Annotated in this window: 57 protein-coding genes (1 of these 57 cut by a window edge); 27 read left to right on the top strand and 30 right to left on the bottom strand. The window is 67.8% G+C overall.

The genetic code is table 11. The annotated features are described in order from the left end of the window. The 3 genes in view from ACFE7K_RS01245 to rsmA are tightly spaced (at most 15 nt apart) and all read left to right on the top strand, a layout consistent with a single transcriptional unit that may run on beyond the window. Nucleotides 1-116 carry the 3' end of a peptidylprolyl isomerase gene (locus ACFE7K_RS01245; protein ID WP_375396335.1) on the top strand. It extends 1,177 nt beyond the left edge of the window, so only the last 116 of its 1,293 coding nucleotides appear in the window; its start codon lies off the left edge, out of view; the stop codon is at nt 114-116. A 7-nt stretch (nt 117-123) separates the two neighbouring features. Next, nucleotides 124-1,128: a 4-hydroxythreonine-4-phosphate dehydrogenase PdxA gene (gene pdxA, locus ACFE7K_RS01240; RefSeq protein ID WP_375396334.1), complete on the top strand. Its 1,005-nt coding sequence runs from the start codon at nt 124-126 to the stop codon at nt 1,126-1,128. Between the two features lie 15 nt (nt 1,129-1,143). Further along, nucleotides 1,144-1,956, top strand: coding sequence for a 16S rRNA (adenine(1518)-N(6)/adenine(1519)-N(6))-dimethyltransferase RsmA (gene rsmA / locus ACFE7K_RS01235; protein ID WP_375396416.1), 813 nt, complete (start codon nt 1,144-1,146; stop codon nt 1,954-1,956). A gap of 3 nt (nt 1,957-1,959) precedes the next feature. Here the strand turns inward: rsmA and ACFE7K_RS01230 are convergent, their stop codons facing one another. From ACFE7K_RS01230 to guaB, 3 genes are read right to left on the bottom strand one after another with little or no spacing between them, the layout of a single operon-like run. Continuing rightward, a complete protein-coding gene (locus ACFE7K_RS01230; RefSeq protein ID WP_375396333.1) occupies nt 1,960-2,472 on the bottom strand; it encodes a hypothetical protein in 513 nt (170 codons plus the stop codon). A 32-nt stretch (nt 2,473-2,504) separates the two neighbouring features. After that, nucleotides 2,505-3,680: an RsmB/NOP family class I SAM-dependent RNA methyltransferase gene (locus tag ACFE7K_RS01225; RefSeq protein ID WP_375396332.1), complete on the bottom strand. Its 1,176-nt coding sequence runs from the start codon at nt 3,678-3,680 to the stop codon at nt 2,505-2,507. Next, nucleotides 3,677-5,134, bottom strand: coding sequence for an IMP dehydrogenase (gene guaB, locus ACFE7K_RS01220; RefSeq protein ID WP_375396331.1), 1,458 nt, complete (start codon nt 5,132-5,134; stop codon nt 3,677-3,679). Before guaB ends, ACFE7K_RS01225 begins: the two co-directional genes overlap by 4 nt. Nucleotides 5,135-5,262: 128 nt before the next feature. Here guaB and ACFE7K_RS01215 point away from each other — a divergent pair, with 128 nt between their 5' ends. Both ACFE7K_RS01215 and ACFE7K_RS01210 read left to right on the top strand, forming a co-directional pair. Continuing rightward, a complete protein-coding gene (locus ACFE7K_RS01215; RefSeq protein ID WP_375396330.1) occupies nt 5,263-6,240 on the top strand; it encodes an SPFH domain-containing protein in 978 nt (325 codons plus the stop codon). Beyond that, nucleotides 6,237-6,677: an NfeD family protein gene (locus tag ACFE7K_RS01210; RefSeq protein ID WP_375396329.1), complete on the top strand. Its 441-nt coding sequence runs from the start codon at nt 6,237-6,239 to the stop codon at nt 6,675-6,677. The genes ACFE7K_RS01215 and ACFE7K_RS01210 overlap by 4 nt, the downstream gene beginning before the upstream one ends. A gap of 79 nt (nt 6,678-6,756) precedes the next feature. Here ACFE7K_RS01210 and ACFE7K_RS01205 read toward each other — a convergent pair whose 3' ends face one another. Both ACFE7K_RS01205 and ACFE7K_RS01200 read right to left on the bottom strand, forming a co-directional pair. Then, nucleotides 6,757-7,119 (bottom strand): hypothetical protein, encoded by a 363-nt coding sequence (locus tag ACFE7K_RS01205; protein WP_375396328.1) that lies wholly within the window; start codon nt 7,117-7,119, stop codon nt 6,757-6,759. A gap of 96 nt (nt 7,120-7,215) precedes the next feature. Then, on the bottom strand, nt 7,216-8,829 hold the full coding sequence (locus ACFE7K_RS01200) for a phosphoenolpyruvate carboxykinase (protein ID WP_375396327.1): 1,614 nt from the start codon (nt 8,827-8,829) through the stop codon (nt 7,216-7,218). Between the two features lie 160 nt (nt 8,830-8,989). Here ACFE7K_RS01200 and ACFE7K_RS01195 point away from each other — a divergent pair, with 160 nt between their 5' ends. The 7 genes from ACFE7K_RS01195 (at nt 8,990) to ACFE7K_RS01165 (ending at nt 14,157) form a co-directional block, all read left to right on the top strand. After that, nucleotides 8,990-9,697, top strand: coding sequence for a response regulator (locus ACFE7K_RS01195; protein ID WP_375396326.1), 708 nt, complete (start codon nt 8,990-8,992; stop codon nt 9,695-9,697). Next, nucleotides 9,666-11,246, top strand: coding sequence for an ATP-binding protein (locus ACFE7K_RS01190; protein WP_375396325.1), 1,581 nt, complete (start codon nt 9,666-9,668; stop codon nt 11,244-11,246). Before ACFE7K_RS01195 ends, ACFE7K_RS01190 begins: the two co-directional genes overlap by 32 nt. A gap of 71 nt (nt 11,247-11,317) precedes the next feature. Beyond that, nucleotides 11,318-11,752 (top strand): HPr kinase/phosphorylase, encoded by a 435-nt coding sequence (locus ACFE7K_RS01185; protein ID WP_375396415.1) that lies wholly within the window; start codon nt 11,318-11,320, stop codon nt 11,750-11,752. Next, the gene (gene rapZ / locus ACFE7K_RS01180; protein ID WP_375396324.1) at nt 11,749-12,669 is read left to right on the top strand and encodes an RNase adapter RapZ; all 921 of its coding nucleotides are present in this window, start codon (nt 11,749-11,751) and stop codon (nt 12,667-12,669) included. The genes ACFE7K_RS01185 and rapZ overlap by 4 nt, the downstream gene beginning before the upstream one ends. A gap of 10 nt (nt 12,670-12,679) precedes the next feature. Continuing rightward, nucleotides 12,680-13,087 carry a PTS sugar transporter subunit IIA gene (locus tag ACFE7K_RS01175; RefSeq protein WP_375396323.1) on the top strand — a complete coding sequence of 136 codons (408 nt, stop codon included), beginning with the start codon at nt 12,680-12,682 and terminating at the stop codon, nt 13,085-13,087. Then, complete coding sequence (locus tag ACFE7K_RS01170) at nt 13,087-13,356, top strand: HPr family phosphocarrier protein (RefSeq protein ID WP_375396322.1); 270 nt, start codon at nt 13,087-13,089, stop codon at nt 13,354-13,356. Before ACFE7K_RS01175 ends, ACFE7K_RS01170 begins: the two co-directional genes overlap by 1 nt. Nucleotides 13,357-13,362: 6 nt before the next feature. Continuing rightward, nucleotides 13,363-14,157 carry a TrmH family RNA methyltransferase gene (locus ACFE7K_RS01165; protein ID WP_375396321.1) on the top strand — a complete coding sequence of 265 codons (795 nt, stop codon included), beginning with the start codon at nt 13,363-13,365 and terminating at the stop codon, nt 14,155-14,157. Between the two features lie 51 nt (nt 14,158-14,208). Here ACFE7K_RS01165 and ACFE7K_RS01160 read toward each other — a convergent pair whose 3' ends face one another. Together ACFE7K_RS01160 and ACFE7K_RS01155 are read right to left on the bottom strand one after the other, a co-directional pair. Further along, nucleotides 14,209-14,913: a hypothetical protein gene (locus ACFE7K_RS01160; protein ID WP_375396320.1), complete on the bottom strand. Its 705-nt coding sequence runs from the start codon at nt 14,911-14,913 to the stop codon at nt 14,209-14,211. Nucleotides 14,914-14,919: 6 nt separating this feature from the next. Continuing rightward, entirely contained in the window at nt 14,920-16,302 is a 1,383-nt protein-coding gene (locus ACFE7K_RS01155; protein WP_375396319.1) for a DNA recombination protein RmuC, read from the bottom strand. 338 nt (nt 16,303-16,640) lie between these two features. On the opposite strand from ACFE7K_RS01155, the gene ACFE7K_RS01150 reads away from it, so the two are divergent. After that, on the top strand, nt 16,641-16,793 hold the full coding sequence (locus ACFE7K_RS01150) for a hypothetical protein (protein WP_375396318.1): 153 nt from the start codon (nt 16,641-16,643) through the stop codon (nt 16,791-16,793). A 27-nt stretch (nt 16,794-16,820) separates the two neighbouring features. Here ACFE7K_RS01150 and def read toward each other — a convergent pair whose 3' ends face one another. Both def and recR read right to left on the bottom strand, forming a co-directional pair. Next, the gene (gene def / locus ACFE7K_RS01145) at nt 16,821-17,354 is read right to left on the bottom strand and encodes a peptide deformylase (protein WP_375396317.1); all 534 of its coding nucleotides are present in this window, start codon (nt 17,352-17,354) and stop codon (nt 16,821-16,823) included. Nucleotides 17,355-17,386: 32 nt separating this feature from the next. After that, nucleotides 17,387-17,983: a recombination mediator RecR gene (recR, locus tag ACFE7K_RS01140; protein ID WP_375396316.1), complete on the bottom strand. Its 597-nt coding sequence runs from the start codon at nt 17,981-17,983 to the stop codon at nt 17,387-17,389. A gap of 53 nt (nt 17,984-18,036) precedes the next feature. Between recR and fmt the strand changes: the two genes are divergently transcribed. Further along, entirely contained in the window at nt 18,037-18,945 is a 909-nt protein-coding gene (gene fmt / locus ACFE7K_RS01135) for a methionyl-tRNA formyltransferase (RefSeq protein WP_375396315.1), read from the top strand. After that, nucleotides 18,942-19,688 carry a tRNA pseudouridine(38-40) synthase TruA gene (gene truA / locus ACFE7K_RS01130; protein ID WP_375396314.1) on the top strand — a complete coding sequence of 249 codons (747 nt, stop codon included), beginning with the start codon at nt 18,942-18,944 and terminating at the stop codon, nt 19,686-19,688. Before fmt ends, truA begins: the two co-directional genes overlap by 4 nt. 3 nt (nt 19,689-19,691) lie before the next feature. On the opposite strand, the gene ACFE7K_RS01125 is transcribed toward truA, so the two are convergent. The 6 genes from ACFE7K_RS01125 to ACFE7K_RS01100 form a co-directional block, all read right to left on the bottom strand. After that, nucleotides 19,692-20,879, bottom strand: a complete 1,188-nt coding sequence (locus tag ACFE7K_RS01125) for a class I SAM-dependent RNA methyltransferase (protein WP_375396313.1) — start codon at nt 20,877-20,879, stop codon at nt 19,692-19,694. Next, nucleotides 20,876-22,255, bottom strand: a complete 1,380-nt coding sequence (locus ACFE7K_RS01120; protein WP_375396312.1) for an NAD(P)H-hydrate dehydratase — start codon at nt 22,253-22,255, stop codon at nt 20,876-20,878. Before ACFE7K_RS01120 ends, ACFE7K_RS01125 begins: the two co-directional genes overlap by 4 nt. Further along, a complete protein-coding gene (locus ACFE7K_RS01115) occupies nt 22,252-22,647 on the bottom strand; it encodes a hypothetical protein (RefSeq protein ID WP_375396311.1) in 396 nt (131 codons plus the stop codon). Before ACFE7K_RS01115 ends, ACFE7K_RS01120 begins: the two co-directional genes overlap by 4 nt. Then, nucleotides 22,634-24,355: a dihydroxy-acid dehydratase gene (ilvD, locus tag ACFE7K_RS01110; protein ID WP_375396310.1), complete on the bottom strand. Its 1,722-nt coding sequence runs from the start codon at nt 24,353-24,355 to the stop codon at nt 22,634-22,636. Before ilvD ends, ACFE7K_RS01115 begins: the two co-directional genes overlap by 14 nt. A 55-nt stretch (nt 24,356-24,410) precedes the next feature. Beyond that, nucleotides 24,411-25,241, bottom strand: coding sequence for a 4-(cytidine 5'-diphospho)-2-C-methyl-D-erythritol kinase (locus ACFE7K_RS01105; protein WP_375396309.1), 831 nt, complete (start codon nt 25,239-25,241; stop codon nt 24,411-24,413). A 117-nt stretch (nt 25,242-25,358) separates the two neighbouring features. Next, nucleotides 25,359-27,017, bottom strand: a complete 1,659-nt coding sequence (locus ACFE7K_RS01100) for an electron transfer flavoprotein-ubiquinone oxidoreductase (protein WP_375396308.1) — start codon at nt 27,015-27,017, stop codon at nt 25,359-25,361. A gap of 117 nt (nt 27,018-27,134) precedes the next feature. Here ACFE7K_RS01100 and ACFE7K_RS01095 point away from each other — a divergent pair, with 117 nt between their 5' ends. From ACFE7K_RS01095 to moaB, 3 genes are read left to right on the top strand one after another with little or no spacing between them, the layout of a single operon-like run. After that, a complete protein-coding gene (locus ACFE7K_RS01095) occupies nt 27,135-27,842 on the top strand; it encodes a uracil-DNA glycosylase family protein (RefSeq protein ID WP_375396307.1) in 708 nt (235 codons plus the stop codon). Between the two features lie 17 nt (nt 27,843-27,859). Continuing rightward, nucleotides 27,860-29,599: a lytic transglycosylase domain-containing protein gene (locus tag ACFE7K_RS01090; protein ID WP_375396414.1), complete on the top strand. Its 1,740-nt coding sequence runs from the start codon at nt 27,860-27,862 to the stop codon at nt 29,597-29,599. Between the two features lie 2 nt (nt 29,600-29,601). Next, nucleotides 29,602-30,129 (top strand): molybdenum cofactor biosynthesis protein B, encoded by a 528-nt coding sequence (gene moaB, locus ACFE7K_RS01085; protein ID WP_375396306.1) that lies wholly within the window; start codon nt 29,602-29,604, stop codon nt 30,127-30,129. Between the two features lie 22 nt (nt 30,130-30,151). Here moaB and ACFE7K_RS01080 read toward each other — a convergent pair whose 3' ends face one another. Then, nucleotides 30,152-30,682 carry a YbjN domain-containing protein gene (locus ACFE7K_RS01080; protein ID WP_375396305.1) on the bottom strand — a complete coding sequence of 177 codons (531 nt, stop codon included), beginning with the start codon at nt 30,680-30,682 and terminating at the stop codon, nt 30,152-30,154. Between the two features lie 79 nt (nt 30,683-30,761). Beyond that, entirely contained in the window at nt 30,762-31,103 is a 342-nt protein-coding gene (locus ACFE7K_RS01075; protein ID WP_375396304.1) for a VOC family protein, read from the bottom strand. A 51-nt stretch (nt 31,104-31,154) separates the two neighbouring features. Between ACFE7K_RS01075 and ACFE7K_RS01070 the strand changes: the two genes are divergently transcribed. Continuing rightward, nucleotides 31,155-32,231 carry a PA0069 family radical SAM protein gene (locus ACFE7K_RS01070; protein WP_375396413.1) on the top strand — a complete coding sequence of 359 codons (1,077 nt, stop codon included), beginning with the start codon at nt 31,155-31,157 and terminating at the stop codon, nt 32,229-32,231. Here the strand turns inward: ACFE7K_RS01070 and rutA are convergent, their stop codons facing one another. From rutA to ACFE7K_RS01025, 9 genes are all read right to left on the bottom strand, one after another. Then, a complete protein-coding gene (gene rutA / locus ACFE7K_RS01065; RefSeq protein WP_375396303.1) occupies nt 32,232-33,311 on the bottom strand; it encodes a pyrimidine utilization protein A in 1,080 nt (359 codons plus the stop codon). Nucleotide 33,312: 1 nt separating this feature from the next. Further along, nucleotides 33,313-34,110: a pyrimidine utilization protein D gene (rutD, locus tag ACFE7K_RS01060; RefSeq protein ID WP_375396302.1), complete on the bottom strand. Its 798-nt coding sequence runs from the start codon at nt 34,108-34,110 to the stop codon at nt 33,313-33,315. Nucleotides 34,111-34,162: 52 nt separating this feature from the next. Further along, nucleotides 34,163-34,546, bottom strand: a complete 384-nt coding sequence (rutC, locus tag ACFE7K_RS01055; protein WP_375396301.1) for a pyrimidine utilization protein C — start codon at nt 34,544-34,546, stop codon at nt 34,163-34,165. Nucleotides 34,547-34,552: 6 nt separating this feature from the next. Continuing rightward, nucleotides 34,553-35,296, bottom strand: coding sequence for a pyrimidine utilization protein B (rutB, locus tag ACFE7K_RS01050; protein ID WP_375396300.1), 744 nt, complete (start codon nt 35,294-35,296; stop codon nt 34,553-34,555). A gap of 72 nt (nt 35,297-35,368) precedes the next feature. Next, nucleotides 35,369-38,953, bottom strand: a complete 3,585-nt coding sequence (gene dnaE, locus ACFE7K_RS01045; RefSeq protein WP_375396299.1) for a DNA polymerase III subunit alpha — start codon at nt 38,951-38,953, stop codon at nt 35,369-35,371. Nucleotides 38,954-39,046: 93 nt separating this feature from the next. Beyond that, complete coding sequence (locus ACFE7K_RS01040) at nt 39,047-39,529, bottom strand: glutathione peroxidase (RefSeq protein WP_375396298.1); 483 nt, start codon at nt 39,527-39,529, stop codon at nt 39,047-39,049. Beyond that, nucleotides 39,526-40,200, bottom strand: a complete 675-nt coding sequence (locus tag ACFE7K_RS01035) for an ABC transporter ATP-binding protein (protein WP_375396297.1) — start codon at nt 40,198-40,200, stop codon at nt 39,526-39,528. Before ACFE7K_RS01035 ends, ACFE7K_RS01040 begins: the two co-directional genes overlap by 4 nt. Beyond that, nucleotides 40,193-41,443, bottom strand: a complete 1,251-nt coding sequence (locus ACFE7K_RS01030; RefSeq protein ID WP_375396412.1) for a lipoprotein-releasing ABC transporter permease subunit — start codon at nt 41,441-41,443, stop codon at nt 40,193-40,195. Before ACFE7K_RS01030 ends, ACFE7K_RS01035 begins: the two co-directional genes overlap by 8 nt. Before the next feature lie 425 nt (nt 41,444-41,868). Beyond that, nucleotides 41,869-44,313: a TonB-dependent receptor gene (locus ACFE7K_RS01025; RefSeq protein WP_375396296.1), complete on the bottom strand. Its 2,445-nt coding sequence runs from the start codon at nt 44,311-44,313 to the stop codon at nt 41,869-41,871. A 228-nt stretch (nt 44,314-44,541) separates the two neighbouring features. Here ACFE7K_RS01025 and ACFE7K_RS01020 point away from each other — a divergent pair, with 228 nt between their 5' ends. Both ACFE7K_RS01020 and ACFE7K_RS01015 read left to right on the top strand, forming a co-directional pair. Further along, a complete protein-coding gene (locus ACFE7K_RS01020) occupies nt 44,542-45,015 on the top strand; it encodes an Hsp20 family protein (RefSeq protein ID WP_375396295.1) in 474 nt (157 codons plus the stop codon). Between the two features lie 269 nt (nt 45,016-45,284). Then, the gene (locus ACFE7K_RS01015; RefSeq protein ID WP_375396294.1) at nt 45,285-46,427 is read left to right on the top strand and encodes a trypsin-like serine protease; all 1,143 of its coding nucleotides are present in this window, start codon (nt 45,285-45,287) and stop codon (nt 46,425-46,427) included. A 75-nt stretch (nt 46,428-46,502) separates the two neighbouring features. Here the strand turns inward: ACFE7K_RS01015 and ACFE7K_RS01010 are convergent, their stop codons facing one another. Together ACFE7K_RS01010 and secG are read right to left on the bottom strand one after the other, a co-directional pair. After that, the gene (locus ACFE7K_RS01010) at nt 46,503-48,140 is read right to left on the bottom strand and encodes a CTP synthase (protein ID WP_375396293.1); all 1,638 of its coding nucleotides are present in this window, start codon (nt 48,138-48,140) and stop codon (nt 46,503-46,505) included. 95 nt (nt 48,141-48,235) lie between these two features. Continuing rightward, entirely contained in the window at nt 48,236-48,649 is a 414-nt protein-coding gene (gene secG, locus ACFE7K_RS01005) for a preprotein translocase subunit SecG (RefSeq protein WP_375396292.1), read from the bottom strand. A gap of 179 nt (nt 48,650-48,828) precedes the next feature. Here secG and ACFE7K_RS01000 point away from each other — a divergent pair, with 179 nt between their 5' ends. From ACFE7K_RS01000 to ACFE7K_RS00975, 6 genes are all read left to right on the top strand, one after another. Beyond that, on the top strand, nt 48,829-49,221 hold the full coding sequence (locus ACFE7K_RS01000) for a MarR family transcriptional regulator (RefSeq protein WP_375396291.1): 393 nt from the start codon (nt 48,829-48,831) through the stop codon (nt 49,219-49,221). A gap of 25 nt (nt 49,222-49,246) precedes the next feature. Next, entirely contained in the window at nt 49,247-49,531 is a 285-nt protein-coding gene (locus tag ACFE7K_RS00995; RefSeq protein ID WP_375396290.1) for an SH3 domain-containing protein, read from the top strand. Continuing rightward, nucleotides 49,528-50,454, top strand: a complete 927-nt coding sequence (gene argC / locus ACFE7K_RS00990; RefSeq protein WP_375396289.1) for an N-acetyl-gamma-glutamyl-phosphate reductase — start codon at nt 49,528-49,530, stop codon at nt 50,452-50,454. Before ACFE7K_RS00995 ends, argC begins: the two co-directional genes overlap by 4 nt. 69 nt (nt 50,455-50,523) lie before the next feature. Further along, nucleotides 50,524-51,993, top strand: coding sequence for a glucose-6-phosphate dehydrogenase (gene zwf / locus ACFE7K_RS00985; RefSeq protein WP_375396288.1), 1,470 nt, complete (start codon nt 50,524-50,526; stop codon nt 51,991-51,993). Between the two features lie 41 nt (nt 51,994-52,034). Then, nucleotides 52,035-52,742: a 6-phosphogluconolactonase gene (pgl, locus tag ACFE7K_RS00980; RefSeq protein ID WP_375396287.1), complete on the top strand. Its 708-nt coding sequence runs from the start codon at nt 52,035-52,037 to the stop codon at nt 52,740-52,742. Nucleotides 52,743-52,762: 20 nt separating this feature from the next. After that, the gene (locus ACFE7K_RS00975) at nt 52,763-53,740 is read left to right on the top strand and encodes a glucokinase (RefSeq protein WP_375396286.1); all 978 of its coding nucleotides are present in this window, start codon (nt 52,763-52,765) and stop codon (nt 53,738-53,740) included. A 6-nt stretch (nt 53,741-53,746) separates the two neighbouring features. Here ACFE7K_RS00975 and mltG read toward each other — a convergent pair whose 3' ends face one another. Further along, nucleotides 53,747-54,760 carry an endolytic transglycosylase MltG gene (gene mltG, locus ACFE7K_RS00970; RefSeq protein WP_375396285.1) on the bottom strand — a complete coding sequence of 338 codons (1,014 nt, stop codon included), beginning with the start codon at nt 54,758-54,760 and terminating at the stop codon, nt 53,747-53,749. After that, the coding region (gene fabF / locus ACFE7K_RS00965) for a beta-ketoacyl-ACP synthase II (RefSeq protein WP_375396284.1) at nt 54,761-55,825 on the bottom strand (1,065 nt) is incomplete at its 5' end. It abuts the gene before it with no gap.

Here is a 55,825-nt window from a genome sequence, read left to right as displayed (position 1 = left end):
GATCGCTGCCCACCGCCGAGCAGGTGCAGGGCCAGCTCGAGCAGCAACGCGTGAACCTGCGCGCGCAACAGATCCTGCGCGACCTGCGGCGCGACGCCATCATCGAATATCGATAGGGGACCGATGGCCACGCTTTTCCCGTTGGCCATCTCGATGGGTGATCCGGCGGGCATCGGCCCGGAAATCATCGCCAAGGCCTGGTTGCGGCGGCAGGAAGCAGGCCTGCCGCCCTTTTTCGTGATCGGCGATGCGCGCGCGGTCGGGCGGGTATGGGATGGCCCCATCGCGCCTATCGATTCGCCCGGTTCGGCAACGGCGGCGTTCGATACGGCGCTTCCGGTATTCACCGTCGAGGATGGCGGGGAGATCGTGCCGGGCTATCCCGACCTGGACGGGGCACGTTGCGCGCTTCACGCATTGGAGATGGCGACGGGCTTCACCCGATCGGGCGCCGCCGGCGCGCTGGTCACCGCGCCGGTATCGAAGGCCCAGCTCTACCAGATTGGCTTCACCCATGCCGGGCAGACCGAGTTCGTCGCGGAACGGGTCGGCGTGGCGGCCGAACAGACGGCGATGATGCTGGCGGGCCCGACGCTGCGGGTCGTGCCGGTAACCACGCACGTTCCGCTGGCGCAGGTGGCGGAATTGCTGTCGCCGGGCCTGCTGGTGGCCAAGGCGCGCGTTGTCGCGCGCGCGCTGATCCGCGATTTCGGTATTGGCGCGCCGCGCCTGGCCTTTGCCGGGCTCAATCCGCATGCCGGCGAGCAAGGCACGATCGGGCGCGAGGAGATCGACATCCTGATCCCCGCGATCGAAGTGTTGCGCGGCGAAGGCATCGACGCCAGCGGCCCCTTTCCCGCCGACACGATGTTCCACGAGCGCGGGCGGGCAATGTTCGATGTCGCCATCTGCTGCTATCACGATCAGGCGCTGGTGCCGATCAAGACGCTCCATTTCGATGAAGGCGTCAACACCACGCTGGGCCTGCCAATCGTGCGTACCTCGCCCGATCACGGCACCGCCTTTGGCATTGCCGGCCGGGATCGTGCGGAACCAGGGGCGATGATCGCGGCTATCCGGATGGCGGCCGAGGCCGCCCGGCGCCGCGCCGACTATCATCAGGCTTGAGCGGCAAGCGTGAGCGTGTCCGATCTGCCGCCGCTGCGCGAGGTCATTGCGCGCCACGGCCTGTCAGCATCCAAGGCACTCGGCCAGAACTTCCTGTTCGACGGGCAGTTGCTTGCGCGGATCGCCGCGGTGCCCGGCGACCTGTCGGGCGCCGAAGTGCTGGAGATCGGGCCGGGACCCGGCGGGCTGACCCGCGCCCTGCTCCGGACCGGCGCGCGCGTCGTCGCCATCGAACGTGACCGCCGCTGCCTGCCCGCGCTGGCCGAGCTTGACGACGCCTGCCCGGGGCGGCTGCGGGTGATCGCGGGGGATGCGCTGGCGGTCGATGCCGTGCCGCTGTTTGCGGGCCGACCACATATCGTCGCCAATCTGCCCTATAATGTCGGAACTGCTTTGCTCGTCCTCTGGCTGTCGGCCGAATGGATGCCGTGGTGGCAATCGCTGACGCTGATGTTCCAGCGGGAGGTCGCCGAGCGGATCGTCGCGGCGCCGGGTAGCGGCGCTTACGGCCGGTTGTCGGTGCTGGCGCAGTGGCGATCGACCGCGCGGATCGCGATGACCGTCCATCGTTCGGCGTTTACCCCGCCGCCCAGGGTGATGTCGGCCGTCGTGCATATCGTGCCGGCCGAGCCGCCCGACGGCGTCGCCTTCGCCACGCTGGAACGGCTGACCGCGGCCGCATTCGGGCAGCGCCGCAAGATGCTGCGGCAAAGCCTGAAGGGCATGGCAGGCGCGATCACGGCGCTGGGCGTCGTGGGGATCGATCCGGCACGACGGGCGGAAACGGTGTCGGTCGCCGAGTTCATCGCGCTGGCCCGCGCCCTATAGACGCTATTCCTTGGCGGCATCGGGCTTGTCGGGCACCTTGGTCGGGGCGATTGCGGCAAGCGGCGGACCCTTTGCGATCGTCGCGGCCAAGGCGGTTGCCTCCGGGCAGGCCTTCTTGCCGCACAGCGTCCTGATCCGCGCCAGATTCTCCTTGGCCGGGCCCAACGCGCCCTTCGTGACCATCGCCTCCCCCTGGCCGCGCAAGGCAGCGACATCATTGGGCTCGAGCAGCAGCGCCTCGCGATAGAGGCGGATCGCCTTGCCCGGCAATTGCTGCTTTTCGGCGAGGACGGCCAGTTCGAGGAACGCCCCGCGATTGCGCGGGTCGACCACCAGCGCGCTCTCGATCAGGTCGGTCGCGCCTGGCAGATTGCCGGCCGCCTCCGCCGCCTTGCCCCGGTTGAGCAGCGCCATCGACCGGGGATCGATCGCGGTGTCCGCGCGCTGGGCGCTGAGCGAGGTCGACACGCTGATCGCGGCGAGCGCGATGGCGGCAGCGACGGGCAAAAAGCGCATGATCGTCTCCAGGCGGGGCACAACGCCGCCGACTAGCATCGGCGGACGAGCCGCGCGACAAAAAAGCCGTCGGTATCGTCATGCGCCGGCGTCAGTCGCACGCCGGCGCCACGCGACCGGCCGGTCGCCATCGTCATTTCGGGGGTCCACCGGGGTTGCTCGTCGATCAACGCAGCAACCTGGGCGGCGCCTTCCTCGTCCAGCAGCGAGCAGACTATATAGACCAGCGCGCCGCCCGGCCGGACCAGGTCGGCGCCGATCCGCAACAGCCGCGCCTGGGTCCCGACCAGCCGATCGATCCGCGCCGGACTCAGCCGCCAGCGTGCCTCCGGGTTGCGCCGCCACGTGCCGGTGCCCGAACAGGGCGCATCGATCAGCACGATGTCGGCACTTCCCCGCCAATCGTCGAGCACCATCGCCTCGCGACCTGGATCGAGCAGCCGCGCGGCGATGATCGCCGCGCCGGCCCGCGCGGCGCGGGGCGCCAGTCGCGACAGCCGTCCGCGATCGGTGTCGGTTGCCAGGATCGATCCGCGATTGTCCATCATTGCCGCCAGCGCGAGCGCCTTGCCGCCCGCGCCGGCGCAGAGATCGATGACCGTCATGCCGGGCGCGGCGCCGCTCGCCAGGGTGACCAACTGGCTGCCGGCGTCCTGGACCTCGACCAGCCCCGTGCGAAAGGCATCGCTCGCCTCCACCGCGGTGCCGGGGGGCAAGCGCCAGCCCGCCGGAACATGGGGTATGCGTTGCGCCCCGGCATGGTCGAAGGTGCCGTAGCCGGCCGCGAGACGGTTTTCGCGCAGGTCGAGCGGCGCGCGACCGACCAGCGTGGATGCTTCGACACCATCGATCCCCGACGCCGCCAGCCGCCGTTCCAGCCAGTCGGGCGCAATCCCCGCTGCCGCTGGCGCTTCGTCATCGATCGGTCGCGGCCCGTGTGCCGATCCGTCGAAGGCGGCAGCCAGCGCGGGATCGTCTCGTACCAGCCCGGTCATCGCCGCCCGGCCCGACGCCGGCATCTCCCCTGCCCGCCGGATCGCGGCATAGACCAGCTCTCGCACCGCGCGCCGATCCTTCGACCCGGCATAGCGCCGCGTGGCGAAATACCTGGCGACCAGCGTGTCCGCGGCGGCCCCGCCGCCCCGCGCCGCGTCGATGATCTGGTCAAGCAGTTCGATCGCCGCCCGGACTCGTGCGCCGGGCGTCATCGCGTCGGGTAGTTCGGCGCCTCGCGCGTGATCGTCACGTCGTGGACGTGGCTTTCCTTGAGGCCCGCGCCGGTGATCCGGACAAAGCGCGCACGGCGCTGGAGATCCTCGATCGTCCGCGATCCGGTATAGCCCATCGCCGCCTTCACCCCGCCGACCAGCTGGTGGATGACGTCGCGCGCCGGTCCCTTGAACGCCACCTGGCCCTCGATGCCCTCCGGCACCAGCTTGAGCTGGTCCTTGATGTCCTGCTGGAAATAGCGGTCGGCCGAGCCCCGCGCCATCGCCCCGACCGATCCCATACCGCGATACGATTTATACGCGCGGCCCTGATAGAGGAAGGTTTCGCCCGGCGCCTCCTCGGTGCCGGCCAGCAGCGACCCGATCATCGCCGACGATGCGCCCGCCGCCAGCGCCTTGGCGATGTCGCCCGACGTCCGGATGCCGCCATCGGCGATCACCGGGACGCCGGCTTTGCGCGCCTCGTCGGCGCAGTCCATCACCGCGGTCAGCTGCGGCACGCCGACCCCCGCCACGACCCGCGTCGTACAGATCGATCCCGGGCCGATGCCGACCTTGATCGCGTCGGCGCCGGCGTCGATCAGCGCGCGCGCGGCCTGGGCGGTGGCGACGTTGCCGGCGACGACCTGAACCGAGTTCGACAGCTTCTTGACCCGCTCGACCGCGCGCGCGACGTCGTTATTGTGCCCATGGGCGGTATCGATGACGATGAGGTCGCATTCGGCATCGACCAGCGACACGGTGCGTTCGAACCCCTTGTCGCCCACCGTCGTCGCCGCCGCGACGCGCAGCCGCCCGGCGGCGTCCTTCGTCGCGTCGGGATAGGTGACCGCCTTTTCCATGTCCTTGACCGTCACCAGCCCGACGCAGCGATAGGCATCGTCGACCACAAGCAGTTTCTCGATCCGGCGCTGGTGGAGCAGCCGCTTCGCTTCGTCCTGGCCGACGCCGACACCAACGGTGACGAGATTGTCGCGGGTCATCAGCTCGCTGACCGGCTGGCGCGGGTTCTCGGCAAAGCGGACGTCGCGGTTGGTCAGGATGCCGACCAGCCGTCCGCTCGACTCGACGACGGGGATGCCGCTGATCCGATGCCGCGCCATCAGCGCCTGCGCCTCCGCCAGCGTTGCGGTCGGCTGGATGGTGATCGGGTTGACGACCATGCCGCTCTCGAACCGTTTGACCGCGCGGACCGCGTCGCATTGCTCGAGCACCTCGAGATTGCGGTGGAGCACGCCGATGCCGCCGAGCTGCGCCATGACGATCGCCATGTCGGCCTCGGTCACGGTGTCCATCGCCGACGATATGATCGGGATGGTGAGCGCGATGCCGCGGGTCAGCTGCGTCGCGGTATTCGCCATGCTCGGCAGGATGTCCGATTCGGCCGGGTACAGCAGGACATCGTCGAAAGTCAGGCCGAGCCGGATGTCCATGGAAAGCGCCAATCTGTCGAATCGAACGGTGGCGGTCCATGTAAACGCGAGCGCAGGGGAGCGCTAGGGTGCAGACATGATGCATCGGCCCGTGCGGCGTGCTAGCATCACCGGACAATCGGAGGGGAATGACGATGGGATTGACGCTCGCCTTCCTGGCGCTCGCGCTGGTCGCGGTATATTTCATGACCAGCATCAAGGTCGTGCGCCAGGGCTATCATTATACGATCGAGCATTTCGGCCGCTTCACCGTGGTCGCCAGGCCAGGCCTCAATTTCTACCCTGCATTCTTCTATCGCGTCGGCCGGCGGGTCAACATGATGGAGCAGGTGATCGACATCCCGCAGCAGGAGATCATCACCAAGGACAATGCGATGATCTCGACCGACGGCGTCGTGTTCTTCCAGGTGCTCGATGCCGCCAAGGCAGCATATGAGGTGTCCGACCTCTACACGGCGCTGATGCAATTGTGCACGACCAACCTGCGCACCGTGATGGGCTCGATGGATCTCGACGAGACGCTGTCGAAGCGCGACGAGATCAACGTCAAGCTGCTCAACGTCGTCGATCATGCGACGACGCCATGGGGCGTCAAGATCACCCGCGTCGAGATCAAGGACATCCGGCCGCCCGCCGACATCGTCAATGCGATGGGCCGCCAGATGAAGGCCGAGCGCGAGAAGCGGGCCAACATCCTCGACGCCGAAGGCGCGCGGGCCGGTGCGATCCTGCGTGCGGAGGGCGAGAAGCAGTCGAAGATCCTGGAGGCGGAAGGGCGCCGCGAGGCCGCGTTCCGCGACGCCGAGGCACGCGAACGCGCCGCCGAAGCCGAGGCGAAGGCGACAAAGATGGTCAGCGACGCGATCGAGACCGGCAGCGCATTGGCGATCAACTATTTCGTCGCGCAGAAATATGTCGACGCGGTCGCCAAGTTCGCCACGAGCCCCAACGCCAAGACCATCCTGTTCCCGGTCGAGGCGACCCAGCTGATCGGCACGCTGGGCGGGATCGGCGAGCTGGCGCGCGAGGCGTTCGGCAACGGGCCGCCCCCCGCCCCGCCAAAGCCGCCACGCGTGCCCGGGCCGTTCGAGCAGCAGCAGCAATGACGGTCTGGCTGAGCAGCCCGGCCCTGTTGTGGCTGGCGGGGGCACTGGTGCTGGCGCTGGCCGAACTGGTCGCGCCGGGCTTCTTCCTGATCTTCCTGGCGACAGGGGCCGCGGTCACCGGCGTCGTGACCCTGGCGGTCGGGGCGCCGCTGTTCGTCCAGGTGATCGTGTTCGCGGTGGCGACCACGGGTGCGGTGGCGATGGGCTATCGCTGGTACCGGCGCAGCCCGGTGCCCAGCGCCGACCCGCTGCTCAACAACCGCGCGGCGCGGCTGGTCGGCGAACTGGTCGAGGTCACCGAGCCGATCGTCAATGGCGTGGGTCGCGTCCGGGTCGCGGACGGCGTGTGGCCGGCGCGCGGCCCCGATGCCGTCGGTGGCACCAGGATGCGGGTGGTCGGCGAGAGCGGCGGCGAACTGGTCGTCGAGCCGGCCTGAGAGCCTGTTTGGAACCGCGCGGAAGAGCGAGTTTCGTGCCCTCAACACGTTTTCAAACAGATGCCAAGCCGTATATTCCTTACTTCTTGCCGAACAGGCCGCCGGCAAGACCGGCCAGGCCGCCCCCGGCACCGCCTTTGCCACCCAATATCCCGCCGAGCCTGCCCATCAGGTCGCCACCGCCCGCGCCGCCCAGCATACCGGCGACCTGGCCCAGCGCCGCCTCGCCGCCGATATGCGCGACGATCTGATCGAGGATCGACTTCGGCAGACCGGTTTCGGCCGCCGCGGTATCGACCGTGCTGCCGGGCGCCGGATGTGCCTTGCCCAGCGCCAGCAGCGCGCCCTCGACCTGCTCGGGCGTCAGGCCGACCTTGGCGGCCAGGTTCCTGATGTCGAGGTTCGAATTTATCTGGCCGAGGATCCCGTCAAGCATCGACATCAGTTAACCTTTCGGATGGGGCGCAATGAGCGGCCAGCCATAGCCATAGCGTCACCGACGGCGAAGCGGCATCCCGACGGCCGGGCTGCGCGTGGATCAAGCGTGAGCGGCGGTCCGGGGCGCGGCTTGGCGCACGCCTTCGTCGACATGCTCGGCGAATTGCGCGAAATTGTCGACGAACAGGTCGACCAGCTTGGCGGCGGTCTCGTCATAAGCGGCGCTGTCCGCCCAGCTTTCGCGAGGGTCGAGGATCGACGGCTCCACGCCCGGCACCGCCACCGGCACCTGGAACCCGAAATTGGGATCGGTGCGGAATTCGACCTGATTCAGGCTACCGTCGAGCGCCGCGTTGAGCAGCGCGCGGGTCGCCTTGATCGGCATGCGCTTGATACCAGGCATGGTCGCCATGCCGCCGGACCAGCCGGTGTTGACCAGCCAGCAATCGACCCCGCCTTTGGCAATCCGCTCCTTGAGCAGATTGCCGTAGACCGACGGGTGGCGCGGCATGAACGGCGCGCCGAAGCAGGTCGAGAAGGTCGCTTCCGGCTCGGTCACGCCGATCTCGGTCCCGGCGACCTTCGCGGTATAGCCAGACAGGAAATGGTACATCGCCTGCTCGGGCGTCAGCTTGGCGATCGGCGGCAGCACGCCGAAAGCGTCGGCGGTCAGCATCACCAGGTTCCGGGGGACCGGGCCCATGTTGGCGGCCGAGGCATTGGGGATGAAGTCGATCGGATAGGCGCCGCGGCTGTTCTCGGCCAGGCTGGCATCGTCAAAGTCGAGCCGGCGCGTGTCCGGGTCCATCACGACGTTTTCCAGGACCGTGCCGAACCGCTTGGTGGTGGCAAAGATCTCCGGTTCGGCCTCGGCCGACAGACGGATCATCTTGGCATAGCAACCGCCCTCGAAATTGAACACGGCGTCGTCAGACCAGCCATGCTCGTCATCGCCGATCAGCGTGCGGCTGGCGTCCGCCGACAGAGTCGTCTTGCCGGTACCCGACAGGCCAAAGAAGACCGCCGATCCGCCCTCCCGCCCGATATTGGCCGAGCAATGCATCGGCATCACGCCATCCGCCGGCAGCAGGTAATTGAGCAGGCCGAACACCGACTTCTTCATTTCGCCGGCATATTGGGTGCCGCCGATCAGGATCAGCTTCTCGGTAAAATTGACCGCGATCACCGTTTCCGTGCGGCAACCGTGGCGCGCAGGGTCGGCGCGGAAGCTGGGAAGGTCGATGATCGTATAATCGGCCCCGAAACCGGCGAGCTCGGCGGGCAGCGGACGCACCAGCAGCGTGCGGATGAACAGGCTGTGCCAGGCGAACTCGGTAATCACACGGACATTGACGCGGTGCGACGGCTGCGATCCGCCGTACAGGTCCTGAACGAACAATGTTTGCTGCTTGCCGAGGGCGGCGAGAAAGTCTTCCTTCAAGGCGGCGAAATGCTCGGGCGCCATGCCCTTGTTGCTCTTGCCCCACCAGATCGTCGATTCAGTCTCGGCATCGCGGACGATGAATTTGTCCTGCACCGAACGGCCGGTATAGCGACCCGTGTTCACCACCAATGGACCGTCCGCGGCCAGCATGCCCTCGCCGCGCGTGATGGCATGCTCGACCAGCGCCGGGGTCTCGAGGTTCCAGTAGAGTTTGGCGGCTGTCGAAATGCCCTGCGCCTCTAGACCCTTTGCCGGAACCCTATCGACCACGTTACTCTCCCAGGTGAACAACACGTAAATGCCGCATTACCGACAGTATTATCGGCCCAGCGCATATCGTCCATGCACCGGGCGGTCAAATACGAGTGTTGTTGAGGGTGTCCCGGGAATGTCCTAGTGCGTTACACCATCTTTTCGGGGCCCCTCGCCGATGACGGCTACCATCGCGCTCGTCGATGACGATCGTAATATCCTGACCTCGGTGTCGATCGCGTTGCAGGCCGAGGGGTTCCTGACGCGGATTTACTCGGACGGCGAGAGCGCGCTGAAGGCGTTGATCGACAATCCCCCCGATCTGGCGATCTTCGACGTCAAGATGCCGCGGATGGACGGCCTGGAACTGCTGCGCCGCCTGCGCGAGAAGAGCGTCGTCCCGGTAATCTTCCTGACCAGCAAGGACGACGAGCTGGACGAGGCGCTGGGTCTCGCCATGGGTGCGGACGATTACATCGCCAAGCCGTTCAGCCAGCGCCTGTTGATCGCGCGGATCCGCGCGATCCTGCGCCGCGCCGAATTGAGCCATGTGTCGAATAGCGACGATGGCGCGCCTGCGGCATCGGCAATCGAGCGGGGCCGGCTGACGATGGACCCCGCGCGCCATCGCGTGGCGTGGAACGGAACCAACGTCACGCTGACCGTCACCGAGTTCCTGATCCTCGAGACGCTGGCACAACGTCCCGGCGTGGTGAAGACGCGCAACCAGCTGATGGATGCCGCCTATCATGACGACATCTATGTCGATGACCGGACGATCGACAGCCATATCAAGCGCGTCCGCCGCAAGTTCCGCGAGGTCGATCCGGACTTCGACGCTATCGAAACGCTTTATGGTGCCGGTTACCGATTCTCCGAAGAGTGACGATCGCGAGCTGACGCTGCGCTGGTCTGGGCGGGTCTCGCTGACGGCCCGCATCCTGGCGCTCAACATCTTTGCTTTGGCGTTGCTGGCCGGCGGATTCTTCTACCTCGATTCGTACCGCAGCCGCATCCTCGACAATCGCAGCGCCCAGGCCGGCCGCGAGGCGCGACTGATCGCCGTGGCGATGAGCGCGGTGCCGACCGACCGGCGCGACGCGCTCGCCCTCCGGCTGGCGCGGGATACCGGCACCTGGTTGCGGCTGTTCGATGCCGGCGGCGCGCTGGGTTCGGACACCCGCCGGATGGGCCTGCGCAATTTCGTGCTCAGCGATCCCGACAAGCAGGGCACGGGACAACGTGCCGCCCGCTTCCTCGATGCGGTAATCGATACCGTCGTGGGCGCGCCGCGCGCGCCCTTGTATCGCGAGCGGGGGGATGGCGGACAATGGCCTGATGTCCGGGCCACGCGGGTCCGGGGCGCGGCGCCCGCCACCATCTGGCGCGCACCCGACCGTACGCCGGTAATCACCGCCGCCGCCGCCTTGGCCGATGGCGACGTGGTGATGACGACGGTCAACGCACGCGACATCACCCAGACCGTCCGGCTGGAGCGGTTCCGGCTGTCGATCGTGCTGCTGATCGTCAGCATCGTGTCGATCCTCCTGTCGCTGTTCCTGGCGCGGACCATCGTGCGGCCGCTCCGCCGCCTGGCGCGCGCCGCAGTCCGCGTCAGGCTGGGGCGCGCGCGCGAAGTGGTGGTGCCGCGCCTGCCGACGCGCCGTGACGAGATCGGCAGCCTGGCGCGCGCCCTGTCGGACATGAGCCAGGCGTTGCGCGCACGAATCGATGCGACCGAGGCGTTCGCCGCCGACGTGACCCACGAGATGAAGAACCCGCTGGCATCGCTGCGTTCGGCGGTGGAGAGCTTGTCCACGGTCAAGGACACCGCCCTGCAGGAGCGCCTGCTCGGCATCGTTCACGACGACGTGCTGCGACTCGACCGGCTGATCACCGACATCTCCGAAGCCTCGCGGCTCGACGCGCAGTTGAGCCGCGCCAAATTCGAGCAGGTCGACGTGCCGGCGATGATCACCGCGCTGATCGACCAGCGGGTCGCGCGTGGCATAACGCGCGGCATTCATATCCGCTTCAACCATGATCCGACAACGCCGGGCCAGGTGATGGGAGAGGCGACCCGCATCGAACGGGTGTTCGAAAACCTGTTCGACAATGCAATCTCCTTTTCGCCGGACGCTGCTCTGATCACCGTCTCGTCCAATGCTGCGGCCGGGATGATGATCGTCCGGTTCGAGGATGAAGGCCCCGGCGTGCCCGGCGAATCCCGCGAGGCGATTTTCCGCAGGTTCCAGTCGCTTCGTCCCCATGACGAGGCGTTCGGCAAGCATTCCGGACTGGGCCTGGCCATTGCGCGGACGATTGTCGAAGGGCATCAGGGGACGATCGCCGTGGAAGCGCGGGAGGACGGACGAAGCGGTGCCGTGTTCGTCGTCCGCCTGCCGCTGGTGCCTGCCGGTAGGAGGATAGTTTGAGCGCCCCGCCCCACCCGACCCGGCTTTCCGATGCTCTTGTCCTCGATCCGGCCGGGCGGGAGAGCGAGGCGATCGAACGGGTGCTGCACGTAACCTGCGTCGCGATCGGTGATCATGGCGTGCTGATCGCAGGCGATTCGGGAGCCGGAAAGTCCGATCTGGCGCTGCGCCTGATCGATCGCGGCGCGGTGCTGGTCAGCGACGATTACACCCGGCTGCGGCCATGCGATTGCCGGCTGATGGCGCGCGCGCCGGTGACGATCGCCGGGCGGATCGAGGTGCGCGGCCTGGGCATCGTCGCCATGCCGCACCGCGAGAGCGTGGAGATCGTCTTGCTCGTCATGCTGACCGATACGCCCGAGCGCCTGCCGCCTGGCGATATGCGGCGCAGCATCGCGGGCGTTCCGGTCCGCATGGTGGCGGTCGACGCGCGGGCCGCGTCCGCGCCGATCACGGTCGAGCTAGCGCTCGCTGGCGCTGTTCAGCCGGGAATAGTCGAGCGATGAACACCGCCCAGGAGATCCTGCTGGTCACCGGGATGTCGGGAGCCGGCAAGTCGACGGTGCTCAGGACGCTGGAGGACCTCGGCTGGGAAACGGTGGACAATTTACCGCTGCGGCTGCTCGACCGGCTGCTCGGCTCGCCCCTGCCGGAGGGCGCCGAAATACGCCCGCGCCCCCTGGCGCTCGGCATCGACGCGCGTACGCGCGACTTCGACCCCGACCAGATCGTCAGGCGGATCAAGGCGCTGCGCGACGATCACGGCTATGATATCGGCACGCTGTTCCTCGATTGCGCGGGCGGCGAACTGGAGCGGCGCTATTCGGAGACGCGACGCCGTCACCCGCTGGCCAATGACCGGCCGGCAAGCGACGGCATCGCCCGCGAGCGCGAGTTGCTGGCGCCGCTCGGGCGCTGGGCCAACCGGCTGATCGACACCACCGATCTGACCGCAAACACGCTGGCCCAGCAGGTGCGTGCGACATTCGGCGGCGATGGGCTGGGCGAGCCGACGCTCGCGGTGACGTCGTTCGGCTTCTCGCGCGGCATTCCGCGCAATGCCGACCTGGTGTTCGACATGCGCTTCCTGCGCAATCCGCATTGGGACGAGGCATTGCGGCCGGGCACCGGTCTCGACCGCGACGTGGCCGCCTATATCGCCGCCGACCCCGCCTTTGCGGAGGCGGTCGGGCGCATCGAGGACCTGCTGCTGCTGCTGCTGCCGCGTTACCGGGCGGAGGGGAAGTCCTATGTCACGGTCTCGTTCGGCTGTACCGGCGGCCGGCATCGCTCGGTCCACGTCGCCGACCACGTCGCGCGACGGTTGCGCGCCGCGGGGTTTTCGCCCACCATCTCGCATCGGGACTTGGGAGCGGCGGCGCAGGACACTCTGGAGGGTGTGCCGGCCGGCGGTTTGGGGTAGTGGTCGCAGCATGATCGGGCTGGTATTGGTGACGCACGGCAGGCTCGCGGCCGAGTTTGTGACGGCGATGGAGCATGTGGTCGGGGCGCAGCCGCAGGTCGCGGCGATCGCGATCGGGGCCGACGACGACATGGAATCGCGCCGCACCGACATTGCCGCCGCGATCGCCGCGGTGGACGCCGGCGGCGGCGTGATCCTGCTTACCGACCTGTTCGGGGGCACACCGTCCAACCTCGCCATCTCACTGCTGGAACGCGGGCGGGTCGAGGTGATCGCCGGTATCAACCTGCCAATGCTCATCCGCCTCGCTTCGGCACGCAAATCGATGAGGGTGGTCGACGCGGTTGCGGCAGCGCGCGAAGCCGGGCGCAAATACATCTCGGTCGCCTCCGAAGTGCTCGGCGAGGCCGCTGCCTGATGCGTGCCGAGCGGCGGGTCCGGATCACCAACCGGCGCGGGCTCCATGCGCGCGCCAGCGCCAAGTTCGTCACCCTCGCCTCGACCCAGCCCGTCGAGATCGCGGTCGAAAAGGACGGGTCGCTCGTCACGGGCACGTCGATCATGGGGCTGATGATGCTGGGCGCAGCGATGGGCGACACGATCGTCATCAGCGCCGAGGGCGAAGGCGCGCAGAGCGCGGTGGCGACCCTGGTCGAGCTGGTCGAGGCCAAGTTCGGCGAGGAATAGAATGCAGTGCCGCGCCAGATAACCGCTTTCGGCAATCCGCTGGTCAAGCGCGCACGGTCGTTGCGCGACAAACGGCATCGCCGGCAGGAGGGGCTGTTCCTGGCCGAAGGGCTGCGTATCCTGACCGAGGCGCGCGACAGCGGGCGGTTGCCGATCGAGCTGTTCTACGCCGCCGACAGCGCGGCGCACCCGCTGGTGTCGGCGTTGATCGAAACGGTCGAGGCAAAAGGCGGCGCGGCGATCGAGACCAGCCACGACATCCTTGCCAAGCTGAGCGGCAAGGACAATCCGCAGGCGGTCGTCGGCATTTTCGCCGAGTTCATCACGCCGCTTGCCGCTCTCGACCGCGCGACGTCGCCCATCTGGCTGGTCGCCGAGCGGCTGCGCGACCCGGGCAACCTCGGCACGATTCTTCGCACCGGCGACGCGGTCGGTGCCGGCGGCCTCATCCTGGTCGACGAATGCGTCGATCCGTTTTCGGTCGAGGCGGTGCGCGCGAGCATGGGCGCGCTGTTCACCGTACCGATCGTTCAGGCGCGGTGGGCGGAGTTCCTGCCATGGCTGCGCTCGGGGCCGGGGCAATTGGTCGGTCTCTCGCTAAACAGCGATGCCGGCTATCGCGGCGCCTCCTACGTTGCCCCGACATTTCTGCTCACCGGCAACGAAGCGCAGGGGCTGCCCGCGACGTTCGAGGAGGAATGCGATCTCCTGGTCAAATTGCCGATGCTGGGGCGCGCCGACAGCCTGAACGCAGCGGTCGCCACCGCGGTGACGGCATATGAGGTGCTGGCAGGACTTTGACTTGGTCAGCCGAACTGAACCAAGGCGGTGCCGGCCCGCTCCCCACCCCGCTCAGATCGTCTTCTTGCGCTGTTGCTCGATGTACAGCAGCTCGTTCCTCGAATTCTTGTCGTCTGGGGCGATCGCCAGGCATCGGCGATAGGCCGCCTCGGCATAGTTCAGCTGGCCCAGCTCGACCAGGTCATAGCCCTGCCCGCGCAACGCCACGCACCGCTCCTTGACCACGTCGTCCGGTGCCAGGTCGGCGGCAATTTCCGAGCGACGATAGGCGTCGAGCGAGAGATCCCATTTCTTCTGTGCCTGGTACACATAGCCAAGCTCGTTGAGGTAGCGTGAATTGCGCGGCGCAAACGTCAGCAGGCGTTCGAACGCCGCCCCCGCTTCGTCCAATTTGCCGAGGTCGACCAGCGCGAAGGCGTTGATATATTGGGCGCGGCACCAGCCGGGCTCGATCGCAACCGCCTCGCGATTGGCCGCCTTCGCCGCGGTCAGATAAGCGGCGGATTGCGCTTCGCTCACGGCGCAGAAGATCTGGCGCTTCTCGCCGGCATAGCTCTTCTCGAAATCGGCGATGACCGAGGTAATCAACTCGACCGCCCGCGCCGGCTGGCGCTCCAGGATCGCCTGATAGGCATCGGTCATTTCCTGCGCATGCGGGCTCCCATCGGGTTTGACCAACGTGTTCATCTGCGCGCCGGCGATGGCGGGCGTCAGCGTCATCACCAATCCAGCCAGCAGCTTCCCACGCATCGCCATGTCCGCCTACTCCAACGAGCCGAGCACGGATTCGCGCCCCGGCATCGTACGATCCGACATCTCCACGGCCGACGCAAGCTTGGTCAGGGGGCGCGGCGCCTGGTCGATCGCCGGGGGTGATTCGACCAGGCGGGCACCGGTGTCGACATTCAGCGCCTCGAACCGCCTGGCCTGGGTGAGGACCTGTGTCTCCAGGCTGCCGATGAAGGAATTATACGCATCGTTGGCCAGGCCGAGGTTGCGGCCCAGCTTGGCGACATGCCCCGCCATCACCGCGATCCGCGCGTACAGGTCCTTTCCGAGATCGGCGATCTGGCGCGCCTCGCCCGCCAGCTTTTCCTGCCGCCACACCGCCGCGACGGTGCGCGCGATCGCGATCAGGTTGGTGGGGGTCGCGAGCAGCACGCGGCGGTCGAACGCAAAGTCCCACAGGTTCGGATCCTGTTCGAGGGCGGCCGCCAGGAAATGCTCGCCGGGCACGAACATGATGACGTAATCGGGGGCGTTTTCGAACTGGCTCCAATAGGCCTTGGCGCCAAGCGTATTGACATGCGCGCGCATCGCCGCGGCGTGCGCGGTCAGGCCGATGATGCGCTCGGCATCGTCGACCGCGCCGAATGCATCCTGATAGGCGTTGAGCGAGACCTTGGCGTCGATCACCAGCGCATTGCCGCCCGGCACGCGGATGATGACATCGGGGCGCAGGCGGCCGCCGTCCCGGTCATTGACGCTGACCTCGGTCTGGAAATCGGCCTGCTCGCTCAGCCCGCAGCTTTCGAGCACGTTCCTGAGCTGCTGCTCGCCCCAGCGGCCGCGCGCCTTGGGGGCATTGCGCAGTGCGTTGACCAGCTTCGATGCCTCGGCGCGGACCGATTCCTGGCCGGTACGCATCGCTTCGATCTGGCCGTGGAGCGTGCCGAACGCGTTGCGCCGCTCGGCCTCGACCCTGGCCACGCCCTCCTCATAGCGTTCGAGCCGCTCATGCACCGGCTGGAGCAGCGCTTTCAGATGCTGGCCGCTGGTCGCCTCCGACTCGCGAAAGCGTTCGTCGGCGCGCTTCAGGAAACGCTCCTGCGCTTCGTCGAGCAGCTTCTGCCCGACCTCGGCAAATTGGCTCGCCAGCGCTTCCTTGGCGGCGACCAACTCGGCCAGCCGCGCCTCGAACCCCGCCTCGCGCTCGGCGGCGGTGGCGCGCTGGGCATCGAGCCCGCGCATCGCGGCGTCGCGTTCGCCGGTTACCTCCGCCAGCAACCGGCGGGTCAGGTCGTGCTGGTCGGCATGGACCCGGGCAGCGGCCAGTTCGGCGACGCCGCCGCGCGACGCGACCAGCCAGCCGATCGCGGCGCCCACGGCCAGGGCCAGCAAGCCGAGCGCGATCGTCTCGATCATTGGCGCGCGATTTCCGGCGTGTGATTCAGCAAAGCTGAGTCGGGGCGGTGCCGGCCCGCTCCCCCACCCGACCGCCCACAACGTATCCTGATTGGGCAGTCGGGTGGGGGAGCGGGCCGGCACCGCTTCCACGAACGTGGATCAGACTCAAAGTTCACGAAAGTCACGGGATCCGAGCGCAAGCGCACCGGGTCACGGACCGCGTCGGCTGGTTCATGAGCAGGACGGAAATGCATCGGCTGGAACATAGATCGAACAGTCGACCTGGAACAGAGGGAAAATGCCGAATCGCGGCGGATGCAAACGATCTGGTAACCTTGCTGCGTTAAGGTGGGAGCATGAAGGCGTTCATTATCCTTGGCCTGATCGTCGCCATGATCGGCGACATCATCGTCTACAAGGGCGAGCATGTTCTGGCTGTGGGCACCGGGCTATCGCGCGGTTTCAGCGGCGCGATCCATGCCGGCGACGGCATCTGGGGCTCGGCCTAGGTCCGACAAGGACCCCGGTCCCCGGCCTCAGGACGCCTTGCGCGCCTTGACCAGCTTCTTCATGATCATGTCCCGCTTCAGGCGGCTGATATGGTCGGTGAACAGCACGCCGTTGAGATGGTCGATCTCGTGCTGGATGCACGTCGCCATCAGCCGGTCGAACGCCTCGTCATGCTCGACCCAGTCGAGGTCGCGCCAGGTCACGCGGCACCGCGCGGGACGTTCGACCTCTGCATAATGTTCGGGGATCGAGAGACATCCTTCATTGTAGGTAGACGTCTCGTCGCTGATCCAGGTCAGCGCGGGATTGAGGAAGATATGGGGATCGCGGACCGGCTCGGGATGTTCCTCGTCCTCGGTGTCACGGTCCTGGAGGTCGATGACGACGATCCGCCGCTCGATCGCGACCTGCGTCGCGGCGAGCCCGATGCCGCGCGCGTCATACATCGTCTCGAACATGTCGGCGACGATGCGGCGGACCTCGTCGTCCACGCCGGCGACCGGCGCGGCGACCGCGCGCAGCCCGGGATCCGGAGCGATCAGGATGTCGAATATGGCCATTGCGAGCGAGCTATTATCGCTGCCCGTCCGCGTCAAGCGATCGGCCGCCGTGCGCGCAGCGCCTGCGCCAAGGTGCCCTCGTCGAGATAGTCGAGTTCGCCGCCGACCGGCAGGCCATGCGCCAATTGGGTCAGCCGTACCGGAAAGCGCTCGATCCGCTCGGCGATGTAATGCGCGGTGGTCTGGCCCTCCAGCGTGGCGTTCATCGCCAGCACGACCTCGTCGATCCCGCCCGCCTCGACCCGCTTCACCAATTGCGTGATGCCGAGATCCTCGGGCCGGACGCCGTCGAGCGCCGACAGCCGCCCGCCGAGCACGTGATAGCGCCCCGGGAACAGCCGCGAGCGTTCCAGCGCCCACAAATCCGCGACCTCCTCGACCACGCACAGCGACCGCGCGTCGCGACGCGGGTCGGCGCAGACCGCGCACGGATCGGTCGTATCGATATTGCCGCAGGTCGAGCAATTCGCCAGCCGCGCCTCGACCGCCTGGAGCGCGACCAGCAAGGGCGCCAGCGCCGCCTCGCGCTTCTTGAGCAGATGGAGCACAGCGCGCCGCGCCGACCGCGGGCCGAGCCCGGGCAGCCGCGCCAGCGCCTGGGCCAGCGCCTCGATTTCCTGGGAAGCCATCCGGCCAGATAGGGGGTTGCGCCGCCTTCTGCCAAGGCGTTGAGAGGGCGACGATGCGGATCATCTTCATGGGGACCCCGGACTTTGCGGTGCCGACGCTCGACGCGCTGGCCACTGCCGGACATGATGTCGCGGCGGTGTACAGCCAGCCGCCGCGCCCCGGCGGGCGGCGTGGACGCGCGCCGGCGCCCTCCCCCGTCCAGCGCCGCGCCGAGGCGCTGGGCATTGCGGTGCGACATCCGGCGTCGTTGAAGGACGAGGCGGCGCAGGCGGCGTTCGCCGCGCTCGATGCCGAGATCGCGGTGGTCGCGGCTTATGGCCTGATCCTGCCGCGCGCGGTGCTCGACGCCCCCCGGCATGGCTGCCTCAACGTGCATGCCTCGCTGCTGCCCCGCTGGCGCGGGGCGGCGCCGGTCCAGCGGGCGATCCTGGCGGGGGATGCGGAGACCGGTGTCGGCATCATGCGGATGGAAGCGGGGCTGGATAACGGGCCGGTGCTGCTGGAGGGGCGGACGGCGATCGGGCGCAAGACCGCCGGCGACCTGACCGAGGAACTGGCGCAGATCGGCGCGCGGCTGATGGTCGCGGTGCTCGGCGACCTCGACGCCTTTCCCAAACGGCCGCAGCTTGAGGGCGTCACCTATGCCGCCAAGATCGACAAGTCCGAAACGCGGATCGATTTCACCAGGACCGCGACGGAAGTCGAGCGACTGGTCCGCGCGATGAGCCCCGTGCCCGGAGCGTGGTTCGAGATGGCCGGCGAACGGGTGAAGGTGCTGACCGCCGACGTCCTGCCATTCGCCTTTCCCGGCAGCGAGGGCGTGACGGTCGACGCCGGGTTGACGATCGCCTGTGGCGACGGCGCCCTCCGGCCGACGCTGGTCCAGCGCGCCGGGCGCAGCGTCACGAGCACGGCGGAGTTGCTGCGCGGCTTTCCGATTCCCGCCGGCACCCGGCTTTGACCCGCTTCGCCTTGACGATCGAATATGACGGACGCCCGTTCATGGGCTGGCAGCGCCAGGCGCACGGGCCGAGCGTGCAGCAGGCGATCGAGGCCGCCGTGCACGCGATCACCGGCGAGAATACCACGGTCCAGGCCGCCGGGCGAACCGATGCGGGCGTCCACGCGCTGGCGATGCGCGCGCATGTCGATATCGCGCGGCCGATCGCATCGTTCCGGCTGACGGCGGCGCTCAACGCGCGGTTGCGGCCGGCGCCGGTCGCGATCATCGCGTGCGACCCGGTGGCGCCCGATTGGCATGCGCGCTTTTCGTGCCTGGGCCGCGCCTATGAATACCGCATCGTCACGCGGCGCGCGCCGCTGACCTGGGAGCGCGGGCTGGCATGGCGCGTGCCCCGGCCGCTCGACGTCGCGGCGATGCAGGGCGCCGCGCAGATGCTGGTCGGACGGCACGATTTCACCACCTTCCGCTCGGCGCATTGCCAGGCGGACAGCCCGCTCAGGACGCTCGACCGGCTCGACGTGTCGGGCGACGGCGGGCGGGTGGCGGTGCGGGCCGAGGCGCGATCGTTCCTCCATCATCAGGTGCGCTCGATGGTCGGGTGCCTGGCGCTGGTCGGCCAGGGCAGATGGTCGCCGAGCGACATGGCGGCGGCGCTGGCGGCGGTCGATCGCGCGGCGCTGGGCCTCAACGCCCCGCCCGACGGGCTGTTCTTCGTGGCGGCGCATTACCCCGCCACCTGACGATCAGCGGCGGCTGAACCGCGCCGCCAGCTCGACATGGGTCGACCAGCGGAACTGGCCGACCGGCTGGACCCAGTCGAGCCGATAACCGCCGTCGCACAGCAGGCGCGCGTCCCGCGCGAAGCTGGCGGGATTGCACGAGACATAGGCGATGACCGGCACGGCGGCGGCGGCCAGCGCCACGACCTGGTCGTGCGCGCCCGCGCGCGGCGGATCGAGCACGACGGCGTCGAACCGCGACAGCTCGGTCGGGGTCAGCGGCCGGCGATAGAGGTCGCGATGGTCGGTGACGAGCATCCGCCCCGCGCGCGCCGCACTGGCCTTGAGCGCCAGGATCGCGTCGCGCGCGGCCTCGGCGGCATAGACCTTGGCGGGAGCGAGCGAGAGCGCGAAGGTGCCCAGGCCGGAAAACAGGTCGGCTATCGTCCCGGCCCCCGTCACGGCCGCGCGCACCGCCGCGACCAACGCCGCCTCGCCCTCGCATGTCGCCTGGAGGAAGGCACCGGGGGGCAGCGGCACCGCGACGCCGCCCAGCGTGATCGTCGCCGGCTCGGGCGCCCACCGTGTCTCGGGGCCGTCGCCGCCGTCCAGCGCCAGCCGGGCAAGGCGATGCGCCTGCGCGAACGCCGTCAGCGCCTCGGCCGCGGCAAGGCCGTCCGCCCGCACCCCGGTGATCAGCAGATCGACGCCCTGGTCGCACAGCGTCAGGTCGAGGTCGACGCGCCGGCGCGGCCCCAGCGTCGGGATCATCGCCCGCAACGGCGCAACCAGCGCGAACAGTTCGGGCGCGAGGATCGGGCAGTCGACGATGTCGACCAGATCATGGCTTCCCGCCATCGCAAAGCCGATCGTCGTGCGGCCGCCCCGGACGTCGGCATGGAGCGTCGCGCGGCGGCGGCTGCGCGGCGGCGACACCAAGGCCGCGCGCACCGGGGCGTCCAGCCGCTGGCCGCCGAGTCCGCCGATCACGCGGTCGGTGACGAACCGCGCATAGCTCGCCTCGTCGAGATGCTGGAGCTGGCACCCGCCGCAGGTCGGGAAATGGCGGCACGGCGGCGCCTGGCGATGCGGCCCCGGCGTCACCGATCCGTCGCGGTTGAGCGTGTCTCCCGGCGCGGCGAGCGCGGCGTGCCGCCCGCCGGCGGTGACACCCTCGCCACGCGCGGCGACGCGAACGATAAGGTCGCTCACAAGGCTGCGCGGACGGCGCCGAGCGCGCGCGCGAGATCGTCGGCGATGAACGCGCCGCCCAGCCGCCGCGCCGCCTCGGCATGAAGCCAGACAGCGGCGGCCGCCGCATCGCTCACGCCCGCCGCCAGCATCGCGCCGATCGCGCCCGCCAGCACGTCGCCGGTGCCAGCGGTGGACAGCCAGCTGCTTGCCCCGCCCGCCACGATCGCGCGGCCGTCGGGGTGGGCGATGACGGTGTCGGGACCCTTGAAGACGATGGTCGCGCCGGCCCGTTTCGCGGCGGCGCCTGCCGCGTCGATCTTGCTGCCCGACCGGGCGCCGAACAACGCGGCGAACTCGCCGCCATGCGGCGTCAGCACGACCGGCCGCTCGCGTCGGGCGAAGCGGGCAAAGGCGGCGTCGTCGAGCAGGTGGAGCGCGTCGCCGTCGATCACCAGCGCATGGTCGCCCGCGATGGCCGCGTCGAGCCGGTCGCGGCCGGCATCGCGGCCCAAACCCGGCCCGATCACCACCGCGCCGATCCGCTCGTCGTCCAGCGCGCCCGCCGACCAGCGGCGTTGGACCAGCGCCAGCGGGCCCTGGGCCGGCGCGGCATCGGCGAGCAGCAGCGCGTATCCCGCGCCCGCGCGCATCGCCGCTTCGGCCGCCAGCATGCTTGCCCCGGCCATCTGCCCGCCCACGACCGCGACCATGCCGCGCGAATATTTCTGGGTGTCGATCGCCGGCGGGCCGAGCGCGGGCCGGCTGATCACCGACCGGTCGCCTGGCGCGGCAATACCGATATCGAGCAGGCGGATCGCACCGCAATGACGCGCACCCGGCTGGAGCAGATGCGCCGGCTTCACCGCGCCGAGCGCCAGCGTCAGGTCGGCTGGCGCGGCCCCGAGATCGGCGCCCGTATCGGTGTCGATCCCGCTGGGCAGGTCGACCGCGATCGTCAGGCGTGCGGCGCCGGCCAGGCGCGCCAGTGCGGTCGCCAGACGCCGGTCGAGCGGGCGCGACAGGCCGGTGCCGAACAGCGCGTCGACCAGGACGGGGGCGGCCGCCGTCTCGTCCAGCGTCTCGACCGCCCCGCCCCATGCCGCGCGCGCGGCGACCGCCGCCTCGCTGGCGGGTGCGCCGCTCGCCGCCACCCGCACCGGCAGGCCGGCGTCGCGCAGCAATCGCGCCGCGACATAGCCGTCGCCGCCATTGTTGCCGGGTCCGCACAGCACCAGCATCTCGCCGCCGCTCGCCAGGCGCCGCACCGCCTCGGCGATACCCGCGCCGGCGCGTTCCATCAGGTCGCCGACGCTCGATCCGGCCGCGATCGCGCGATCCTCGGCCGCGCGCATCGCGGCGGCGGTCAGGATCGGCTGGCCGGCGATGGCGATCACTTGGCCGGCTTGCCCTTCACCGTGGCGGGCAGGCGATAGCGGTCGCCGCCGATCGCGACCTCGATCCGGTCGGCGCCGACGATCGTCACCCGGGCCGGCTCGGCGCCGTCGGCCGACACGACGCCGCGCCCGTCCTTGGTCACCAGCAGGCGATGGAACCCGCCGTTTGGCGCACGCACCGTCAGCACCAGGCCGGCATCCCCCGTCTGGCGCTCGATCGTGCAGTCGCGGGCAAATGCCGGGGCATTGGCGACGGCGCACTCGATACGGCCATTGTCGGCCGCCGCCGCCCCGGCATCGGCCTCCACCCGTTCCAGCGTTGCGCTGTCCGCCGCGGGCTTGCCGCACCCGGCGAGCAACAGGGGAACCGCCAGCGCGCTAGATATCCGCATAGACATGGGTCTCCGCCGCGGCACCGGGATGGGTCACCGCGCCCTGATATGCCGGGCCGACATTCCGCGCATAGCGCCACAGCGCACCCGACTGATAATCGTTGCGCCGCGCACGCCAGCCGGCGCGGCGTTCGGCGAGCACCGCCTCGGCGACGTCCAGCTCGATCGTCCCGGCCTCGGCATCGATGGCGATCGTGTCGCCGTCCTCGACCAGCGCGATCGGGCCGCCCTCGGCCGCTTCGGGTCCGACATGGCCGATGCAGAAGCCGCGTGTCGCGCCCGAAAAGCGCCCGTCGGTGATCAAGGCGACCTTTTCGCCCATGCCCAGCCCATAAAGCGCCGCGGTGGTCGACAGCATCTCGCGCATGCCGGGACCGCCCCTGGGGCCTTCATAGCGAATGACGATGACCTCGCCCTCGGTGATCGATCGCTCCTCGACCGCCTTGAACGCGTCCTCCTCGCAATCGAAACAGCGCGCCGGGCCGCTGAACCGGAGGCGGTGCATGCCCGCGACCTTCACGATCGCCCCGTCCGGCGCCAGGCTGCCGCGCAGGCCGACCACCCCGCCGGTCGGGCTCAGCGGCGCCCTGACGTCATGGATCACCTTCTGGTCGGGGTTCCAGGTGACCTGGTCGATATTCTCGCCCAGCGTCCTGCCCGTCACGGTCAGGCACTCGCCGTCCAGGAAACCGCCGTCGAGCATCGTCTTCATCAGCATGTAGACGCCGCCCGCTTCGTACATGTCCTTCGCGACGTATTTGCCGCCGGGTTTCAGGTCGGCGATGTACGGCGTCGACTTGAACGCCTCGGCCACGTCGAACAGGTCGAACGCGATCCCCGCCTCGTGCGCCATCGCCGGCAGGTGCAAAGCGGCGTTGGTCGAACCGCCCGTCGCCGCCACGACGCGCGCGGCGTTGACGAAGGCGGACCGCGTGCAAAGGTCGCGCGGGCGCAGATTGCGGTCGAGCAGCTCCATTACCTGGTGGCCCGCCGCGACCGCGATCTGCTCGCGGGTCGCATAGGGCGCCGGCACCATGTTGCTGTTGGGCAGCGACAGGCCGATCGCCTCGCCGACGCATGCCATGGTGTTGGCGGTGAACTGCCCGCCGCACGCGCCGTGGCCGGGGCACGCGACCTTCTCCATCGCGTGGAGCTCGCTGATCGGGCAGGTGCCCGCCGCGAACCGCCCCACCACCTCGAAAACATCGACTACGGTCACGTCCCGATCCTGGAACCGGCCGGGCAGGATCGACCCGCCATAGACGAAGATCGACGGGATGTTGAGCCGCAGCATCGCCATCATCATGCCGGGCAGCGACTTGTCGCAGCCGGCAAAGCCGACCAGCGCGTCATAGCAATGGCCGCGCACGCTGAGCTCGACCGAATCGGCGATCACCTCGCGGCTGACCAGCGAGGACTTCATCCCCTGATGCCCCATCGCGATGCCGTCGGTGACGGTGATCGTGTTGAACCGGCGCGGCATGCCGCCGTTCTGGATGACGCCGGCGCGCGCCGCATCGGCCTGGACGTCGAGCAGCGTGTTGCACGGCGCGCTGTCGTTGCCCGCGCTGGCAAGTGCCACGAACGGGCGGGCGATATCCTCCTCGCTCAGCCCCATCGCGTAATAATAGCTGCGGTGCGGCGCGCGCTCCGGCCCCACGGAGACATGGCGGCTGGGCAGCGTGGATTTGTCGAAACGGTTGGTCATGGCGCGATCGCCTATGTCGCGGCAGGTCCGTTCGACGCAAGTCCGTTGCGCGATGTCATGCCAGCATTGTTTCGAGGCACCACCAATCGCGCCGCGCGCCGGCGATGGCGGCATAAGCGGCGGCGCGGGCGGCATCGTCGTCGAACAAGGCGAAGCACGTCGCGCCCGACCCCGACATCCGCGCCAGCACGACACCCGGCCGGCCCCGCAGCAGCGCGAGGATTTCGGCGATTACCGGCGCGATGGCGGTTGCCGGCTGTTCCAGGTCGTTGCGGCCGTCCAGCGCCAGCGCCACCGGGCCGCCCTGCCCCAGGCCGCCGCGATCCACCCGGTCCCACCCGGCAAAGACCGGGCCGGTCGCGACCTTCACGCCGGGATTGACCAGCAGCACCGGCCAATTGCCCAGCCCCGCCACCGGCGCCAGCCGCTCGCCCCTGCCCCCGCCGATCGCCGCCGTCCCCGCCAGGCAGGCCGGCACGTCCGATCCGAGATCGAGCGCGATCCGCGCGAGCACGGGATCCCGCCGGTCGACCCCCCTGATCGTGGCCAACGCACGCAGCATCGCGGCGGCATCGGCCGAACCGCCGCCGATCCCCGACGCGACCGGCAGCCGCTTGTCGAGCGTGACCGCCAGCGGCGGCAACGGCCCGAACGCGCCGGCAAAGGCGTCACGCGCGCGCACCACCAGATTGTCGCGTTCCCCGCCCAGCGAGGAAGCGAACGGGCCGGTGACGGCAAACGAATCGGCGACCGCCGATGCCAGCGTGACGCTGTCGCCATCGCGGCAAAAGGCGAACAGCGTCTCGATCTCGTGATAGCCGTCGGGCCGGCGCGCGCGCACGTGGAGCGCGAGGTTGAGCTTGGCGGGGGCTGGTTCGGTTATCATGTCCCAAGTCTTCGAACCCCGTCGCGGCGGAGCCGCGCCGTCGGTCTGCGCTCACAGCGCCGCCGGCCGGACGCGCCTTGAGGTGCGCCGCAGCATCGCTGCGGCTGATCCGGCACGTCACATATTGGGATAATTTGGCCCTCCCCCGCCCTCCGGCACGACCCACACGATGTTCTGCGTGGGATCCTTGATGTCGCAGGTCTTGCAGTGGACGCAATTCTGCGCGTTGATCACGAATTTCGGGTCGCCGGTTTCCTCGCCGACGATCTCGTACACGCCCGCCGGGCAGTAACGCTGGGCCGGCTCGTCGAACATCGGCAGGTCGTATTCGACGGGCACGTCGGGGTCCTTCAGCGTCAGGTGGACCGGCTGGTCCTCCTCGTGATTGGTGTTCGACAGGAACACCGACGACAGCCGGTCGAAGGTCAGCACGCCGTCGGGCTTGGGATAGTCGATCGGCTTGACCAGGTCCTTGCGCCACAGATTCTCGTGGTCGGGATGGTGCTTCATCGTGAACGGCATGCGGATGCCCCACGATTCGAGCCACATCGTCATGCCCGCCAGCCCCGTGCCCAGCACCTCGCCGAATTTCTCCACCAGCGGCAGCACGTTGCGGACGACGCTCAGCTCCTTCTTCACCCAGCTCGCGTCATAGGCCTCCGGGTAAGCGGTGAGCTCGTCGCCGGCGCGCCCCGCCTGGACCGCGGCGAAGGCGGCCTCGGCGGCCATCATCCCGGACTTCATCGCGGTATGCGTGCCCTTGATCCGCGGCACGTTGAGGAACCCCGCGCAATCGCCGATCAACGCGGCACCCGGCATTGCCAGCTTCGGCACCGACTGATAGCCGCCGTCGCTGATCGCGCGCGCGCCATAGGATACGCGCTTGCCGCCCGCCAAGATCTCGGCGACCGCCGGATGGGTCTTCCACCGCTGCATCTCCTGGAACGGCGAGAGGTACGGGTTGGCGTAATTGAGCCAGGTGACGAAGCCCAGCGCGACCTGGCCGTTGGCCTGGTGATAGAGGAAGCCGCCGCCGTTCGACCCGGTCTCGCTGAGCGGCCAGCCCTGCGAGTGGATCACCCGGCCCGGCGCGTGCTTTCCGGGGGCGACGTCCCACAATTCCTTGACGCCCAGGCCATAGACCTGCGGCTCGCACCGGGCGCGCAGGTCGAACCTGTCGACCAGCTGCTTGGTCAGGTGACCGCGCGCGCCTTCGGAGAAGAAGGTGTATTTCGCATGGAGCTCCAGCCCCGGCTGGTAATCGGGCTTGCGCGTACCGTCGCGCGCCACGCCCATGTCGCCGGTGGCGACGCCCTTTACCGATCCGTCCTCGTTCCACAGGATCTCGGCTGCGGCAAAGCCGGGAAATATCTCAACGCCCAGCGCCTCGGCCCGCCCCCCCAGCCAGCGGCACAGGCTGCCCAGGCTGCCGGTATAGGTGCCCTTGTTGTGGAGGAAGCCGGGGGTGATCAGGTGCGGCATGAAGAACCGCCGCTTCCTGGTCAGGATCCAATGCTGGTTGTCGGTGACGGGCGTCTCGGCCATCGGGCAATCGCGTGTCCGCCAGTCGGGGATCAGCTCGTCCAGGCTGCGCGGATCGACCACCGCGCCCGACAGGATGTGCGCGCCGACCTCGGACCCCTTTTCCAGCACGCACACCGCCAGCTCGGCACCGCTTTCGGTGGCCAGCTGTTTCAGCCGGATCGCCGCCGACAGTCCCGCCGGCCCGGCGCCGACGATCACCACGTCGTACGGCATGGACTCGCGCTCGGACATCTTCGTCTCCATCAAGGGCAGCAACACCGCCAATCGTCGTGCGAGGGCAACGGCTTGGCCCCAATTGCGTGCACGCGAATTGACCCGGCCGTCAACCTTGCACTCTACTATATGCCGATGGGGGCCGACCAGAATCCGGATTTGCGGGCGAGCATCGCCAGCGCTCTCGATTGGTGGCGCGATGCCGGCGTCGACTGCGAAATCGACGATGCCCCGCGCGACTGGCTGGCCCGCCGCGCCGCGCCGATCGTCACGGCCACGTCGGCGGCCGGCACGCTGCCCGATACGCTGGCGGCCTTTGCCGCATGGCGGATCGGCGGCGACGTGCCGGAGGCCGGGTGGCCTGGCGCTCCGATCGCGGCGCAGGGGGACCCGGCCAGCGACCTGATGGTCGTCGTCGACCTGCCCGATCGCGACGACGTCACGGCGGGCCTGTTGATGACCGGGCCGGTCGGCATCCTGTTCGACGCGATGCTCAAGGCGATCGGGCGGGACCGTTCTTCAATCTACCTGGCGTCGATCGCGGTCAAGCGGCCGCCGGCAGGACGGATTGGCGACGATATCGGCGTGATCCTGGCGGCGCTGATGCGTCACCACATTGCCCTGGTGTCGCCGAAGCGCGTCCTGGCGCTGGGGAATGCGGCGAGCCGTGCGCTGGTCGGGGCGGATGCTGCCAATGCCCGCGGATCTTCATGTACGCTTAACCATGAGCGGGGGACAAGCGAGGTCGTGGCGAGCTTTCATCCACGTTTCCTGCGGGAGCGGCCCGCCGCCAAGGCGGATGCGTGGCGCGACCTGCAATTGCTGATCGGGAGTTGCGCGTGAAAATCAAGCATCTGGCCATGGCCGGGTTGATATGGCTGGCGTCTACGCCGGCGCTGGCAGCGGGCGAGCCCCCGGCCGCCACGACCGCAGCGCGCGGCATCCCGACGCAACTCGATGGCGAGCAGCGCGACGGGTATCGCGCGGTGTTCAAGGCGATCCGCGACAAGCGCTGGAGCGACGCGCAATTGCTGCTGACCGCGATGAAGCCCGGGCCGCTGCACTCGATCGCACTGGCCGAGCTGTATACGGCAAAGGGCTCGCCCAGGGTCGAGCTCGATCCGCTGACGGCCGTGCTTTCCGCTGCTCCGGAACTGCCCGAGGCGCCCAAGCTTGCGCGGCTCGCCGCGGCGCGGGGCGCGACCGGCCTGCCTGCGCTGCCGGCCACGCAGCGGCTGGTCTGGGTCGACGGCGCCTCGACGCGCGGCCGCGCCAAGCCGACCAGGCTCGACATGGCCGCCGCCGAGCTCGCGCTGAAGATGCAGCCGCTGATCAAGGACGATCGCGGCGCCGACGCGCAGGCGCTGCTGGAGGCGACCACCAACCTCTCGCCGGAGGCGCTGACCGAATGGCAGCAGCGCGTCGCGTGGATCTATTTCCTCCAGGGCGACGACGCCAATGCCCGGCTGATGGCGGCCAAGGCGCGCGTCGGCGCCGGCGACTGGACCGTCCAGGGCGAGTGGGTCGGCGCGCTCGCCGCCTGGCGCCAGAAGGATTGCGTGGCTGCGGCCAAGGGGTTCGAGGCGGTTGCGGCGCGCGCGAGCGACATCGAATTGCGCGCCGCCGGGCTGTTCTGGGCGGCGCGGGCCGACATGGTGTGCGGCCGCCCCGACCGGATCGAAGGGCGGCTGAAGAACGCGGCCCAGCTTGACGAGACCTTCTACGGCATGCTCGCGCGCCAGCAGCTGGGGATCAAGGACCGGCCCCGCGCCAGCGAGGCGACGATGCTCGCCGACTGGGACCGGCTGAGCTCGCGACCCAATATCCGCGTCGCCGCCGCGTTGGTCGAGATCGGCGAGACCGACCTGGCCGACGACGTACTCCGGCAGCAGGCGAAGATCGGCCCCGTGGGGGAATATCAGTCGCTGGTCAGGCTGACCGAGGCGCTTGACCTGCCCGAGACGCTGATGTGGCTCGGCAACAACTGCCCCAACGGCGCGACGCCGCCGACCATCGCGCGGTTTCCCGCACCCAAATGGGCGCCCGATGGCGGATGGCGGATCGACAAGGCCTTGGTCTATGCCCATGCCCTCCAGGAATCGCGCTTCCGCAAGGACGTGGTCAGTCCGGCCGGCGCCTATGGCCTGATGCAGATCATGCCGGCCGCCGCCACCGATTATGCCCGCGAACGCGGCATCACGGTCGATCGCGGATCGCTCGCGCTCCCCTCGGTCAACATGGCGGTGGGCCAGCGCACGCTCGAGCGGCTGCGCGACCAGTCGTTCACCGGCGGGCTGCTGCCCAAGGTGATCGCCGCCTATAATGCCGGGCCGGTGCCGGTCGCCGAATGGAACGCGATCGTCAAGGATGGCGGCGACCCGCTGCTCTACATCGAATCGATCCCTTATTGGGAGACGCGCGGCTATGTCATGACGGTGATGCGCAATTACTGGATGTATGAGGGCAAGGAAGGCCGCGCCAAATCGTCCAGCCGGTCCGCGCTGGCGCAGGGCATGTGGCCCAAATTTCCGGGATTGGCCGGACCCGGCGCGGTACGGCTGACGCCCCCCTCCCCGGCCTCGCGCGCTCGTACCGACTGACGGTGCCGATCGACGAGACGCGCGCGTTCCTGCCGATCCGGATCGCGGTGCTGACGATATCCGATACGCGCGGCGCTGCCGACGACCGGTCGGGGAACATCCTGGTCGACCGGCTGACGGCCGCGGGTCACCTCCTGGCCGACCGGGCGATCGAGCGCGACGATGTCGCGGGCATCGTCGCGCGGCTGGCGCGCTGGATCGCCGATCCCGCGATCGACTGCATCATCACCACCGGCGGCACCGGCGTGACCGGGCGCGACGTCACGCCCGAGGCGGTCGAGCAGGTCGCCGACAAGATGATCCCGGGCTTTGGCGAACTGTTCCGTTGGCTCAGCTATGCGACGATCGGCAGCTCGACCGTGCAGTCGCGCGCCTGCGCTGCGGTCGCTGCCGGCACCTACATCTTCGCGCTGCCCGGATCGACCGGCGCGGTGAAGGACGGCTGGGACGGCATCCTGAAGGACCAGCTCGACAGCCGCCACACGCCGTGCAACTTCGTCGAGCTGATGCCTCGGCTGACCGAGCGTTAGGGTCCGCAGGCGTCGCGGCCGTTCACTTCTTGGCGGGTGTCGCGGCTTTCCGTGCCGTCGATTGCTTGTCGTAGAACCCGCCGAAATCGCCCAGCCCGCTTTCGAACCACGATTTCACGTCGCGAAGATTGGCCTGGGTGATCCCGCCGACGGTCGATACCTCGAATTCCAGGTTGAGCGCCCCATCGTCACCGAGATACGCCTTGGGCACGCGGAAGTCGCGGTTCCACTTGTTGACGAATGCCAGGTCGATCGCCGGATCGGGCGTGAAGTCCGACACAAAGGTGATCGCGGCGCATTGCGTGTTATTCTCGCAGTCGCGGAAATAGATCGAATATTTGTAGGCCGCGGACAAATCGATCTTGGGCAGGCCCTTGCTGTCCTTGCTCACGACCGCCTTGGGATCGATCGACTTGATGAAGTCGGTGACGGTCGCCGGCACGGTCGCGCACACCAGGCCCGACGGACAGGGCAGCGTGTCCTTTGCGTCGGCCGGCCCGGCAAAGGCAGCAAGCGCGACGCCCGCCACGGCAACATTAGGCCAAATACGCATCTCTTCCCCCCATGGTTACTGTCGGTCGAATCGCTTCGCCGCCGACATGATCGTCGGAATCAGGGGTGTTTGGCCAGCCCTATTCACGATCGGGCTGCGCCACCGCCAATTCATTGCCGTCGGGATCGCGGAAATGAAACCGGTGACCGCCGGGAAAGGCAAAGGTCGGCTGGGTAATCACGCCGCCCGCCGCCCGTATCGCTCCCTCCCGCGCCTGGATATCCTCCACCTCGATTACCGCCAGAGGCCCCGCGGTCCATTGCGAGCGGTCGCCGTTCAGCCCGAGATTCGCCGGTCCACCGCTCGTCGCGGCATAATCGTCCCCGTAATCGGTGAAGCTCCAGCCGAATGCCTCCAGAAAGAACGACTTGGTTCGGGCGACATCCTCGACCGGAAGTTCGACATAATTGAGCCTCGCCATCTCGTCCTCCTTGTTCTTGTAATGTTCTAGAGAGCCTGATAGATCATGGCAATGGCCAAAGCGCGTCCCGTCCGAGGTGCCACCGTCAACCGCGCAAGCCGCCGGTTCAACCTGCCCGGGCACGAGCCCGACGGCGACTGGCTCGATATGCGCGACATGGTCGATGACGGCGCGCCGCCCTTGCGCACGACCGTCACCGTCGAGCATCCCCGTACGATCATCGCGCGCAATGCGTCACCCGATATCCCGTTCGACCGCTCGATCAATCCCTATCGCGGGTGCGAGCATGGCTGCATCTATTGCTTCGCGCGGCCGACCCACGCCTTTCACGATCTGTCGCCGGGCCTAGACTTCGAAAGCCGGCTGTTCGCCAAGCCCATGGCGGCGGCGCTGCTGCGCAGCGAGCTGGCCCGGCCCGGCTATGTCTGCCGCCCGATCTCGCTGGGCACCAACACCGATCCGTTCCAGCCGATCGAGACGCAATGGCGGATCACCCGGCAATGCCTGGAGGTGTTGTCCGATTGCCGCCACCCGCTGACCGTCACCACCAAGTCCGACCGCGTGGTGCGCGACATCGACCTGCTGGCGCCGATGGCGGCCCGCGGGCTGGCGGCGGTAACGATGTCGATCACATCGCTCGACCCGCTGATCGCGCGCACGCTGGAGCCGCGCGCGCCGCATCCCGAACGCCGGCTGACCGCGGTACGGCGGCTGGCCGATGCCGGGGTGCCGGTCTACGTCTCGATCGCGCCGGTCATCCCGGCGATCACCGACCATGAGATCGAGCACATCCTGGCACGCGCGGCGGAGGCCGGCGCCCGGGCGTCGTTCTTTCTGCCCGTGCGCCTGCCGCACGAAGTCGCGCCGTTGTTCCGTGCGTGGCTCGATGCGCATTTCCCCAATCGCGCCGACAAGGTGATGGCGATCATCCGATCGATCCGCGGGGGACGCGACAACGATCCGGACTTTTTCTCGCGGATGCGGGGACAGGGTCCTTGGGCGGACCTGCTGCAAACGCGCTTTCGGATCGCGTGCCGCAAGCACGGCCTGAACCGGGAAACGACGGCGTTGCGGTGCGATCTGTTCAGCGCGCCGGCGGGGGCGCAGGGGGAATTGTTCCGAGCCTGATCAGCTGTGCGTGACCTGACGCCCCGCCCGGCTCTTCATCAGCGGCTGAATCTTCGTTCCGAACGCCTCGACCCCCGCCAGAAAGTCGTCGAACGTCAGCAGCACGCCGCCGGTATTGGGCACCCCGGCCATTTCGTCGAGCATCCGCGCGATACTCGCGTAACTCCCGACCAGCGTGCCCATGTTGATGTTCACCGCGCCCTCCGGGGCGGCGAGCTGGCGGACATTGGTATCCTTGTTGACCGTATCCTTCGCGCCCTGGTCGGCCAGCCAGGCGATCGCCTCCAGGTCGACGCCGTCATTGTAAGACTGCCACTTGGCCATTGCCGCCTCGTCGGTCTCGGCGGCGATCACCATCACCAGCACGAAGACCGAGACGTCGCGCCCGGTCTTGGCGGTCGCCGCGGCCAGGCGCTCGTTGTTGGCGGCAAAGGCGGTCGGCGTGTTGACGCCCTTGCCCAGGCAGAAGGCGTAGTCCGCCCACCGGGCCGAAAAGGCGAGGCCCTCGTCCGACGATCCGGCGCAGATGATCTTCATCTCGCCCTCGGGTTTGGGGCGGACCAGGCAATCGTCCATCCGGTAATAGTCGCCCTTGAAGTCGCTCCGCCCGGTTTCCCACAATTCGCGCAGGATGCGGGCATATTCGTCGAGCATCCGGTAGCGGTTGCGGAAATGCTCGTCGCCGGGCCACAACCCCATCTGGATATATTCCGGCGGCTGCCACCCGGTAATCAGGTTCAGGCCGAAGCGCCCGTGGCTGATCGAATCGATCGTGTTGCACATCCGCGCGGCAAAGGCGGGCGGAATGACCAGCGTGGGGCAGGTCGCGTAGATCTTGATCTTGTCCGTGACCGCCGCGAGCCCGGCCATCAGCGTGAAGCTTTCCAGGCCGTATTCCCAGAACTGAGTCTTGCCGCCGAACCCGCGCAGCTTGATCATCGACAGCAGGAAGTCGAGCCCGTGCTCCTCGGCCTTCAGCGCGATCGCCTTGTTGAGGTCGAACGACGGCAGATATTGCGGCGCGTTCTCGCTGATCAGCCAGCCATTGTTGTTGATGGGCACGAAAACGCCGACCTGCATGCTATTCTCCCTGCGCGGCATCGAGCCAGTCGATCAGCCACATGTTGAAATGATCGGCATGCGTCACGTTGCACGCATGTCCGCCGGCGGACATCCGGGCATGTTGCGCCTGGGAAATGGTCCGGGCGAGCGCGGCCGAACAATGCGCCGGGACCAGCATGTCGTCCTCGGCCGACATCAGCAAGGTCGGGGCGGCGATGCCGCGCAGCCGCTCGCCCGGATTGAAGCGGCGCGCGGCGGCGATCCGCCGGCGGGTCATCTCCGCGCCGGCGAAATCGGCCAGCTGCTGCTCTTCCTCTTCCATCAACCGGGCATGGTGCGCCGAAATCCACGCCGCGGGATAGAGGAATATCGGCTGCGCATGGACAAAGGCACGAACGCCGCTGTCGCGCAAGAGCGCCAGCCGGGTGTCGAAACAGCGCGCGGTGTGCGGATCGAGCCCGGCCCAGCAATTGACCGCCACCAGCTGGTCGACGCGCGCCGGTTCGGCGATCGCCAGCGCCATCCCGATCATCCCGCCCAGGGCATGACCGACGATCGTCGCACTGGGCCAGTCGACCGCGTCGAGCAGGAGGATCAGGTCGCGCGCCATCGCCTCGATCGTCAGGTCGCCGGGAACGTCGCGATCGGATCGCCCGGTACCGCGATGGTCATAAGCAAGGACGCCATAGGACCGGGCCAGCGGTTCGAGATTGGGCGCCCAGTAACTCGCCGATCCGCCCAGCCCGGAGGACAGGATCAGGCGCGGCGCGCCGGACGGGCCGTGAACCTCGTAATAGAGCCCGGCGGCGCGCGGCATCTACCCACCCCCTTCTGCTTCCCGGGCCTTCGCCGGAGAAGGCACAGGAAGGTCAACCAAGATGCGCCACGCTGGCGATCTCGACCAGGCAATCGGGCTTCACCAGATCGCACCTGATGCAATAGCGCGCGGGCTTCGCGCCGGGGAAATATTCGGCATAGACGGCGTTGAACGCGGCATAGTCGCCCAAATCCTTGAGGAAGATGTGGTTCATCGCGACGTCGGCCATGGTTGCGCCGGCCGCCGCCAGGATGGTCCCGATGACGTCCAGCACGTGCCGGGTCTGCGCCGCGGCATCGCCGACATGGAGCACCGCCCCGCCCTCGCCCAGCGCGAGCACGCCCGAAACATAGACGATGTTGCCGGCCTTTGCCGCCGCCGAATAGGGCGCGATGGGGGTCGGGAAGTGCGGCGGGTTGATCGCGTCGAAGGGCATCGTCTTCTACTCCGGGGAAATCTGGCCGAACGAGCCGCAGAAATCGGCCACCGTGCTGACCCAGCCGAAGAACCGCTCGATATTGTACACGGCGGCCTCCTGCATCATCGGCGGGCCGAGATGATGGGTTGCGTCTTCCAGCATCACCCCGAAATATTCGAGGTGGAAGCCATCGCGCAGCGTCGATTCGACGCAGACGTTGGTGGCGATCCCGACGAACACGATGGTGCGGATGCCGCGGCTGCGCAGCGTCGAATCGAGCTGCGAATTGAAGAATGCCGAATAGCGCGTCTTGTGCAGCGTGATGTCGCCGGGCGCGGGCGCCAGCGCATCGACCAGCGCATGGTCCCAGCCGCCCCGCGCCAGCAACTGCCCGTGCAGATCGGGGCGCGCGCGCATCGTCTTCAGCGCATTGGACTTGTGCCAGTTGGGCGAGCCCGGCCCGCCCGCCTCGACATAGCCGGCGTCCCAGCCGTTCTGGAGGTAGATCACCTGAACCCCGGCGCCGCGCGCGGTATCCAGGACGGTGGCGATGCGCCCGATCGTCGCCGCCGCGCCGGCTATGTCGAACCCGGCCAAGTCGACATAGCCGCCCGGCGTCGCATAAGCATTCTGCATGTCGACCACGACGACCGCGGTAGTCGCCGGATCGAGCCGCAGTGCCTCGGGCCGGGCGGCAAGCGTCACCGATCGCGGAGACCCCGACGCGACATCGACCAGGGCAATCCCGTCAGCCAGCGCGGCCTCCATCTCGCAGATGCATAAAAGGGTGGCCGCACGGCGGGCGATTGGCAAGCCCGTCGATCATCGGCGCGGAAATGCCTAGCCGACCAGCGCCAGCCGTCTCGGCTCGACGATGCGCAGCGTCGCGGCGGCGACGCCGTCGATCGCCTCCATCCGTTCGGCCAGTTCGGCATCGAGCAGGAAATCGGTGCCGAGCAGCAATGTCGCCTCGCCGCCATCGGGCAGCGCCGTCGTCACGCGCACTTCGCCGCGCGCGCCATGCGCATCGACCAGCAGCGCGGCGATCGCCCGGAGCGCGGCGGCATCGCCGATGGCGAGGTCCAGCGCCATCTGCGTCGCATTGGCCAGGTCGGTGAACGGCTGGATGCGACGGACCGTCACCCGCGGCGTCTCCTCGCCGGCACGACGGTCGAGTTCGACCGACACCAGCCCGCACCCGCCGTCGCGCGACGCCGCTTCAAGGTCACCGGCGACCGCATCGTCGAAGCATGTGGCGACGAACTGGCCCGACGGATCGGACAGCGTCGCCATCAGATAGCGCCGGCCCTTGGCCGATGTGCGCCAGCGCGTCTCCTCGACCAGCACCGCCATCGTGGCACCCTGGCGGCCGTTGTCCGGAAGGGGGAGCGCGCCGAGATCGGCGAAACGCTGCGCGCCGTGGAGGCGGGCGAGCTGGGCGTGCCGGTCGACGGGGTGCGCCGAGAAATAGAAGCCGAACGCCTCCTTTTCCTGCTCCATCCGCTCGGCCAGGCCCCAGCGCGCCGACAGCGGCAGGCGGATATTGCTGCCCGCGACATCGCCCTCGCCGAACAGGCCGCCCTGCCCGCTGGTCTTCTGGGCATCGATCCGCGCCGCGGTCGCCAGGATGGTCTCGGCGCAGGCGAAGATGCCGGCACGATTGGGATCGAGCGAATCGAACGCCCCGGCACCCGCCAGCGTCTCCAGCTGGCGCTTGTTGAGCAGGCGCGGATCGACGCGATTGGCCAGATCGTCCAGGCCCTTGAACGGACCCCGCGCCGCGCGCTCCTCGACCAGCCGTTCCATCGCCCCTTCGCCGACCGACTTGAGCGCGGCGAGTGCATAGCGCACCGCGGGCCCGTCCGGCATGATCTCGACGTCGAAACCGGCAAGGCTGCGGTTCACGTCGGGCGGCAGGATCGCAATGCCCAGCCGCCGCATGTCGTCGACGAAGATCGCCAGCTTGTCGGTCGAATGCAGGTCGTAGCACATCGAGGCGGCGAAGAATTCGTGCGGGTGATGCGCCTTCAGCCAGGCGGTCTGGTAGGTCAGCAGCGCATAGGCGGCGGCGTGGCTCTTGTTGAAGCCGTACCCGGCGAACTTGTCGATCAGGTCGAACAGCTCGTTGGCCTTGGCATGGTCGATACCATGGGCGGCAAGGCAGCCGGCGACGAAATGCTCGCGTTGCGCGTCCATCTCGGCCTTGATCTTCTTGCCCATCGCGCGGCGCAGCAGGTCGGCGCCGCCCAGCGTATAGCCGGCGAGGATCTGCGCCGCCTGCATCACCTGCTCCTGGTAGACGAAGATGCCGTATGTCTCGGCCAGGATCGGCTCGAGCAGCGGATGCGGATAGGCGATCGGCTCGTGCCCGTTCTTGCGGCGCCCGAACATCGGGATGTTGTCCATCGGGCCCGGCCGGTACAGCGCGCCGAGCGCGATGATGTCCTCGAACACGGTCGGCTTCACCGCCGACAGCGTACGCCGCATGCCCTCCGATTCGACCTGGAACACGCCCACCGTGTCGCCGCGCTGGAGCAGCCGGTACGTCGCCTCGTCGTCCCAGGGCAAGGTGTCGGGATCGACCGCAATGCCCCGCGCCGCCAGCAGCTCGACCGCTTTCTTGAGCACCGACAGCGTTTTCAGCCCGAGGAAGTCGAACTTCACCAGCCCCGCGCCCTCGACATATTTCATGTCGAACTGGGTGACCGGCATGTCCGAGCGGGGGTCGCGATAGAGCGGCACCAGCTCGGCGAGCGGGCGGTCGCCGATCACCACGCCGGCGGCATGCGTCGAGCTGTGGCGCGGCAGCCCTTCCAGCTTCATCGCCAGGTCGAGCAGGTGGCGGACGCCGGCATCGTTGCGGTATTCCGCGGCCAGCTCGCCGACGCCGTTCAGCGCGCGGTCGAGCGTCCACGGATCGGTCGGATGGTTGGGGACGAGCTTGGCGAGGCGATCGACCTGGCCATAGCTCATCTGCAGCACGCGGCCGGTATCCTTGAGCACCGCGCGCGCCTTGAGCTTGCCGAAGGTGATGATCTGCGCGACCTGGTCGCGGCCGTATTTCTCCTGGACGTAGCGGATCACCTCGCCGCGCCGCGTCTCGCAGAAATCGATGTCGAAATCGGGCATCGAAACGCGCTCGGGATTCAGGAAGCGTTCGAACAGCAGGCCGAGCCGGATCGGATCGAGATCGGTGATCGTCAGCGCCCAGGCGACGACGCTGCCCGCGCCCGATCCGCGCCCGGGGCCGACCGGGATGGCGTGCGCCTTGGCCCATTGGATGAAATCGGCGACGATCAGGAAATAGCCGGGAAACCCCATGCTGATGATGACGTCGAGCTCGAAGTCGAGGCGCTCGCGATATTCGGCGAAGCGATCCTCTTCTCCCCTCCCGCTTGCGGGAGGGGTTGGGGGAGGGCATGCCGTGAGCGCATCGTTTGCGGACACGCCCTCCCCTGGCCCCTCCGCCAAGCGGGAGGGGGATTCGAGTTCGACAATCCGCGCGATCCGCTTTTCCAACCCAGCGCGCGCCGCCGCTCGCAGCGCCTCGGCTTCCGCCCCCGGATCCCCGGCCAGGCTGGGCAGGATCGGCTTGCGTTTCGGCGCGGCGACCGCGCAGCGTTGCGCCACGACCAGCGTATTGGCGATCGCCTCCGGCAAGTCGGCGAACAACAGCCGCATCTCCCTGGCCGGCTTCATCCACGCATCGGGCGAGCTCCTGGTCCGATCGTCGCTGGCGACATAGCTCGACGAGGCGATGCACAGCATCGCGTCGTGCGCCTCGCCGAAATCCTGGTCGACAAAACAGCACGGATTGGTCGCGACGATCGGCAGCCCCCGGGCATAGGCCAGGCCGAGCAATCCCGCCTCGGCCCTGGCCTCGACGACATTGAAGCGGCGGCACAGCTCGATATAGACGCGATCGGGGAACATCGCCTGCAATCGGTCGAGCAGCCGCGCCGCATGGTCGGGCTGGTCGTCGGCGATCAGCCGCGCCAATCCTCCCTCGCCGCCCGCGGTCAGCGCGATCAAGCCCCGGGCATGGCGCGCAAGGACGTCGAACCCCACATGCGGCGCCTGCTCGATCGGCCGGTCGAGATGCGCCAGGCTGACCAGCCGGCACAGATTGGCATAGCCGTCCTCGTCCTGTGCGTAGAGCGCGATCCAGTCGATCGGCGGCACCATCCCCTCGGGCATATCGGGGCGGCAGACGCCCAGCATGGTGCCGATGATCGGCTGGACCCCCGCCGCGACCGCCGCGTCCGAATAGCTCATCGCGGCGAACAGCCCGTTGCGATCGGTCAGCGCGGCGGCCGGAAAACCCAGCTCACGCGCGCGCCTGGCAATCGCCTTGGGCTCCATCGCGCCGTCGAGCATGGTGTAGGACGAGAAATTGCGCAGGGGCACGAAGCCGGAATGGGGCATGGCAATGTTATGCGTCTAACGGCCCGCGTTGTGAACCGCGGCGCGGCGCAAAGCTGTGGACGAGCGGCCGGGGGCGGCCGGCCGGCGTGGCCATCAGAGCAGCTTTTCGATATCCGCCGCTATCGTTGCCGGCTTTGTCAGCGGCGCGTAGCGCTGGACGACCGTGCCGTCGCGGCCGATCAGGAATTTGGTGAAGTTCCACTTGATCGCCTCGGTTCCCAGCAATCCGGGCGCCTGCTTCTTCAGCGCGGCATAAAGCGGGTCGGCGGCGGCGCCATTGACGTCGATCTTGGCGAATACCGGAAAGGTCACGTCATAGGTCAGCGAGCAAAAGCTCGCGATCTGCTCCGCGCTCCCGGGCTCCTGTCCGCCGAACTGGTTGCAGGGAAAGCCCAATATCGCGAAGCCGCGGTCGGCATAGGCGCGGTACAATGCCTCCAGCCCCTCATATTGCGGGGTGAAGCCGCATCTCGACGCGACGTTGACGACGAGCAGGACCTTGCCGGCATAGACCGACAACGCGATGTCGCCGCCATCGGCGGCACGAACGGTGAAATCAGCAATCGCGATCGTCATTGCAGCTGGCCCTCATGCAGCCTGACGACGCGGTCCATCTTCGCCGCCAGGCGCTCGTTATGCGTCGCGACCAATGCAGCGGACCCCTCCTCGCGCACCAGCCTCAGGAACTCGGCGAATACCAGATCGGCGGTAACCTCGTCCAGATTGCCGGTCGGCTCGTCGGCCAGCACCAGCGCCGGACGATTGGCGAGCGCACGCGCCACCGCGACCCTTTGCTGTTCGCCGCCCGACAGCTGGCTCGGCCGATGGGTCAGCCTGGCGCCCAGGCCGAGCGCGCCGAGCAATGATGTCGCGCGGTCCGCCGCCGTCCGCCTGGTCGCACCCTGGATCAGCTGGGGCAGGACGACATTCTCGCTGGCGTTGAAGTCGGGCAGCAGGTGATGGAATTGGTAGACGAAGCCCAGCGCGTCGCGCCTCAGCTGGGTACGCCCCGCCGCGTCAAGCCGCGACGCCTCCCGGCCGATCAGCCGCATCGACCCGCCAAAGCCCCCTTCAAGCAACCCCGCCGCCTGGAGCAGGGTCGATTTGCCCGATCCGGACGGGCCGAGCAGCCCGACGATCTCGCCCGCCGCGACGCGCAGGTCGATGCCGCGCAGCACCTGGATCGTCATGTCGCCCTGCCTGAAGCTGCGCGTCAGCCCGATAGTCTCGAGCACCGCCTCATTCATAGCGCAGCACCTGGACGGGATCGGTACTCGCCGCCTTGAACGCCGGGTAAAGCGTGGCCAGGAAGCTGAACAGCAGCGACACGATGACGATCGCCACGATCTCGACAGGGTTGGGCTTTGACGGCAATTCGGTCAGATAGCGGATCGACGGGTCCCACAGATTCTGGCCGGTCATCCAGCCGGCGAAATCCACGACGTCCTGGCGGAAAAACAGGAACAGCGCGCCGACCATCAGGCCGGCGGCGGTGCCCAGGATGCCGATCGTCGTGCCGACCGCCATGAAGATGCGCAGCATCGCGCCGCGTGTGGCGCCCATCGTACGCAGGATGGCGATATCCCGGGTCTTGGCGCGGACCAGCATGATCAGCGACGAGGCGATGTTGAACGCCGCCACGATGATGATGATGCACAGCACGGTGAACATCGCCACCTGCTCTACCGCCAGCGCCTGAAACAATTGGGCATTCATCTGGCGCCAGTCGGTCAGTGCCGCCCGCCCGCGCAACGCCTCGGCGATCGGCGCCATGATCTCGCCGACGCGATCGGCGTTGTTAGTCTGGACCTCGATATTGCCGACGGTGTCGCCCATCAGCAGCAGCGACTGGGCATCGGCCATCGGCATGACGACATAGATCTTGTCGTAATCGTACACCCCGATCTCGAATATCGCGCCGACCGTGTATCTGACATAGCGCGGCATGGTGCCGAAGGGCGTGGCCGGCCCCTGCGGGCTGATCAGCGTTATCTCGGTGCCGATATCGGCACCCAGCGCTTCGGCCAGCCGGTTGCCGATCGCGATGCGATTGCTGCCGTCGCTCAGATTGGCGATCGATCCGACGACGATCCTGCCGGTGATCGCCGGATTGCCGCGCAGGTCCTGCGTGCGCATGCCGCGCAACAGGATCGCCTCGACCCGGCCGTTATAGCTCGCCATCAGCGGCTGTTCGATCAGCGGCAGCGCGCTGGTCACGCCGGGCGTGGCCTTTACCTGCGCCTGGATGCGCCGCCAGTCGGGCAGCTGGCCGCCATAGCCCTGGATCACGGCATGGCCGTTCAGCCCGACGATCTTGTCGAACAATTCGGCGCGAAAGCCGTTCATCACGCTCATCACGATCACCAAAGCGGCGACCCCGAGCAGCACCGCGCCCAGGCTGAACCCCGCGACCAGCACGATGAACCGCTCGCCTTTGCCGGGCAGCAGGTAGCGCCCGGCGATCATGCGTTCGTACCGCGACAACAAAATCACTGCGCCTCGCCGATCCGCCCCCGGACTGCCACCGGCTCTAGGGTGCACCGTGTCCGCTGGCAATCGACTGATCCCTGTGGCGGAATCGTCACATGCGTGTCCCAATCGACTCGCCCGATGGCGATTGGCGGTGACAAAGTTCCGTGTGCTACCTAGCAACACCCCACGAAACGCAGGCAATGGCCGTGGTTCGGGGATAGCTTTCAGCTCCGCTCAAACGAGCGCGCGGGCAGAAGCGACAAGGGGGCTGACGAGCGATCGTCACGCAGGCGCCCGGGCTGGCAACAGTCCGGGCGTTTGCGTTGGGGCGAAGCGGATTGGCGACGCTGATCAGCGGTGCGAAGCATCGCCCCAACCGGCCGCCGGGCTTCAGCCGGCCCGAGCGACGGCGGCTCTGCCGCCGGCGCCTCCGGACCTTCCTATCAGAACTTGATGCTGAACGTCCCGCCCCAGGTCCGCGGATCGCCCGGCTGGCCGACGATCAGGCCGGTGCTGCCCGACTGGGTGCTCAGCAGCTCGAAATAATGCTGGTCGAACGCATTGCGCACCCAGCCGTACAGGTTCCACTGATCCCTGCGGAAGCCGGCACGGAAGTTGGACAGCGAATAGCCGTCGATATCGGTATAGCGCGAGCGCGACGGGTTGGACGAATATCTGGAGCGATAGCTGCCGTCATAGCCGACATAGGCCTGGCCCCCGCCGACCGGCACATTGTATTCCGCGCCATAGGAGAAGGCGAGTTTGGAAATGCCCGGCAGGATCTGGCCCGATATGTCGCAGGTCAGCGGACTGAGCCCCGGCACGCCGGCCGCGGCAGGCGTGGCACCGTTGAGCGCCGGATTGCCGCCCGACAGCTCGGGTGGGCATGGCGCATTGGTGAAGCGAACGTATTTGGCGTCGGTATAGGCACCGCTGGCATAGAGCGACAGCCGCGCACTTGGCCGGAACGAGGAGTCGAACTCCACGCCACGCACCCGGACCTTGCCGGCATTGGCCAGGTAACCCCGGATCACGGTGATCTGGCCGTTGTTCACCGTCGCCTGGTAATCCTTGATCTCGGTCCAGAAGGCGGCGAGGTTGAGCGTCACGCGCCGATCAAGGAACTGGGTCTTCAGCCCCAGCTCGAAATGGTTGACCTTTTCCGGCTTCACCGTCTGCGTCGTCAGGTCGACCCCGGTATTGGTCGCGTTGAGCGGCAGGCCCGACAGGTTGATCCCGCCGGACTTGAAGCTGCGCGCATAGGTCGCATAAGCATGGACGTCCGTGGTGAAATCATAGGACAGGGTGGCGTCGCCCGACAGGTTCCAGGCGCTGAACTCCGGCGCATAGCTCTGGGGGGCGAGCACGCCGAGCTGGTCGCTGTTCAGCGTCGTGCTGCCGGCTCCGGTGGTCACCACCGAAACGTACGATCCGCTTTTCTTGTCATAGTTCACCCGCAGGCCGGGCTGAAAGTGCAGCTTGTCGGTGATCGCCCAGTTGAGCTTGCCGAATACCGCAAAGCTGGTGTTGTCGAAACTGATCGTGTTGGTCGCGGTCAGCCCGTTCAGGATCGCGGGATTGCAGGCATTGGCCGTCACGGGAAGGCAGCCGGACGCGCCCACCGGCACGGCGGCACCGGGGTTGAGCAGCCAGCGGCTCGCCGCCGACCCCTGGACCTGCGACCCTTGCGTCTTGATCGTCTGCTTGAAGAAGAACGCGCCCAGCGTGTATTGCAGCCTGGTCACGCCGTTCGAGGCGATGCGAAATTCCTGCGAGAACTGCTTTTGCTGCGACGGGTTCTGCGACACCGTCGTGATCGGCAGGCCGATGAAGTCGCGGTCGTTGGCCGGCTTCCAGTCCCAATAGCGGCCTGCGGTCACCGACGTGATGGTCGCGAAGCCCACGTCCCAGCTGCCGACCAGCGACAGCCCGCCGACTTCCTGCCGCGAGTTGATCGTGGCGTCCAGGTCAGTCACGCGGTCGAACGGGTCGGTGCTGGGCGGCGCATAGCCGAACGCCGCCGCAAGCGCCGCATATTGCCGGTTGAGCGGACGCTGGGTGGCGCCGACACGGGCATATATCTGGACGCAGCATTTCGGATTCTGCACGTTGAAATCGCCCGACAACGTGAAGTCCAGGTTCGGCGCGGCGCGGAACAGCACCTGTCCGCGCAGGCCCAGATTGTCCTGGCGGTGCAGATATTCGTCGGTTCGGACGTTGTAGATCGTACCCTTGCGGTTGGTGAACGAGACGGACAGCCGCGCCGCGACCGTGTCGCCGATGATCGGTCCCGACGCCGATCCCTTCAGCTGGACGAATTCGTAATTGCCGCCGCTGACCTCGAACCGCGCCTCGGGCTGAAAGCTCGGCGCGCGCGTGGTGACGTTGATCGCGCCGGCGGTGGTGTTCTTGCCGTACAGCGTTCCCTGCGGGCCGCGCAGCACCTCGACCCGGTCGACATCGACGAAATCAAAGGTCGATGCCCCGATGCGGCCGATATAGACCTGGTCGATATAGAGGCCCACGCCCTGCTCGATGCCGTCATTGGTCAGGCCGAACGGCGCGCCCAGCCCGCGGATGTTGATCGCGGAATTGCGCGGATTGCTCGAATAGAATTGCAGGCTCGGCTGCAGCTGCTGGAGCCGGTTGATGTTGAACGACCCGGTCTGCGACAATGTCTCGCCGCCGAGTACCGATACCGCGATCGGCACGTCCTGCAACCGCTCCTCGCGGCGCCGGGCGGTGATGACGATATCGCCGCCTTGCGCATCGATCGCCGTGTCGGCGGAAACGACGGGCGCGGGGGGCGCGGGCGTGGCCTGGGGAGTGGCGGCGGCGATCGCCTGCGGCGCGCTGGCGGCGAACAGGATCGGTACGATGGCAAGCATGTAGTCAAGGTCCCCTGGATGATAGCGTGCCATAATCCCCATCAATGCAATCGGATATATTCAATTTTGGTGTTGTGGCGCGAAGCGCGGCTTTACCTCCGCTGAAAAATCACCGCTTTTCGGTGTTCGTGCGGTCTTGAACAGGCGCCCGAATGCCCCAGATAGGCGGTGGCGCGGTGCCCGATCGGGGTCGCGTCATGTGCAATCGCTCTTTGGAGGATCACTCGAATGCGACAGTTCGACCTTACCCCCTATCGCCGTTCGACCGTCGGCTTCGACCGCCTGTTCGACATGCTCGAGGCAAGCGCGCGACAGGCCAATGCGGACAATTACCCGCCGTTCAACCTGGAACGCGTCGGTGACGACCAATATCGCATCACTCTTGCCGTCGCCGGCTTTCGCCGCGACGAGATCGAGATCGTCGCGCAGCAGAACCTGCTGGTGGTCAAGGGCAAGAAGGAGAAGGACGGCGATGCGTCGGCCTTCCTCCATCTCGGTATCGCCACGCGCAGCTTCGAGCGCCGGTTCGAGCTCGCCGACTTCATCCGTGTCGAGGATGCGCGGCTGAACGACGGCCTGCTGACGGTCGACCTCGTCCGCGAGGTGCCCGAGGCGATGCGGCCCAAGACGATCGCGATCAAGACGGGCGCGCCGCTCGCCGCGATCGAGACCATGCCGGCCGAGGACGTCAAGGCGGCATGACCAATTAGGCGCCTGTACTTCCCCTCGGGCGCCGCAGGGGCGTCCGGACCGCGACGGTCCGGACGCCTTTTTCTTTTGGCAAGCCCGATGTCTGCGCCAAATTTCTCGAATGCCTGATTTGGCACAGATGGTTAAAAGTTTCTCGGCAAAATCCCGTCGTGAGCACTTGCACAAAGGTTAACGATGCCTCACTCTTCTCGTTCAGCGGCCCGGGGGAGGTCGCCAGAACGATGGGGAACATTGCAATGCGGAACAAAGCCTCGGCCTTTATGATCGGCGCGATTGCGCTGCTCGCGGCGTCGCCCGCGCTTGCTCAAACCGAGGTCTCGGGCGAACGCGACGGCTATAGCTGGACCGCCAGGTCCTCGATCGTCGCCGCGGTGCCGACCTCGACCGGATTGACCGGCGGCGGCGGCAGCCCGCTATTCTATCCGTCCAGCGACAAGAGCGGCGTCGTGGCGCTCATCATGCAATATGCCAATGGCAGTGCCTTCATCTGTTCGGGCAGCCTGCTCGCTGATCGACAATCGATTTTGACCGCCGGCCATTGCGTCAGCAGCGGCGCGGGCACGGGCAACCCCATGAAGACCACGGCCTATTTCTACAACGGCAATCCCGACGTTCGGACGCCGTTTCAGACCGTGGGTACCGCGATCGACGTGACGGATTACTTCGTCAACTCGAAATATACCGGGCAGGTCGTCGACCAGAACGACATCGCCGTTCTTCGCCTTGCCTCCGCGGCGCCCAATTCAGCACAAGCGTACAGTCTGTTCACCGGCGGCAATCTTACGGGCGACGTGTTCAACGTCGCGGGTTACGGCCAACGATCGACCGTCGGCGGCGCGCTGGGTGGCAATGCCCAGACCGGCTATCTGCGCGAGGGCTATAATTCGTATGATTACGCGTTAGGCGATCCCCGGTTCGGCGGCTTCTTCACCAATATCGACCCCGCCAAAGGCACCAATTTCTTCGGCACCGCCGACATCGCGTTGAGCTTCGTCAGCGATTTCGACAATGGACTGCAGGCGAACGATGCCGCTGGCCTGATCGGTCGCGCGTTGACCGGGAGCAGCGTGTTCTTCAACGCCGGGCTCGGCGCCCTGGAAGTCGACATTGCCGGCGGTGATTCGGGCGGCCCCGAATTCGTCAATGGTCAGATCGCCTCGGTCAGCAGCTACAGCCTAAGCTTCGGCAAGAGCTATGGCGACATCGATGCCACCCTCGATTCCAGCTTTGGCGAGTTCGCAGGCTTCGTGCCGACCTATATCCATGCCGACTGGATCAATTCGCTGCTGGTCTCGCCGGCGCCGGAACCCGGCACCTGGATGATGATGATCGTCGGCTTCGGCCTGGCCGGGGGCGTATTGCGCCGCCGGCCGGTCGCCGGAATGCGGATGGCGAGGGCCTGAAATTCCCGGCGGGCGCGCCGGTTACCGGCGCGCCCGCTCGCCTTGCCCGCGGTGCCGATCCGGCCAGTGCGGCACCTAGACCAGCCGGCTCTGGCGCACCGCGGCGGCGATGAAGCTGGCGAATAGCGGATGCGGGTCGAACGGCTTGCTTTTCAGCTCGGGATGGAACTGCACGCCGACGAACCACGGATGATCCGGACGCTCGACGATTTCAGGCAGCACGCCGTCGGGCGACATGCCGCTGAACACCAGCCCGCCTTTTTCCAGGCGCTCGCGATAATTGGTGTTGACCTCGTAGCGGTGGCGGTGGCGCTCGCTGATCGCGGTTCCGCCATAGATCGAGGCGACCACCGAATTGCCGTCGAGCGTCGCGTCATAGGCGCCGAGCCGCATCGTGCCGCCCAGGTCGCCGCCCTCCTCGCGCTTTTCGATGCCGTCCCTGCTCATCCATTCGGTGATGAGGCCCACCACCGGCTCGTCGGTCGGGCCGAACTCGGTCGATGACGCGCCGGGAACGCCGCTCAGGTCGCGCGCGCCCTCGATGCACGCCATCTGCATCCCGAAGCAGATGCCGAAATAAGGAATGTCGCGTTCGCGGGCAAAGCGGACGCTGGCGATCTTGCCCTCCGCGCCGCGTTCGCCGAACGCGCCGGGGACGAGGATCGCGTGGCACGGCTCCAGCCGCGCGGCGATCGCGCCCTGGTCGTCCTGCTCGAACAATTCGGCGTCGATCCAGTCGATATCGACCTTTACCCGATTGGCGATCCCGCCATGGACCAGCGCCTCGTTGAGCGATTTATAGGCATCGGGCAGCCCGACATATTTGCCGACCACGCCAACCGTCACGATGCCCTCCGGGCTTGCCAGCCGGTCGACGATGGTCGTCCAGCGCGACAGATCGGGCGCGCTGCCGGGCATGATCCCGAACGCCTTGAGCACTTCGGAATCGAGGCCCTCGACATGATATTGCGTCGGCACCGCATAGATGCTGGCTGCGTCGAGCGCGGGGATCACTGCGGCGGTGGGCACGTTGCAGAACAGGGCGATCTTGGCGCGTTCGCCGGCGGGCAGCGGCTTTTCGCAGCGGCAGACCAGGACGTCGGGCTGGACGCCCAGCGCCGCCAGCTCGCGTACCGAATGCTGGGTGGGCTTGGTCTTCAGCTCGCCCGCGGCCGAGATATAGGGGACCAGAGTGACGTGGACGCTGACCGAATTGTGGCGGCCCAGATCGTTGCGCAGCTGGCGGATCGCCTCGATGAACGGCAGCGATTCGATGTCGCCGACGGTGCCGCCGATCTCGCACAGCACGAAATCCAAATCGTCGGTCTCGGCCAGCGCGAATGCCTTGATGGCGTCGGTGACGTGCGGGATGACCTGGACGGTCGCCCCCAGATAGTCGCCGCGCCGCTCGCGCTGGATGATCTGGCTGTAGATGCGGCCCGACGTTATATTGTCCGTCTGGCGTGCCGCGACCCCTGTGAAGCGCTCATAATGGCCGAGGTCGAGGTCGGTTTCGGCGCCGTCGTCGGTAACGTATACCTCGCCGTGCTGATAAGGGCTCATCGTCCCGGGATCGACGTTCAGATAGGGATCGAACTTGCGGATGCGCACGCGATAGCCGCGTGCCTGGAGCAAGGCGGCTAGGCTGGCGGCCATCAGGCCCTTGCCAAGCGAGGACACCACGCCGCCGGTAATGAAAATGAACCGCGCCATGGGAATCACCGATTAGTCGGTCGGGGGACCATCCGACAAGCGCGCGACTCCGCCGCCAGCGAAAATACGGTGGGGAGTTCCGCCCCGCTTCCCGATCAGCGTTCGAGCGGGACCGCGCCGTTATCGGCGGGCGGCGTCGTGGGCGCCGCCTGCGTGTTGGCGCCGGCCGCCGCCGCGGCATTGGCGGCAGCCCCGGCGAACGGCGTATTGTCCGCCGGCGGTGCCGCGGTCGCCGCCGCCGCCGGTGCAATGCGGTTGAGCGAGGTATCGACGACCGTCGCATGACGCATCGCCGCCAGCACCGCCAAGGTGATCGACAGCGCCACGAACGCCGTCGCCAGTCCGGCGGTCGATCGCGTCAGGAAATCGGCGGTGCCGCGTGCCGACATCAGTCCCGACGGGCTGCCCCCGGTGCCCAGTCCGCCTCCCTCCGACCGCTGCATCAGGATCACGGTCACCAGCAGCACCGCGATGATGGTCTGGATGACGAGCAGAAAGGTGAAGACCATGACGGGATGCGTGCCTGAGAAACGAGGATCGGGCGCACATAGGCCAGCGGCGGGGTGCGATCAACCATCCAGCCTTTTGCGCATTGACGCATTTCGCCCCCGCATCGAAACTCCCGCGCCGACCAAGCGTTGGTTAAGGGAAAGCGGAGTTTTCCGCCAATGCCTTAGCGAGCAATCACATGAACTTTGCAACGACAGTGACGGCGACGGGGGCAACGGCGAGCGTGACGCAGCATCCGCTCAACCGGTGGAAGCAGACGTTGATCGACTATGTTCGGTCCGGCGAGCCCGATTTGACCAACCGCCAGATGGCGCTGCTGCTGGTCGTATATCTCAATTCGGGGCCGCATACCGTCCGCGGGCTGGCGCGCGCGTTGAACGTGTCCAAGCCGGTCGTTACGCGCGCCTTGAACAGGCTGGGCGCGCTCGGCTATCTGCGCCGGCAGCGCGACGACACCGACAAGCGCAACATCTTTATCGCGCGGACATCCGAAGGGGCGGGCTTTCTTGAAGAATTCGGCCAATTTGTGGGGGAGGACGAAGATCCGCCCGCCCGCGTGGCCTCCGCGTAGGAGCTTTGCGCTGACCGGACCGACGGTGGCGATCGATCCGCTGAGCAATGGCGTCCGCCGCGATCTGGCCGACATCCGCCTCGCCGACATCGTCTTCGCGCCGCATTATGCCGCGCCCATGCCGTGCGTCGTGGTCTTGCCCACGACATTGCGCGCCCAGGCGGCGCGCGGCTCGGCGGTGCTGGCGGAACTCACCGCCGGCGAGCCGTTCGAGGTCCTTGAAATCACGCGCAACACCGCCTGGGGGGTATCGCCCGACCGGCGGCTGGCCGGCTATGTCGACAGCGACGCGCTGGACCACGCATCGTGACGCTTCAGGTGTTCATCGACGGCGCGGCGGGAACCACCGGGCTGGAAATCCGCGAGCGGCTGGCCAGGCGTGCCGACGTCGCGCTGGTCGAACTCGACGCGGCGCGGCGCAAGGATCCGGCCGCCCGGCGCGAGGCGCTCAACGACGCCCGGATGGTCATCCTGTGCCTGCCCGACGATGCCGCGCGCGACTCGATGGCGATGATCACGTCGGCACGTACCCGCGTGATCGACGCCTCGTCCGCGCATCGCGTGGCCGACGGCTGGACCTATGGCTTTCCCGAGCTTGATCCCGGCCAGGCCGCGGCGATTTCGGAAGCCCGGCTGGTTGCCAATCCCGGCTGTTACCCGACCGGTTTTCTCGCGCTGGTCAGGCCGCTGGTGCGCGCGGGTCTGCTGCCGCCCGATTATCCGGCCGTCGTCAACGCGGTGTCGGGCTATTCGGGCGGCGGCAAGACCATGATCGCCGATTACGAACACGGCGCGGGGTCGTCGGCGCGCGCCTATGCGCTTGGCCTGGCGCACAAGCATGTTCCGGAAATGCAGAAACATGCCGGGCTTGCCCACCCCCCGATCTTCCTGCCCTCGGTCGCCGGCACCTATCGCGGGATGATCGTCGAAGTGCCGGTCGCGCTTTACGCCTTGCCGGGGCGGCCGACGCTGGCGCAATGCGATGCCGCTCTCCGCGATTCGTATCAGGGCAGCGCGATCGTCTCGGTGGCGTCGGGGGAAGCGGCCATGGTGACGATCGAGGACGATGCCGGGACGGACCGCCTGACGGTCCGCGTCTGCGGCAATGAGCGGACGGGCCAGGCGCGGCTGATCGCCACGCTCGACAATCTGGGCAAGGGCGCGGCCGGCGCCGCGGTGCAGAACCTGAACATCATGGCCGGGTTCGATCCGGTCGCGGGCCTGACGCTGTGATCGTGGTGCGACGATCGGGCTGACCGCGTTGCCTCGCACCGATGGACGAGACGATCTCAGGAGACCCCAATGCCCGAAGCGCGCCAGCCCCTCGACCATTTGCTGCTGTTCGGCGCGACCGGCGACCTGGCGCAGCGGATGCTGCTGCCCTCGCTTTACGGGCTCGACGAGGACGGCCTGCTCCCCGCCGATATGGCGATCACGGGCACCGCGCGAACGGATTATGACGACAATAGCTATCGCGCGTTCGCCAAGAAGGCGCTCGACCAGTTCCTGCCCGACGACCGCAAGGACAAGGACAAGATCGCCACGTTTCTGAAGCGGCTGCGCTATCAGTCGCTCGATGCCAACGATCTTGCGGGCTTCAAGGTGCTGGCGGACAAGATCGGCGATGCCTCCAAGGAACTGGCGATCTTCCTGTCGACCGCGCCCAGCCTGTTCGAGCCGACCATCAGGGGGCTGGATTCGGCGGGCCTGGCGCATGGCATGGTCCGGATCGGGCTGGAAAAGCCGCTCGGCTACGACCTCGCGTCGAGCCGCGAGATCAACGACGCCGTCGCCCGGGTCTTTCCCGAGGACCGCATCTTTCGCATCGACCATTATCTGGGCAAGGAGACGGTCCAGAACATCCTGGCGCTGCGTTTCGGCAATTCGTTTTTCGAGCCGGTGTGGAATGCGCAAGGCATCGACAACGTCCAGATCACCATCGCCGAGACGGTCGGGTTGGAGGAGCGCGCGGGCTATTATGACGGCGCCGGCGCGCTGCGCGACATGGTCACCAACCATATGCTCCAGCTGCTGGCGCTGATCGCGATGGAGCCCCCCGCCCGCTTCGACGGCACCGCGATCCGCGACGAGAAGTCCAAGGTGTTCCGCTCGCTGCGCACGATCACTCCCGAACAGGTGTCGCAGGTCACGGTTACCGGGCAATATGGCGCAGGCGCGGTCGGCGGCGCGGTGGTGAAGGCCTATGCCGAGGAACTGGGCAAGCCGTCTGCCACCGAGACGTTCATCGCAATCAAGGCCAATATCGACAATTGGCGCTGGCAGGGCGTGCCGTTCTACATCCGCACGGGCAAGCGCATGGCGGTGCGCCGCAGCGAGATCGCGATCCAGTTCAGGCGCGTGCCGCATTCGATGTTCGCCGGGCGCGGCGGCCTGCTCCAGCCGAACAAGCTGATCATCCGCCTCCAGCCCGAGGAATATATCCAGATGCTGGTGATGGCCAAGGCGCCCGGCCTCGACCGCGACGGCATCCATCTGCGCGAAGTCCCGCTCAATCTCAGCATGGACGCCGAATTTGCCGGTGCCCGCCGCCGCATCGCCTATGAACGGCTGCTGCTCGACCTGATCGAGGGCGACCAGACGCTGTTCGTGCGGCGCGACGAGGTCGAAGCGCAATGGGCCTGGACCGACGCGATCCGCGCGGGCTGGGCGGCGAACGACATGAAGCCTAAGAGCTATCCCTCGGGCACCTGGGGCCCCTCGGCGGCGATCGCGCTGACCGAACGCGACGGCGTGACCTGGCAGGATGATTGATCCGTATACGGACGGGAATGACGAAATTTGACGAGGACCTGATGAGCGAAGAAATCGAATGGTGGGAATATGAGGATGTCGCCGAAATGGCCGAGGCCGTCGCCGGCGATATCCAGTTCATCGTCGAAAGCGCGATCGAGGCGCGCGGCGGCGCGGTGATCGCGCTGGCCGGCGGCAAGACCCCAGTGCCGATCTATGCCAGGCTCGCCAGGGCCAAGCTGGACTGGAAGCGGGTGACGATCATTCCCGGCGACGAGCGGATCGTTCCCCTGGGCGATCCGCTGTCGAACGTGACGATGATCGGCAAGACGTTCCTCCCGGCCGGCGCGCGCGTGATGCCGATCGTGCCGCAGGCGATTGCGGACTATAAGGCGGCGGGTCGGTCGGCCGACGCGCTGATGCAGGACCTGCACTGGCCGCTCGACCTGTGCCTGCTCGGCGTCGGCGGCGACGGGCATACCGCGTCGATCTTCCCCGGCCCCGATTTCGACGAGGCGCTCAACGGCCCGAAGGAGCGCCGGATGCTCGGCGTCCTGCCCGATCCCTTGCCCGCCGACGCGCCGGTCCCGCGCGTCACGCTGTCGCGCGCGGCGATCGTCGGCGCGGCATCGGTGATGATCGCGGTGACGGGAACGGCCAAACGCAAGGTGCTGGAGGCGGCGATCAAGCAAGGACCCAGCTCGACCTATCCGATCGGCCGGGTGCTTGCCGATACCGAATTGCCGGTGGACATCCACTGGGCACCGTGACCGCCTGAGTTCATCCTGCCATGGAGGTGGTCGCGGTCGATATCGGGGGCACGCACGCCCGCTTCGCCATTGCCCGGGTCGCGGCGGGCAGGGTCATGTCGCTTGATGAGCCCGTCATCCAGGACACCGGCGCGCATGCCGGCCTGGAAGCCGCCTGGCATGACTTCGGGCAGCGGATGGGCCGGCCGCTGCCGCGCGCGGCGGCGATCGCGATCGCCTCGCCGGTCGGAGGCGAGGCGATAAAGCTGACCAACAATGCCTGGATCATCCGCCCCGCGTCGATCCCCGAGCAGCTGGGCGTGGACCGCCATGTCCTGGTCAACGATTTCGGCGCGGTGGCGCACGCGGTGGCCCAGCTGCCGGCGGCGGATTTTGATCATGTCTGCGGCCCGCGACGGGCGATGAAGCGCAGCGGCATGACGGCGATCTGCGGCCCGGGTACGGGGCTAGGTGTGGCCGGCGTGTTCCACAGCCCCGTCGGTTACCATGTCATCGAGACCGAGGGCGGGCACGTGGATTTCGCCCCGCTCGATCCGTTTGAGGATGCATTGCTGGCGCGGCTGCGCAAGTCATACACCCGGGTGTCGGCCGAGCGCGTCTGTTCGGGCCCGGGGATCATGGGGATCTATGAGACACTGGCCGAAATCGATGGCGTCGCGGTGCGCCGTCTCGACGACAAGGCGATCTGGACGCTGGCGCTGGCGGGCGGCGATGCGCTGGCGGTGGCGGCGCTCGACCGATTCGTGCTGGCGCTTGGGGCGTTCGCCGGCGATCTGGCGCTGTCGCAAGGCGCGCATGAAGTGGTCATCGCCGGCGGGCTCGGCCTGCGGCTGAAGGACCATCTGGCCCGCCTGGGCTTTGCCGAGCGCTTCACCGCCAAGGGCCGCTTCCGGCACTTGATGGCCGACATCCCCGTCCGGCTGATCACCCATTCCCAGCCCGGCCTCTACGGCGCCGCTGCCGCCTTCGCACAGGAGCATGCCAGGCAATCCCCTTGAACGGCCCTACATCTCGCCGCGTGCGCGCCTGATCGCATACCATTTCTGCACGTTGGCGTTGTGCTGCTCCAGCGTGTCGGCAAAGACGTGCCCGCCCGTGCCGTCCGCCACGAAATACAGCGCATTCGACCGCGCCGGATCGAGCACCGCGTCGATCGAGGCCCGCCCCGGATTGGCTATCGGCCCGCTGGGCAGGCCGACCATCGCGTAGGTATTGTAGCCGTTGCTGGCCTCCAGCTCCGAACGCAGAATGCGCCGCCCCAGCGGGCGCCCGCGCGTGATCGGATAGATGATCGTCGGGTCGGCCTGAAGCGGCGTGCCGCGCTTCAGCCGGTTGCCATACACCGCCGCCACCAGCCGCCGCTCGGCGGGCTTACCGGTTTCCTTTTCGACGATCGACGCCAGGATTAGCGCTTGCACGGGCGTCGCCACGGCGATCCCCGGCTTGCGACGCCGCCACGCGTCCGCAAGATACGTCCGCATCGCGCGCTGCATGCGGTCGAGCACCGACTGGCGCGTGTCGCCCCGGACATAGGCATAGCTGTCGGGCAGCACGCTGCCCTCGGCGGGCACCGCGACCGTTCCGGTCAGCTGCGGCGCCTTCATCAGCGCCTCCTGCACCATCACCGCCGGCCAGCCTTCGGGAATGGTCACGAAGCGCTGCACGGTCCTGCCGCCCTGGAGCAGCTTCAGGATGTCCGACTGGCCGAGATGCGCGGGGATGCGGTATTCGCCCGCCCTGATCGGCGCGCCGCCGCCCAGGACGCGCGCCAGCAGTCGGAACCGCGCGGCCGACGAGATCGCGCCGGCACGTTCGAGCCGGTCGGCCGCCTGGGCCAGGCTGGCGCCCTGCGGGATCGACACCGTGAGGTTCGCCGGCGCCGGCCCCGGCCCGCCCCAGGCCCGTATGACCGCCACTGCGGCGGCGACGATGAGCAATACGACGAGGAGGCCTATGCATCCGCCGCGGCGTCCTGCTCCCTTCCTGCGCCCCGCGGCGGTGCGGTGGGGCGGCGCCACTCAGACCGCCTTCATCACCAGGCTGGCATTGGTCCCGCCGAAGCCGAACGAATTGTTCAGCACGGCCTTCACCTTGCGCTTCTTGGCGACATGCGGGACCAGGTCGACGCCGATGCAATTGTCGCTGGGATTGTCCAGGTTGAGTGTCGGCGGCACGATCTGGTCGCGCATCGCCAGGATGCAGAAGATGCTTTCGACCGCTCCCGCGCCGCCGAGCAGATGGCCGATCGCCGACTTGGTCGACGACATCGACATCGTCTCGATAGTGTTGCCGAACAGGCGACGCACCGCACCCAGTTCGAGTTCGTCCCCCAGCGGGGTCGAGGTGCCGTGCGCATTGACGTAATCGATGTCGGCAAGGTCCAGGCCGGACTTCCTCATCGCCATCTGCATCGCCCGGAACGCGCCGGACCCTTCGGGGTGCGGCGCGGTTACGTGAAAGGCATCGCCGGACAGGCCATAGCCGACGATTTCGGCATAGATCTTGGCGCCGCGCGCCTTGGCATGATCCAGTTCCTCCAGCACCACGACGCCCGCGCCCTCACCCATCACGAAGCCGTCGCGATCCTTGTCATAGGGGCGGCTGGCGCGTTCGGGCGTATCGCGGAAGCCGGTGGAGAGCGCCCGCGCCTGGCCGAAGCCGGCAATGCCGATCGGGCAGATCGCGCCTTCCGCACCGCCCGCCAGCATCACGTCGGCATCGTCCATCGCGATCATCCGCGCAGCGTCGCCGATCGAATGCGCGCCCGTCGAACAGGCGGTGACGACCGCGTGGTTGGGTCCCATCAAGCCGTATTTGATGCTGACCTGGCCGGAGATCAGGTTGATCAGCCGGCCATGGACGAAATGCGGGCTGACCCGGCGCGGCCCCTTGGCGGCGAGCACCAGCGATTCGCTTTCGATCCCCGGCAGGCCGCCGATACCGGCGCCGATCGAGCAACCGGCGCGATAGCGCTGTTCGTCGGCCATGTCGGTGAGACCGGCATCCTCGATCGCCTGGCCGGCGGCATCAATGCCATAGACGATGAACGGATCGACCTGGCGCTGGACCTTGTGGTCGACGCG

The sequence above is a fragment of the uncultured Sphingomonas sp. genome (genome assembly GCF_964244265.1).
Classification (GTDB): Bacteria; Pseudomonadota; Alphaproteobacteria; order Sphingomonadales; family Sphingomonadaceae; genus Sphingomonas.
This window is presented reverse-complemented; position numbering and strand designations above follow the sequence as displayed.

Excerpts from the sequence above, each read along its gene's own strand:
- pdxA (WP_375396334.1), top strand. The coding sequence starts at position 124 with ATGGCCACGCTTTTCCCGTTGGCCATCTCGATGGGTGATCCGGCGGGC.
- ACFE7K_RS01230 (WP_375396333.1), bottom strand. The coding sequence starts at position 2,472 with ATGCGCTTTTTGCCCGTCGCTGCCGCCATCGCGCTCGCCGCGATCAGC.
- ACFE7K_RS01225 (WP_375396332.1), bottom strand. The coding sequence starts at position 3,680 with ATGACGCCCGGCGCACGAGTCCGGGCGGCGATCGAACTGCTTGACCAG.
- guaB (WP_375396331.1), bottom strand. The coding sequence starts at position 5,134 with ATGGACATCCGGCTCGGCCTGACTTTCGACGATGTCCTGCTGTACCCG.
- ACFE7K_RS01215 (WP_375396330.1), top strand. The coding sequence starts at position 5,263 with ATGACGATGGGATTGACGCTCGCCTTCCTGGCGCTCGCGCTGGTCGCG.
- ACFE7K_RS01210 (WP_375396329.1), top strand. The coding sequence starts at position 6,237 with ATGACGGTCTGGCTGAGCAGCCCGGCCCTGTTGTGGCTGGCGGGGGCA.
- ACFE7K_RS01205 (WP_375396328.1), bottom strand. The coding sequence starts at position 7,119 with ATGTCGATGCTTGACGGGATCCTCGGCCAGATAAATTCGAACCTCGAC.
- ACFE7K_RS01195 (WP_375396326.1), top strand. The coding sequence starts at position 8,990 with ATGACGGCTACCATCGCGCTCGTCGATGACGATCGTAATATCCTGACC.
- ACFE7K_RS01190 (WP_375396325.1), top strand. The coding sequence starts at position 9,666 with ATGGTGCCGGTTACCGATTCTCCGAAGAGTGACGATCGCGAGCTGACG.
- rapZ (WP_375396324.1), top strand. The coding sequence starts at position 11,749 with ATGAACACCGCCCAGGAGATCCTGCTGGTCACCGGGATGTCGGGAGCC.
- ACFE7K_RS01175 (WP_375396323.1), top strand. The coding sequence starts at position 12,680 with ATGATCGGGCTGGTATTGGTGACGCACGGCAGGCTCGCGGCCGAGTTT.
- ACFE7K_RS01170 (WP_375396322.1), top strand. The coding sequence starts at position 13,087 with ATGCGTGCCGAGCGGCGGGTCCGGATCACCAACCGGCGCGGGCTCCAT.
- ACFE7K_RS01160 (WP_375396320.1), bottom strand. The coding sequence starts at position 14,913 with ATGGCGATGCGTGGGAAGCTGCTGGCTGGATTGGTGATGACGCTGACG.
- ACFE7K_RS01155 (WP_375396319.1), bottom strand. The coding sequence starts at position 16,302 with ATGATCGAGACGATCGCGCTCGGCTTGCTGGCCCTGGCCGTGGGCGCC.
- ACFE7K_RS01150 (WP_375396318.1), top strand. The coding sequence starts at position 16,641 with ATGAAGGCGTTCATTATCCTTGGCCTGATCGTCGCCATGATCGGCGAC.
- def (WP_375396317.1), bottom strand. The coding sequence starts at position 17,354 with ATGGCCATATTCGACATCCTGATCGCTCCGGATCCCGGGCTGCGCGCG.
- recR (WP_375396316.1), bottom strand. The coding sequence starts at position 17,983 with ATGGCTTCCCAGGAAATCGAGGCGCTGGCCCAGGCGCTGGCGCGGCTG.
- fmt (WP_375396315.1), top strand. The coding sequence starts at position 18,037 with ATGCGGATCATCTTCATGGGGACCCCGGACTTTGCGGTGCCGACGCTC.
- ACFE7K_RS01115 (WP_375396311.1), bottom strand. The coding sequence starts at position 22,647 with ATGCGGATATCTAGCGCGCTGGCGGTTCCCCTGTTGCTCGCCGGGTGC.
- ilvD (WP_375396310.1), bottom strand. The coding sequence starts at position 24,355 with ATGACCAACCGTTTCGACAAATCCACGCTGCCCAGCCGCCATGTCTCC.
- ACFE7K_RS01105 (WP_375396309.1), bottom strand. The coding sequence starts at position 25,241 with ATGATAACCGAACCAGCCCCCGCCAAGCTCAACCTCGCGCTCCACGTG.
- ACFE7K_RS01100 (WP_375396308.1), bottom strand. The coding sequence starts at position 27,017 with ATGTCCGAGCGCGAGTCCATGCCGTACGACGTGGTGATCGTCGGCGCC.
- ACFE7K_RS01095 (WP_375396307.1), top strand. The coding sequence starts at position 27,135 with ATGGGGGCCGACCAGAATCCGGATTTGCGGGCGAGCATCGCCAGCGCT.
- ACFE7K_RS01090 (WP_375396414.1), top strand. The coding sequence starts at position 27,860 with ATGGCCGGGTTGATATGGCTGGCGTCTACGCCGGCGCTGGCAGCGGGC.
- ACFE7K_RS01080 (WP_375396305.1), bottom strand. The coding sequence starts at position 30,682 with ATGCGTATTTGGCCTAATGTTGCCGTGGCGGGCGTCGCGCTTGCTGCC.
- ACFE7K_RS01075 (WP_375396304.1), bottom strand. The coding sequence starts at position 31,103 with ATGGCGAGGCTCAATTATGTCGAACTTCCGGTCGAGGATGTCGCCCGA.
- ACFE7K_RS01070 (WP_375396413.1), top strand. The coding sequence starts at position 31,155 with ATGGCCAAAGCGCGTCCCGTCCGAGGTGCCACCGTCAACCGCGCAAGC.
- rutA (WP_375396303.1), bottom strand. The coding sequence starts at position 33,311 with ATGCAGGTCGGCGTTTTCGTGCCCATCAACAACAATGGCTGGCTGATC.
- rutD (WP_375396302.1), bottom strand. The coding sequence starts at position 34,110 with ATGCCGCGCGCCGCCGGGCTCTATTACGAGGTTCACGGCCCGTCCGGC.
- rutC (WP_375396301.1), bottom strand. The coding sequence starts at position 34,546 with ATGCCCTTCGACGCGATCAACCCGCCGCACTTCCCGACCCCCATCGCG.
- rutB (WP_375396300.1), bottom strand. The coding sequence starts at position 35,296 with ATGGAGGCCGCGCTGGCTGACGGGATTGCCCTGGTCGATGTCGCGTCG.
- dnaE (WP_375396299.1), bottom strand. The coding sequence starts at position 38,953 with ATGCCCCATTCCGGCTTCGTGCCCCTGCGCAATTTCTCGTCCTACACC.
- ACFE7K_RS01040 (WP_375396298.1), bottom strand. The coding sequence starts at position 39,529 with ATGACGATCGCGATTGCTGATTTCACCGTTCGTGCCGCCGATGGCGGC.
- ACFE7K_RS01035 (WP_375396297.1), bottom strand. The coding sequence starts at position 40,200 with ATGAATGAGGCGGTGCTCGAGACTATCGGGCTGACGCGCAGCTTCAGG.
- ACFE7K_RS01025 (WP_375396296.1), bottom strand. The coding sequence starts at position 44,313 with ATGCTTGCCATCGTACCGATCCTGTTCGCCGCCAGCGCGCCGCAGGCG.
- ACFE7K_RS01020 (WP_375396295.1), top strand. The coding sequence starts at position 44,542 with ATGCGACAGTTCGACCTTACCCCCTATCGCCGTTCGACCGTCGGCTTC.
- ACFE7K_RS01015 (WP_375396294.1), top strand. The coding sequence starts at position 45,285 with ATGATCGGCGCGATTGCGCTGCTCGCGGCGTCGCCCGCGCTTGCTCAA.
- ACFE7K_RS01010 (WP_375396293.1), bottom strand. The coding sequence starts at position 48,140 with ATGGCGCGGTTCATTTTCATTACCGGCGGCGTGGTGTCCTCGCTTGGC.
- secG (WP_375396292.1), bottom strand. The coding sequence starts at position 48,649 with ATGGTCTTCACCTTTCTGCTCGTCATCCAGACCATCATCGCGGTGCTG.
- ACFE7K_RS01000 (WP_375396291.1), top strand. The coding sequence starts at position 48,829 with ATGAACTTTGCAACGACAGTGACGGCGACGGGGGCAACGGCGAGCGTG.
- zwf (WP_375396288.1), top strand. The coding sequence starts at position 50,524 with ATGCCCGAAGCGCGCCAGCCCCTCGACCATTTGCTGCTGTTCGGCGCG.
- pgl (WP_375396287.1), top strand. The coding sequence starts at position 52,035 with ATGAGCGAAGAAATCGAATGGTGGGAATATGAGGATGTCGCCGAAATG.
- ACFE7K_RS00975 (WP_375396286.1), top strand. The coding sequence starts at position 52,763 with ATGGAGGTGGTCGCGGTCGATATCGGGGGCACGCACGCCCGCTTCGCC.